The organism is Pseudomonas koreensis (assembly GCF_012986595.1).
Classification (GTDB): Bacteria; Pseudomonadota; Gammaproteobacteria; order Pseudomonadales; family Pseudomonadaceae; genus Aquipseudomonas; species Aquipseudomonas koreensis.
The window spans coordinates 57,672-114,793 of record NZ_JAAQYM010000005.1 but is presented as its reverse complement, the minus strand read 5'-3'; the positions used below and the strand labels follow the sequence as shown (position 1 = coordinate 114,793).

At 61.9% G+C, this 57,122-nt stretch carries 50 protein-coding genes and 1 tRNA gene (2 of these 51 cut by a window edge); 14 read left to right on the top strand and 37 right to left on the bottom strand.

Going from position 1 to position 57,122, the window contains the following annotated elements; translation table 11 throughout:
- From HBN98_RS16445 to HBN98_RS16415, 7 genes are all read right to left on the bottom strand, one after another.
- Positions 1–607, bottom strand: the 5' portion of a protein-coding gene (locus HBN98_RS16445) for a sigma 54-interacting transcriptional regulator (RefSeq protein WP_064585451.1). 326 nt of this gene lie to the left of the window's left edge; the window shows 607 of its 933 coding nt (coding positions 1–607); its start codon is at positions 605–607; the stop codon falls past the left edge of the window.
- A 59-nt stretch (positions 608–666) separates the two neighbouring features.
- On the bottom strand, positions 667–1,248 hold the full coding sequence (locus HBN98_RS16440; protein WP_064585450.1) for an alpha/beta hydrolase: 582 nt from the start codon (positions 1,246–1,248) through the stop codon (positions 667–669).
- A 292-nt stretch (positions 1,249–1,540) separates the two neighbouring features.
- A complete protein-coding gene (locus HBN98_RS16435) occupies positions 1,541–1,942 on the bottom strand; it encodes an ExbD/TolR family protein (protein ID WP_003220570.1) in 402 nt (133 codons plus the stop codon).
- A gap of 1 nt (position 1,943) precedes the next feature.
- Entirely contained in the window at positions 1,944–2,669 is a 726-nt protein-coding gene (locus HBN98_RS16430; RefSeq protein ID WP_064585449.1) for a MotA/TolQ/ExbB proton channel family protein, read from the bottom strand.
- Positions 2,670–2,714: 45 nt separating this feature from the next.
- Positions 2,715–3,530, bottom strand: coding sequence for an energy transducer TonB (locus HBN98_RS16425; RefSeq protein ID WP_064585448.1), 816 nt, complete (start codon positions 3,528–3,530; stop codon positions 2,715–2,717).
- Between the two features lie 473 nt (positions 3,531–4,003).
- Entirely contained in the window at positions 4,004–5,347 is a 1,344-nt protein-coding gene (locus HBN98_RS16420) for an aryl-sulfate sulfotransferase (RefSeq protein WP_083367349.1), read from the bottom strand.
- A gap of 23 nt (positions 5,348–5,370) precedes the next feature.
- Positions 5,371–7,731, bottom strand: coding sequence for a TonB-dependent receptor (locus tag HBN98_RS16415; protein ID WP_083367350.1), 2,361 nt, complete (start codon positions 7,729–7,731; stop codon positions 5,371–5,373).
- Positions 7,732–7,896: 165 nt separating this feature from the next.
- On the opposite strand from HBN98_RS16415, the gene HBN98_RS16410 reads away from it, so the two are divergent.
- Together HBN98_RS16410 and HBN98_RS16405 are read left to right on the top strand one after the other, a co-directional pair.
- Positions 7,897–8,841 (top strand): LysR family transcriptional regulator, encoded by a 945-nt coding sequence (locus HBN98_RS16410; RefSeq protein WP_064585445.1) that lies wholly within the window; start codon positions 7,897–7,899, stop codon positions 8,839–8,841.
- Positions 8,842–9,054: 213 nt separating this feature from the next.
- Positions 9,055–10,671: an alkaline phosphatase family protein gene (locus HBN98_RS16405; RefSeq protein WP_083367351.1), complete on the top strand. Its 1,617-nt coding sequence runs from the start codon at positions 9,055–9,057 to the stop codon at positions 10,669–10,671.
- Between the two features lie 83 nt (positions 10,672–10,754).
- Here HBN98_RS16405 and HBN98_RS16400 read toward each other — a convergent pair whose 3' ends face one another.
- Positions 10,755–11,675, bottom strand: a complete 921-nt coding sequence (locus tag HBN98_RS16400) for a TauD/TfdA dioxygenase family protein (protein ID WP_064585443.1) — start codon at positions 11,673–11,675, stop codon at positions 10,755–10,757.
- Positions 11,676–11,856: 181 nt separating this feature from the next.
- Here HBN98_RS16400 and HBN98_RS16395 point away from each other — a divergent pair, with 181 nt between their 5' ends.
- Positions 11,857–12,777 (top strand): LysR family transcriptional regulator, encoded by a 921-nt coding sequence (locus HBN98_RS16395; protein ID WP_083367352.1) that lies wholly within the window; start codon positions 11,857–11,859, stop codon positions 12,775–12,777.
- 95 nt (positions 12,778–12,872) lie between these two features.
- Here HBN98_RS16395 and HBN98_RS16390 read toward each other — a convergent pair whose 3' ends face one another.
- A complete protein-coding gene (locus HBN98_RS16390) occupies positions 12,873–13,886 on the bottom strand; it encodes an ABC transporter substrate-binding protein (protein WP_064585441.1) in 1,014 nt (337 codons plus the stop codon).
- Positions 13,887–14,283: 397 nt separating this feature from the next.
- Between HBN98_RS16390 and HBN98_RS16385 the strand changes: the two genes are divergently transcribed.
- The 3 genes from HBN98_RS16385 to HBN98_RS16375 are packed head-to-tail and all read left to right on the top strand — an operon-like array spanning position 14,284 to position 18,318.
- On the top strand, positions 14,284–15,882 hold the full coding sequence (locus HBN98_RS16385; RefSeq protein ID WP_083367353.1) for an ABC transporter permease: 1,599 nt from the start codon (positions 14,284–14,286) through the stop codon (positions 15,880–15,882).
- Positions 15,879–16,694 carry an ABC transporter ATP-binding protein gene (locus HBN98_RS16380; RefSeq protein WP_083367354.1) on the top strand — a complete coding sequence of 272 codons (816 nt, stop codon included), beginning with the start codon at positions 15,879–15,881 and terminating at the stop codon, positions 16,692–16,694. The genes HBN98_RS16385 and HBN98_RS16380 overlap by 4 nt, the downstream gene beginning before the upstream one ends.
- A 13-nt stretch (positions 16,695–16,707) precedes the next feature.
- A complete protein-coding gene (locus HBN98_RS16375; protein WP_083367355.1) occupies positions 16,708–18,318 on the top strand; it encodes an arylsulfatase in 1,611 nt (536 codons plus the stop codon).
- A gap of 112 nt (positions 18,319–18,430) precedes the next feature.
- Here HBN98_RS16375 and HBN98_RS16370 read toward each other — a convergent pair whose 3' ends face one another.
- Positions 18,431–19,504, bottom strand: a complete 1,074-nt coding sequence (locus tag HBN98_RS16370; protein WP_083367356.1) for a fatty acid desaturase — start codon at positions 19,502–19,504, stop codon at positions 18,431–18,433.
- Between the two features lie 100 nt (positions 19,505–19,604).
- Between HBN98_RS16370 and HBN98_RS16365 the strand changes: the two genes are divergently transcribed.
- Positions 19,605–20,609, top strand: a complete 1,005-nt coding sequence (locus tag HBN98_RS16365) for an AraC family transcriptional regulator (RefSeq protein ID WP_064585436.1) — start codon at positions 19,605–19,607, stop codon at positions 20,607–20,609.
- Between the two features lie 103 nt (positions 20,610–20,712).
- On the opposite strand, the gene HBN98_RS16360 is transcribed toward HBN98_RS16365, so the two are convergent.
- The gene (locus HBN98_RS16360) at positions 20,713–22,098 is read right to left on the bottom strand and encodes a heavy metal sensor histidine kinase (protein ID WP_083367357.1); all 1,386 of its coding nucleotides are present in this window, start codon (positions 22,096–22,098) and stop codon (positions 20,713–20,715) included.
- On the bottom strand, positions 22,088–22,768 hold the full coding sequence (locus HBN98_RS16355) for a heavy metal response regulator transcription factor (protein WP_064585434.1): 681 nt from the start codon (positions 22,766–22,768) through the stop codon (positions 22,088–22,090). The genes HBN98_RS16360 and HBN98_RS16355 overlap by 11 nt, the downstream gene beginning before the upstream one ends.
- A gap of 136 nt (positions 22,769–22,904) precedes the next feature.
- Between HBN98_RS16355 and HBN98_RS16350 the strand changes: the two genes are divergently transcribed.
- Together HBN98_RS16350 and uraH are read left to right on the top strand one after the other, a co-directional pair.
- The gene (locus HBN98_RS16350; protein WP_083367358.1) at positions 22,905–23,390 is read left to right on the top strand and encodes a GlcG/HbpS family heme-binding protein; all 486 of its coding nucleotides are present in this window, start codon (positions 22,905–22,907) and stop codon (positions 23,388–23,390) included.
- 11 nt (positions 23,391–23,401) lie between these two features.
- Complete coding sequence (gene uraH / locus HBN98_RS16345) at positions 23,402–23,812, top strand: hydroxyisourate hydrolase (protein ID WP_064585432.1); 411 nt, start codon at positions 23,402–23,404, stop codon at positions 23,810–23,812.
- A gap of 123 nt (positions 23,813–23,935) precedes the next feature.
- On the opposite strand, the gene HBN98_RS16340 is transcribed toward uraH, so the two are convergent.
- Positions 23,936–24,613, bottom strand: a complete 678-nt coding sequence (locus tag HBN98_RS16340; protein ID WP_083367359.1) for a Crp/Fnr family transcriptional regulator — start codon at positions 24,611–24,613, stop codon at positions 23,936–23,938.
- A gap of 82 nt (positions 24,614–24,695) precedes the next feature.
- Here HBN98_RS16340 and HBN98_RS16335 point away from each other — a divergent pair, with 82 nt between their 5' ends.
- On the top strand, positions 24,696–25,223 hold the full coding sequence (locus HBN98_RS16335; protein WP_083367360.1) for an Mpo1 family 2-hydroxy fatty acid dioxygenase: 528 nt from the start codon (positions 24,696–24,698) through the stop codon (positions 25,221–25,223).
- 89 nt (positions 25,224–25,312) lie between these two features.
- Here the strand turns inward: HBN98_RS16335 and HBN98_RS16330 are convergent, their stop codons facing one another.
- The 6 genes from HBN98_RS16330 to dibA form a co-directional block, all read right to left on the bottom strand.
- Positions 25,313–26,302, bottom strand: coding sequence for a sulfate/molybdate ABC transporter ATP-binding protein (locus tag HBN98_RS16330; RefSeq protein ID WP_003220514.1), 990 nt, complete (start codon positions 26,300–26,302; stop codon positions 25,313–25,315).
- A 3-nt stretch (positions 26,303–26,305) separates the two neighbouring features.
- On the bottom strand, positions 26,306–27,178 hold the full coding sequence (gene cysW, locus HBN98_RS16325; RefSeq protein WP_007952817.1) for a sulfate ABC transporter permease subunit CysW: 873 nt from the start codon (positions 27,176–27,178) through the stop codon (positions 26,306–26,308).
- Between the two features lie 13 nt (positions 27,179–27,191).
- Positions 27,192–28,010, bottom strand: a complete 819-nt coding sequence (gene cysT / locus HBN98_RS16320; protein WP_007952818.1) for a sulfate ABC transporter permease subunit CysT — start codon at positions 28,008–28,010, stop codon at positions 27,192–27,194.
- Positions 28,011–28,156: 146 nt separating this feature from the next.
- The gene (locus HBN98_RS16315) at positions 28,157–29,170 is read right to left on the bottom strand and encodes a sulfate ABC transporter substrate-binding protein (protein ID WP_083367361.1); all 1,014 of its coding nucleotides are present in this window, start codon (positions 29,168–29,170) and stop codon (positions 28,157–28,159) included.
- Between the two features lie 147 nt (positions 29,171–29,317).
- A complete protein-coding gene (oscA, locus tag HBN98_RS16310) occupies positions 29,318–29,500 on the bottom strand; it encodes a sulfur starvation response protein OscA (RefSeq protein WP_034151822.1) in 183 nt (60 codons plus the stop codon).
- Between the two features lie 290 nt (positions 29,501–29,790).
- The gene (dibA, locus tag HBN98_RS16305; RefSeq protein ID WP_083367362.1) at positions 29,791–31,710 is read right to left on the bottom strand and encodes a phosphodiesterase DibA; all 1,920 of its coding nucleotides are present in this window, start codon (positions 31,708–31,710) and stop codon (positions 29,791–29,793) included.
- A gap of 147 nt (positions 31,711–31,857) precedes the next feature.
- Here dibA and desA point away from each other — a divergent pair, with 147 nt between their 5' ends.
- Positions 31,858–33,042: a delta-9 fatty acid desaturase DesA gene (gene desA, locus HBN98_RS16300; protein WP_083367363.1), complete on the top strand. Its 1,185-nt coding sequence runs from the start codon at positions 31,858–31,860 to the stop codon at positions 33,040–33,042.
- Between the two features lie 245 nt (positions 33,043–33,287).
- Positions 33,288–34,277 carry a GGDEF domain-containing protein gene (locus HBN98_RS16295; protein WP_064585426.1) on the top strand — a complete coding sequence of 330 codons (990 nt, stop codon included), beginning with the start codon at positions 33,288–33,290 and terminating at the stop codon, positions 34,275–34,277.
- Positions 34,278–34,415: 138 nt separating this feature from the next.
- Here the strand turns inward: HBN98_RS16295 and HBN98_RS16290 are convergent, their stop codons facing one another.
- The 3 genes from HBN98_RS16290 to gabD form a co-directional block, all read right to left on the bottom strand.
- Positions 34,416–35,627, bottom strand: a complete 1,212-nt coding sequence (locus HBN98_RS16290; protein WP_083367364.1) for a response regulator — start codon at positions 35,625–35,627, stop codon at positions 34,416–34,418.
- 139 nt (positions 35,628–35,766) lie between these two features.
- Positions 35,767–37,044, bottom strand: coding sequence for a 4-aminobutyrate--2-oxoglutarate transaminase (gene gabT, locus HBN98_RS16285; protein ID WP_083367365.1), 1,278 nt, complete (start codon positions 37,042–37,044; stop codon positions 35,767–35,769).
- A 185-nt stretch (positions 37,045–37,229) separates the two neighbouring features.
- Positions 37,230–38,672 carry an NADP-dependent succinate-semialdehyde dehydrogenase gene (gene gabD / locus HBN98_RS16280; RefSeq protein ID WP_025113404.1) on the bottom strand — a complete coding sequence of 481 codons (1,443 nt, stop codon included), beginning with the start codon at positions 38,670–38,672 and terminating at the stop codon, positions 37,230–37,232.
- A 444-nt stretch (positions 38,673–39,116) separates the two neighbouring features.
- Between gabD and HBN98_RS16275 the strand changes: the two genes are divergently transcribed.
- Positions 39,117–39,193 (top strand) — tRNA-Arg (locus HBN98_RS16275).
- 76 nt (positions 39,194–39,269) lie between these two features.
- Here the strand turns inward: HBN98_RS16275 and HBN98_RS16270 are convergent.
- The 5 genes from HBN98_RS16270 to HBN98_RS16250 form a co-directional block, all read right to left on the bottom strand.
- Positions 39,270–39,536, bottom strand: a complete 267-nt coding sequence (locus HBN98_RS16270; RefSeq protein ID WP_229754994.1) for a hypothetical protein — start codon at positions 39,534–39,536, stop codon at positions 39,270–39,272.
- Positions 39,537–39,556: 20 nt separating this feature from the next.
- The gene (locus tag HBN98_RS16265; RefSeq protein WP_083367367.1) at positions 39,557–40,153 is read right to left on the bottom strand and encodes a hypothetical protein; all 597 of its coding nucleotides are present in this window, start codon (positions 40,151–40,153) and stop codon (positions 39,557–39,559) included.
- The gene (locus HBN98_RS16260) at positions 40,150–40,731 is read right to left on the bottom strand and encodes an RNA polymerase sigma factor (protein WP_186352836.1); all 582 of its coding nucleotides are present in this window, start codon (positions 40,729–40,731) and stop codon (positions 40,150–40,152) included. Before HBN98_RS16260 ends, HBN98_RS16265 begins: the two co-directional genes overlap by 4 nt.
- Positions 40,732–40,760: 29 nt before the next feature.
- A complete protein-coding gene (locus HBN98_RS16255; RefSeq protein ID WP_083367369.1) occupies positions 40,761–42,446 on the bottom strand; it encodes a vWA domain-containing protein in 1,686 nt (561 codons plus the stop codon).
- A gap of 87 nt (positions 42,447–42,533) precedes the next feature.
- Positions 42,534–43,094, bottom strand: a complete 561-nt coding sequence (locus HBN98_RS16250) for a YbhB/YbcL family Raf kinase inhibitor-like protein (protein ID WP_083367370.1) — start codon at positions 43,092–43,094, stop codon at positions 42,534–42,536.
- 139 nt (positions 43,095–43,233) lie between these two features.
- Here HBN98_RS16250 and HBN98_RS16245 point away from each other — a divergent pair, with 139 nt between their 5' ends.
- On the top strand, positions 43,234–44,757 hold the full coding sequence (locus HBN98_RS16245) for an FAD-dependent oxidoreductase (protein ID WP_083367371.1): 1,524 nt from the start codon (positions 43,234–43,236) through the stop codon (positions 44,755–44,757).
- 97 nt (positions 44,758–44,854) lie between these two features.
- Here the strand turns inward: HBN98_RS16245 and pgaD are convergent, their stop codons facing one another.
- The 10 genes from pgaD to HBN98_RS16195 form a co-directional block, all read right to left on the bottom strand.
- Positions 44,855–45,388 (bottom strand): poly-beta-1,6-N-acetyl-D-glucosamine biosynthesis protein PgaD, encoded by a 534-nt coding sequence (gene pgaD / locus HBN98_RS16240; RefSeq protein ID WP_083367372.1) that lies wholly within the window; start codon positions 45,386–45,388, stop codon positions 44,855–44,857.
- Positions 45,385–46,740, bottom strand: a complete 1,356-nt coding sequence (gene pgaC / locus HBN98_RS16235) for a poly-beta-1,6-N-acetyl-D-glucosamine synthase (protein WP_083367373.1) — start codon at positions 46,738–46,740, stop codon at positions 45,385–45,387. Before pgaC ends, pgaD begins: the two co-directional genes overlap by 4 nt.
- Before the next feature lies 1 nt (position 46,741).
- Positions 46,742–48,739: a poly-beta-1,6-N-acetyl-D-glucosamine N-deacetylase PgaB gene (pgaB, locus tag HBN98_RS16230; RefSeq protein WP_083367374.1), complete on the bottom strand. Its 1,998-nt coding sequence runs from the start codon at positions 48,737–48,739 to the stop codon at positions 46,742–46,744.
- A 12-nt stretch (positions 48,740–48,751) separates the two neighbouring features.
- Positions 48,752–51,232, bottom strand: coding sequence for a poly-beta-1,6 N-acetyl-D-glucosamine export porin PgaA (gene pgaA / locus HBN98_RS16225; RefSeq protein ID WP_083367375.1), 2,481 nt, complete (start codon positions 51,230–51,232; stop codon positions 48,752–48,754).
- A 248-nt stretch (positions 51,233–51,480) separates the two neighbouring features.
- Positions 51,481–52,986 (bottom strand): YdgA family protein, encoded by a 1,506-nt coding sequence (locus tag HBN98_RS16220; RefSeq protein WP_083367376.1) that lies wholly within the window; start codon positions 52,984–52,986, stop codon positions 51,481–51,483.
- Positions 52,987–53,278: 292 nt separating this feature from the next.
- On the bottom strand, positions 53,279–53,914 hold the full coding sequence (locus HBN98_RS16215; RefSeq protein ID WP_083367377.1) for an NADH:ubiquinone oxidoreductase subunit N: 636 nt from the start codon (positions 53,912–53,914) through the stop codon (positions 53,279–53,281).
- 93 nt (positions 53,915–54,007) lie between these two features.
- Positions 54,008–55,450: an efflux transporter outer membrane subunit gene (locus HBN98_RS16210; protein WP_083367378.1), complete on the bottom strand. Its 1,443-nt coding sequence runs from the start codon at positions 55,448–55,450 to the stop codon at positions 54,008–54,010.
- Complete coding sequence (locus tag HBN98_RS16205; protein WP_083367379.1) at positions 55,447–56,334, bottom strand: efflux RND transporter periplasmic adaptor subunit; 888 nt, start codon at positions 56,332–56,334, stop codon at positions 55,447–55,449. The genes HBN98_RS16210 and HBN98_RS16205 overlap by 4 nt, the downstream gene beginning before the upstream one ends.
- Positions 56,331–56,540 (bottom strand): DUF1656 domain-containing protein, encoded by a 210-nt coding sequence (locus HBN98_RS16200; RefSeq protein ID WP_047601052.1) that lies wholly within the window; start codon positions 56,538–56,540, stop codon positions 56,331–56,333. The genes HBN98_RS16205 and HBN98_RS16200 overlap by 4 nt, the downstream gene beginning before the upstream one ends.
- Positions 56,537–57,122 carry the 3' portion of an FUSC family protein gene (locus HBN98_RS16195; RefSeq protein WP_083367380.1) on the bottom strand. The gene runs 1,478 nt beyond the window's last position, so only the last 586 of its 2,064 coding nucleotides appear in the window; its start codon lies off the right edge, out of view; the stop codon is at positions 56,537–56,539. Before HBN98_RS16195 ends, HBN98_RS16200 begins: the two co-directional genes overlap by 4 nt.

Here is a 57,122-nt window from a genome sequence, read left to right as displayed (position 1 = left end):
CGATCCGCTCGCGCAGCGCCGGCAATTCCAGCTGCCCTTCGCTGAGGTAGTGATAGAGCCGTTCGTGGAATTTCCCCGCGTCCACCGCTTGCGCCAGATCGATGCTGGTCGCCGCGACCAAACGCACGTCCACCGGGCTCGGCTGATGAGCCCCGACACGCGTGACTTCGTGGTTTTCCAGAGCGGCGAGCAATTTGACCTGGATCGGCAGCGGCAAGTCGCCAATCTCATCCAGGTACAAGGTGCCGCCGTTGGCCGAACCGAACCAGCCGGCGCGACTGCTGGCCGAGCCTGCGTAACTGCCGGCGGCATAGCCGAACAGTTCGGCATCGGCGTAGGTCGGGCTGATCGCGCCGCAATTGACCGAGACGAACAGACCGCTGCGATCACTGGCACGATGAATGTGGCGGGCGAGCAACTCTTTACCGGTACCGGTCTCGCCACGGATCAACACCGAGATGGCACGCGGTGCCAGGTGCTCCAGCTCTTCGCGCAATTGGCGCGAACGCGGATCGACGAAGACCAGCGCCTTGGCGCGGATGCTCAGCGGGCTTTTTTCCGCATCGGGAAAGGTCAGCAACGGCTGACCGAACGTTTCAAAACTCATGGCAGACTCCCGCCCAGAACCGCCGGGAGACGGGGGCGATCAAAAAGAAAAAAGACCACTCAAGCGCGACGCCGGGCGTGGTGTTCCAGGCGATTTTGCAGGCGATAGAGGTAGGCGAAACCCTGCTCCCAGCGCTGATGCCCGGACTTGACGTTGATGTGCCCGGCTCCAGCGAGAATCCCCGCCTCGGCGCCCCAGTTACGCGCCAGCTCAAGCGCGCGCGGCGCGCTGACGGCGGCATCGTTGTCGGAGGCCACCACCTGGCTCGGAAACGGTAAGAGATCGGTCGGGATCGGTGCGAAATTGCGCAGCGCCGGCGCGCAGGCAGGACGCTCGACATCCGCTGGCGCGACCAGTAACGCACCCTGTACCTGACGCAGGTATTGCAGCGGCGCGGTGGCGGCCCAATGGGCGACGGTGACGCAGCCGAGGCTGTGAGCGATCAGGATCACTGGCGTGCTGTCGGCAGCAATCGCTTCGGCCAGCGCTGCAACCCAGTCTTCACGACGCGGCGTCAGCCAATCGGCCTGCTCCACCCGGGCGCTGTTGGGCAAGCTGTTTTGCCAGTGGGTTTGCCAATGATCTTCTGGCGATCCTTGCCAGCCCGGCACAATCAGATAGCGGATTGATTCGTTGCGCATGGGGGAGCTCTCCTGCGTCGTGTCTGTTCCTGATCGATTATAGGGACGGGATTTATATTCGTTAAGGAATAAGAAGCTATTTATTAAGACCTATAATGCATATGCAATACACAACCTGTGGGAGCGAGCCTGCTCGCGAAAGCGCCGTATCAGTCAATGTGTCAACCACTGACAGAACGCATTCGCGAGCAGGCTCGCTCCCACAGGGGTTTGGTGGTGAGGGTGGTTTTTACGCAATAAAAAAAGGGCCGCACCCTGCCAAGGAGACGGCCCCGGAAAAACGAAAATCCTGTTACCGCGCGGTGATCACCGACAACTTGGTAATCCCCGCCCGCTCGATCGAGGCCATGGCTCGCGCCACTTCGCCGTAATTCACCCCATCGTCGGCCTGCAGTTGCACGCGCACTTCCGGGTCCTTGGCTTTGGCCGACTTGAGGTTGAATTCCAGCAAGTCAGGTTGAATCTCATCCTTGTTGATAAACAGTTTGCCGGCGCCGTCGATGCTCACCACCAGCGGGTCTTTCTGCTCGACCGGCGCCACCGCTTCGGTCTTCGGCAGGTTGATCGGGATCGCGTTGGTCAGCAGCGGCGCGGTGACGATGAACACCACCAGCAGCACCAGCATCACGTCCACCAGCGGCGTCACGTTGATCTCGCTCAGCACCTCGTCGCTGTCTTGCGTGGAGAAGGCCATATCAGGACGCCTCCTTCACTTTCGTTGCGTTGCCCTGGGCCGCGACCTTGTTCGCAGTCGGGTGGATCAGCACGCGGAACGAGCTCTTCTGCGCCAGGCTGTAGAAGTCATGGGCGAAGTCATCCAGATCTGCCGCCGTCAGTTTCAGACGCCGCAAAAAGTAGTTGTAAACCAGCACCGCCGGCACTGCGACCGCGATCCCCACACCGGTGGCGACCAGTGCCGCGCCGATCGGACCGGCCACGGTTTCCAGGCTCGCCGAACCGGCTGCGCTGATGCCTTTCAACGCTTCCATGATTCCCCACACCGTGCCGAACAGGCCAATGAACGGCGAGGTACTGCCGATACTCGCGACCACTGCCAGACCGGTTTCCAGCGAACGGCGTTCACGGACGATCTGCTGACGCAAGGCACGCTCCAGTCGATCCTGATGGTTGATCGCCTGGCTCAAGTCATTGGCCTGCGGCGCCTCGCCCACCTGAATCGCCGCGTAACCGGCCTGCGCCACCCGGGCGGCCGCGCCGGGCTGGGTCTCGCTCAACTCGGCGGCAGAATCCAGACTCGACGCCGCCCAGAAGCGTTTATGAAACTTGCGATCCTGCGCCTTCAGACGACCGAACTGCACAGCCTTGAGCAGGGCCAGCCCCCAGGTGGCGACGGAAAAAACCACCAGCAGCCAGATCACCGCGCTTTCGATGGATTCCAGTGGAGATGCCAGTAACGTCATGATGTGTTCCCTCGTGTAAACGTTTAGCGCGAAATAGGTTTCGGTTTAATGAATCTTGAAATCGATGGGCACGCTGACCCAGCCGTCCTGGGCGACATCACCCTGCTTGGCCGGAACGAAGCTCCACTGCTTGACGGCACTGAGTGCCGCATCGTCGAGCTGCTGCCGGCCACTGCTTTTCTGAATCTGGATCTCCCCCGGTTTGCCGTTGGCCAACACGTGCACCCTTAACATCACCGTGCCTTCCCAACCGCGACGCTGGGCCAGCGACGGGTATTCCGGCGCCGGGTTCTTCAAATACGCGGCATTGGCCGAGGCCGGTGTCACGGGCGCCGGAGCCGGTGGTGCAGGTGGCGCTGGCGCAGCGACCGGGGCTGCCGGTTGCGGCGGCGCAGGGGGTTGCTCAACGGCCTTCGGTGCTGGCTTCGGAACCGGTTTGGCCACCGGTTTCGGCTTGGGCTTGGGAATCGGTTTGGGCGGTGGCGGCTTCACGGCCAACTCGTCTTCAACCGGTGGCGGAGGCTCGACCACCGGTGCCGGTGGCGGCGGTTCGACCACGGGCGGTGCTGGCGGCGCCGGGCGCGAAAACTCGATGGTCATCGGCGGAATTTCCGGCGGCACGATCGGCAGCGCCGGTGTCGGATGCTGATTGATCCAGTAGATCACCGCACCGTGCACCACCAGCGCCAGCACGCCGAGCAGGATCGCTTCGCGTCGGCTCAGAATGCCCTTGGGCGCGCGCTGCAACCGCAGCTGCCCCAACGGCACACGATGTGGCCGGCCAAGATCGACCAATTCGCCACTCGGCGTCTGACGCCACAGCAATTCCTGTGCGCTGGCGGCGGTCTGGACATTGCCCATTGATTCACTCCCTGCGGTCTTTTTGCGTTCTCTACAAAAACTGCCGATCCGCCGTTTGTTGAATCCCCCACGGCAGATCGATGGGCTAATCATTGGGTTTGACGCTTATCTCTGAAAGTAATCTTTAACGTTATGCATAGGCTTTTATGGAATATAACAATTGATCAATTCCGCCAAAGCCGCGCTTCACAAGGGCTGTAGCGAGGGGCTGAAAAACACATGCTTTTCAGGCATTAAAAGTATTCACGCAACGCATTGATTTGGCCTGATCGGGATTACCGGGCCACTGCCACGAAGCCGATATTTGCCTGCGTTACCGTCAACAATAAAAAAGCCGATGCACTTTCATGCACCGGCTTGTTTACCTGCTCGACTGATATTTTATGCGGTTTGACGCGCAGATATTGCCTTGCAATTAACGACGAGATTGCAATAAGCCCTCATTCAAATCTCGAGCATTGATTCCATGTCTGCTAACGACTGGCGCTGGTCTGTTGCACGCCAGTGGTCGGGGCAATCACGGCGGTCTCGGAACGTGGCGTGCCGGCCGGCACCCAGTCATAACTCACAGGCAACGCCCGATAGACCCAGTTGCTGATCGCGTCGCTGCCCGGCGCCTTGCCCAGATACGGGCTGACGTATTCCCAGACGTTTTCACCGCTGGCCGTGACCTGGAAAAACCGCCCGTTCATGCCTTCGTCGATCAGCGTATTGCCGTTGGGCAACCGTCGCGCGCTGCTGATGAACGAGCTGTAGAACGCCCAACCCGGCTGCTTCGAATTGGCCGCGCTGTACTGCCAGACAATTTCATTTTTCAGCGGATCGATTTCCAGCACCCGCGAGCCGGAAATCAGCCCGAGGGTGACGTTCGGATACCCCGCCGAACCCTGGTTGTCGAACACCAACAGGTTGCCGGCACCCGGCAGTCCAGCCGGGATGATGTGCGCGTCATGCTGGCCGACAAACTGGTCTACCGGTCGCGGCAGTTTTTGCGCGGTTTTTGGGTCGATCAGCGGCAGGTTCGGGCCGAGGCGCCAGACCACTTTGCCGCTGTGTTTATCGATGATCGCGATGAAGTTGGCATTGCGCGAATCGAGCAGCAGGTTGTCCGGATTGAAGCGCTTGTCACCGGCATCGAACCACTTGTTCGGCCCGACCACACTGAGGTTGTTGATGTGCAGGTAATCCGGATTGTCGCTGGCGCGCACCAGCTTCAATTGCTCTGGGGTGAAGCCAAATTCGTTCAGGTGTTCCGAGGCCAGCCACTGCCACTTCACCGTGCCGTCAGGGCTGACTTCATAGATGGCATCGTCGATCACCTCGGGCACTTTGAAGCCTTTGACCGGGTGCACCTTGTTCGCCAGCACCACAGTGTTGCCGTTGCTCAGGCGACGTTGATCATGATGCTGCTGCGCCGCGCCTCCGGGCGCCTTGTCGCCCCACTGCCAGAGGACTTTGCCGTTCCAGTCCAGTTCGCCGACGTTCTGGTTGCCCAGACCGTTGCCGGCCGAACCGAGCTTGCCCGGATCCTTGTCACTCAGTTGCAGCAGCACATGCCCGCGCTCACCGCCGACCAGTTGCGGATCGATGATCGCCGAAGGAAAACCCGCTTGCGGCCAGGTCTTCACTTCGTTGCCATTCATGTCGATCAGGTGCGTTTGCTTGTCGGCACCACTGAAGATCACGTACTGATTGAATGCCTTGTTCGGGTCGTAATGGGTGACGCCGGTCGGGTACACGCTGGGCGCGGCGAGCGCCCCGGTGCTTGACACTGCACCGGATAACAACAGCGCTAAAGCGGTTTTGCCTGGCAACATGATGCAGCTCCTTGAATGACAGATCAGAAGTCGTAGCGACCGGTAACGCCGAGGGTGCGCGGCGTACCGAGCAGGCCTTCATAGCCGCCGTTGCCGCCGGTCCACAGCGTCGTGTAATAGGTTTTGTCGAAGGCGTTTTTCAGCCATAGCGAGACGTCCCACTGCCCTTGGTTGAAGTCGCCGCGCAGACCGGTGGAGAAGTTGACCACGGCGTAGCTCGGGATCTGCCCGTAGTCGGAATCCTCGACCGTACCCACCGCTTTCGAGCGGAACGCGTAGCTGGCGGTGACGTAGGGTTCAAAGCCGTTGGCCAGATTCCATTTGTATTCGCCGTTGGCGTTGCCGATCCATTTCGACGCGCCGACCACCTGGTGGCCGCTGAGGTCGCAAGAGGCCGGTGCGCCCGGTGCCTGGCTGACTTCCGGCGGGCACGGCGCATCTTTGTACGAGAGGTAGCTGACGTCGTTGTACGAGCCGTTGAAGTTCAGGGTCAGGCCGCGCAGCGGGATCACCGTGCTTTCAAACTCGACGCCGCGTGAGCGCACGGAGCCGGCGTTGGTCAGGTATTGCACGCGGTTGACGTCGTCGTAGGCGTTGGTCTGGTAGGCGTTGACCTGGGTCCAGAACAGGTTGGCGTTGAGTTGCAGACGGCGGTCCCACAGGGTGCTCTTGAAGCCGAGCTCGGCGTTGTTGGCGCGTTCGGTGCCGATCAGCAGCGAGTCGGCGCCGGCGGTGGGCGCCGACCCCACCGCGAGGTTCACCCCACCGGATTTTTCGCCGTGGGACAGCGTGGCGTAACCGAGCAGGTCATCGGTGATGCGATAGCTTAAGTTGAGCAACCCGGAAGGGCTGGAGCTGTACTGATTGAGATCACCGGAATCGTAGGCACCGGCCCGTCCGCGGCGCGCGGTGGCGGCGGCGCCGGTTACCGTTGCACCACCGACGGGCGCATCGCGGGTGACCCAGGCGTTTTTCTCTTCATAGGTGCCGCGCACCCCGGCGGTGAAGTCCAGCCGTTCGGTGAGGTGCCAGGTGCCTTGGGCGAACAGCGCGAAGCTGTCGGTCTTGATGTGGCCGTTGCCGACACTGCCGACATTCGCCAGGGCGCCACGCGGGGTGCCATTCCAGATGTCGGCCTGCGGGCCGTAATAGGCGAAGGATTTGTTGTCCAGGTCCGAGCCGAAGTAATACGCACCCACCACGTAATCGAAGAATTCGCCCTTGGGCGAGGCGAGGCGAAATTCCTGCGAATACTGTTTGTCCTCGACCGAAACGCCGGCGTTGTAGGTCGCCGCCACGTTGAGGCCGTCGTCGTTGGCCGGGGTGAAATTCCAGAAGCGGTAGGAGCTGATCGAGGTCAGGGTGAAATCGCTCGGCAACGTCCAGTTGGCCTCCACCGACGTGCCGCCCTGATGCACGGTGACGTGCTGGTCGTTGTCCAGATTGACCTTGCGGTGCGAACCGTTGACCAGCGTTGCGCCAGCGGCATTGGCCCGCGATTGGTACAGGTTGACGCCGTTGATGGTCGGCCCCGTGCTGTACAGCACACGGGTACCGGCACTGGAATCCTCTTCGTTGTAGTCGCCGATCCAGCGCAGATTGAAATCTTCGTTGGGCTTGAACAGCAACTGCGCGCGGAAGCCATCGCGGGAGCCGCCATTCAGATCGTGCCCGTTGTATTCGTTTTTGATGTCGCCGTCGCTGCGGGTGCGATAGGCCGAAAAGCGTCCGGCCAGCTCATCGTTGAGCGGCCCGGAAATGGTGCCCTTGGTCTGGAAATAACCGTCCTCGCCGACCGAGGTTTCGATGCTGCGCTCGGGTGTGAACGTCGGCGCGCGGGTGCTGATATTGATCACCCCGGCGGTGGTGTTCTTGCCGAACAGCGTGCCCTGCGGCCCGCGCAGGACTTCGAGCTGTTCGATGTCCATCAGGTCGAACACCGCCATCCCCGGACGGCCCAGGTACACGTTGTCGATGTACAGACCGACGCTGCCTTCCAGACCGTCGCTGGCCGGGTTGTTGCCCAGGCCGCGAATCGACACGCTGGACTGGCGCGCATGCATGTAGGCGACGTTGACGCTGGGCACCAGTTGCTGCAAATCCTGAATGCGGTAGACCCGCTGCGTCTCCAGGGTCTGGCCGCTGACCACGCTCATCGGTGTCGGCACGTCTTGCGAGCTTTCTTCGCGGCGGCGGGTGGTGACGGTCACGGTTTCCAGTTGCGAACTGTTAGCCGCCGGCTTGCCGGCCGGGGTCGGCGGCGGGGTTTCAGCCTCGGCGGCGTAGCTGTGGGTCCAGCTGGCACTCCCCGCCAGCAACAGGGCCAGAGGCAGGCGTTTGAGCCGTCGTGGCGTTAAGGGTGACGCAAGGTTCAACGGACTCATGGCGCGGCTCCTGGTCAAAAAACACACAGACATCTTCCGCGCTGCATATTCTTTTAAGTTATTTATTTATGGATTTACAAATATTTACTGCATAAGAGATTGCCTTTATAAGGAGTCGACCTAATGCATATCCAATGCATTTCCCGGATATTTTTTATGTGAAAAATGCATATCGACTTGCGCCAGTTACGTCACTTCATCGCCCTTGCCGAACAACGCAGCTTCGTCGCCGGCGCGCAGGCGGTGAACCTGTCGCAATCGGCCTTCAGCCGCAGCATTCAGGCGCTGGAGCACAGCGTTGGCTGCCAATTGGTCGATCGCGGGCGCAAGGACCTGCCGCCGACCAAACAGGGTCAGGTGCTGCTCGAACATGCGCGGCGACTGGTCAGCGGCGCGCAGCAGATGGCCAACGAGATCAGCCAGTTCAATGGCCTGGAAGCGGGCGAGTTGCGCTTCGGTTGTGGCCCGGCGCCGGCAGCCGGATTGATTCCGCGTGCGATCGGCGCGTTCATCGGGCGCTACCCGAAAGCGCGGGTGCAGTTTCAGGTCGATGACTGGCAGAGCCTGAGCAAACGCCTGCTCAGCGAGGAGTTCGAATTCTTCGTCGCCGACACCCGGCACTTCGAGGCCGATCCGGATTACCTCACCTATCGGTTACGCCCGCGCAAGTGGCATTTCTGTTGCCGTGCCGGGCATCCGCTGGCCGCTCTTGAACGGGTCACGGCCGAGCAATTGATGAGCTATCCACTGGCGGTGAGCATTCGTCCGCCGAACTTGCGCAAGGTCATCGTCGACCTCAGCGGCCGCCCGGATTTCACGCCCAATGTCGAATGCGAAAACAGCTCCAGCCTGCTCAGCGTGGTGCTGCGTTCGGAGGCGATCGGGATTGTCGGGGCGTATTCCGATGCGCTGCATCAGGCCAAAGGTGAGCTGGTGTGTCTGCGGATCGAGGGTCTGGCGGATGATCTGGAGGAGCTGTACACCCGCTACGGGATTGTCAGTCGGGCGGGGTATCGGTTGTCGCCGCTGGCGGAGGCGATGATTGAGCAGATCAAGGCGGTTGATGCGGTGGATGATGAAGTCTGTTCACTGGAGAATTTTGCTGTCTGACATGACGCTTTCGCGAGCAGGCTCGCTCCCACAATGGATTGTGGTGAATGCAGAATTTGATCGCCACGAACCCTGTGGGAGCGAGCCTGCTCGCGAAGAGGTCGGCGCAGGCACCGATGCATCCACTGCATAAAACCCATTCCCCAAATGCACTTGCCGAACACCCCCACCGGAAGCGACAACCCTCGCCTGTCTCCCTGACCGGTGAACCCCATGTCCAACCCGCAAAACCCCGTGCGCAACGTGCTGTACATCATGTGCGATCAACTGCGTCGCGATTACCTGTCCTGCTACGGCCACCCGCATCTGCACACGCCGAACATCGATCGTCTGGCCGCCGCCGGCGTGCGCTTCAGCCGCGCTTACACCCAAGGCACGATCTGCGGGCCGTCGCGAATGTCGGCCTACACCGGGCGTTACGTCAGCAGCCATCAGGTCGCATGGAACGCCGTGCCGTTGCCGCTGGAAGAACTGACGATCGGCGATTACCTGCGCCCCCACGGCATTCGCACTGCGCTGGTCGGCAAGACCCACGCCACGGCCAACGTCGATGCCTTGCAGCGTCTGGCGATCAACCCGGACAGCGCGCAGGCCGAGGTGCTCAACGAGGTCGGTTTCGAACCGTACTTTCGCCACGACGGGATCTTCCCCGACGACCCGCTGTTCGACGACAAGCGCGAATCCGCGCCCTACACCCATTACCTGCGCGAGCAGGGCTTCGACGGCCGCAACCCCTGGCACGACTGGGCCAATGCCGCCGAAGGCGAGAACGGCGAAATCCTCAGCGGCTGGCAGATGCGTCATGCGCATTTGCCAGCGCGAATTCCCGAGCAATTCTCAGAGACTGTCTACACTACAGATCGAGCCATCGACTTCATCGGTGAGCAAGGTGACAAATCCTGGTGTTTGCACCTGTCCTACATCAAACCGCACTGGCCCTACATCGTACCGGCGCCATACCACAGCTTGTACAGTACGAAATCGATTCTAGAACCGATCCGCGCGACGCCCTCCAAAGCCAGCAAACACCCCGTATACACAGCGTTTCGTCAGCACGAGGAAAGCCTCAACTTCTCTCGCGACTCAGTACGATTGAATGTAATCCCTACCTACATGGGCCTGATCAAACAGGTGGATGATCAACTCGGGCGGCTGTTCGATTTTCTGCAGAGCAACGGACGTTGGGATGACACGCTGATCGTGTTCACCAGCGATCACGGCGACTTTCTGGGCGACCATTGGCTGGGCGAGAAGGAATTCTTGCTGGAGCAAGCGGTGGGCGTGCCGCTGATCGTGCGCGACCCGCGCGCGGCGGCAGACATCACGCGAGGCACGGTGGATCAGCGCCTGGCGGAAACCATCGACGCGTTGCCGACGTTTCTGCAGGCATTGGGTTTGCCGGGGGCCGAGCATCGGCTGGAAGGACGCTCGCTGATCCCGCTGTTGCACGGTGAAAACCCCGACTGGCGCGGCTACGCAATCAGCGAATACGACTACGCCTTCCAGGCCCCCGCACGCGAGCGCCTCGGCCAGCCGATCGACCGTTGCCGCATGACCATGGTGCGCAGCGAGCGCTGGAAATACCTGGCGTATGACGGCTTCCGGCCGCAGTTGTTTGACCTGCTGAATGATCCGCAGGAGCTGCGCGATCTGGGTGAGGATCCAGCGTACGCGGCGGTGCGCGAGGAGCATGCGGGGTATCTGTTTGAATGGGTGCGCGGGTTGAAGCGGCGGACGACCATCAGCCATCAGGAGATCGATTTGCGCGGGCAGCGCTTTCGGTATGGCGAGCCGGAGAGCGAGAAAGTCGTTCAGATCGGCGTCTGGTGAAGAAAAAGCTTCGCGAGCAGGCTCGCTCCCACATTTGGAATGCATTCCCCTGTGGGAGCGAGCCTGCTCGCGAAGAGGCCGGGTCAGACGCCGACGATCTCAGCACCCTTGATCGTCTGACTACGCTGCCCCGAAACCCCAACCGGCACTTCACCCTTGAGCGTCACCCGGCGCACGATACGGTCCTGGGTGCCGTAATCATCAATCGCATAATGCTGCGTCGAACGGTTATCCCAGATCGCCACGTCACCCGCCTTCCAGCGCCAGCGCACGGTGTTTTCCTGACGAATCACATGGCTCTGCAACAAGCCGAACAGGTGCGCCGAATCAGCCTGCGAATAACCTTTGATGCGCTTGACGAAATGCCCCAGCAACAAGCTCTTCTCGCCACTGATCGGGTGTACGCGCACCACCGGGTGCTCGGTCTCGTAGACGGTCGAAGTGAAGATCTTGCGATAGCGCTCGAGCTTCTCCGCCGAGACGTCCGGCTTGGCCCCGGCGTAGTCGTATTCGTTGCTGTGCACGGCGACCAGTTTGTCCGCCAGCTCACGCAGCTCCGTCGGCAGTTCGTTGTACGCCGTCGCAGTGTTGGCCCACAGCGTGTCGCCACCGAAGGCCGGGGCCACCACCGAGCGCAGGATCGAGGCTTTCGGGTAGGCGTCGACGAAGGTCACGTCGGTGTGCCAGGAGTTGGCGCGCTGCCCCTCGGCACCGTCCAGCTCCAGCAGATAACGCGTGCCCTCACGCACCGGCACGGTCGGATGCGCCACCGGTTCGCCGAGCAGATGGGCAAAGGCTTCCTGGCGCTGATCGTCGAGCTGGGTCTGCTCGCGGAAGAACACAACCTTGTACTGGATCAGCGCCTGCTGGATGGCTTCGACCGTGGCGGCATCCAGCTCACCGGACAGGTGCACGCCACGGATCTCGGCGCCGATTCGGCCGGCCACCGGATGAATTTCCAGCGCGTGGACAGCGGGTTTTACAGCGAGTGCGGCATTGCTCATGGGTAGACCCTCATCGACTGCTTACGGTTGGACGGCAGCGAAACATCGCTCTATCTATATTCCATTTACATCTAATAGATATTCATATGCTTCGTTGACGGAATAAGAGCTTGCATTTAAAACCTCAAGCAACCCTCGTCGCAAATGCCTTCGAGCTATTTTTAGGATGCCGGAAAAGCATATGGATCTTCGCCAGTTGCGTTACTTCATCGCCCTCAATGAACACCGCAGTTTTGTTCGTGCGGCGGACGCCATGGGCATCACCCAACCGGCATTCAGCCGCAGCATTCAAGGGCTGGAGCAGGAGTTCGGCTGTGTGCTGGTGGATCGCGGCAACAAGGATCTGCGCCCGACGCCCGAAGGCCAGGTGGTGCTGCAACACGCCCTGACCCTGGTGCAGGGCGCGGCGCTGCTCAGCGCCGAGGTGACGCAGATGACCAAGCTCGACGCCGGTGAATTGCACTTCGGTTGCGGCCCGGCACCGGCAGTGAAACTGGTGCCGGATGCGGTGGCGCAATTCATCAACGCGCACCCGAAAGTACGCACCTGTTTTCAGGTGGATAACTGGGAAAAACTCAGCCGCGCGCTGAGTCGCGAAGAGATCGAATTTTTTATTGCCGACATCCGTCATTTCGAATCGGACCCGAACTTCCAGACCCAGCCGCTGACACCCAAGCGCGGGGTGTTTTTCTGCCGCCCGGGGCACCCGTTGCTGGCCAAGGAAAGCCTGTCGACCAACGACATGTTCGATTACCCGCTGGCGACCACATTGATCCCGCCGGGCATTCGCAAACTGCTGGCGAACCTCAGTGGCCGCATCGATTTTTCGCCGACCATCGAGACCGAGCATTTCCCGGCGCTGGTGAAAGTGGTGCTGCAATCCAATGCCATCGGCATCGGAACGGAAGAGGCGTTTTACGAGGACATTGCCCAGGGTTCGCTGGCACTGCTGCACTGGCGCAACCTGCCACAGAATCTGGAGAGCATGAATGCGCGCTGCGGGATTGTCAGTCGCACCGGGTTTCGCTTGTCTCCGGCAGCAAGGGCGATGATCGAGACGCTGGTGGCGGTGGATAAGCAAGAGATCAGCGTTGCCGTTTAGAGCGCTATCGCGAGCAGGCTCACTCCTACAAGGGAACGGATTCCAAATGTAGGAGTGAGCCTGCTCGCGATGGCGTCGGACCCAGCGCTACAGATTCAGAGCTTGGCCGCTGCCAGCTCCGGTGCCACCCAATCGCTGACCTTGAACGGCTTGCGAATCAGCTTCTGCTGCGCCGCCAGATCCACCGAGTCCTGCAACTTGCCGAGGAACACCGGGTCCAGCGTCGACGGGAACACTTCACTGAGTTTCTGATCCTGAAGGTCCTGCGACAGGATCACCGGTGGATAACTCGCCAGTCCCGACACCAGCTGCACGTAGGCGTCCTTGTTGCTGTCCTGGGTTAACCACTCCACGGCCTGTTGCTGCGCCTTGAGCAATTTCGCCACAGCTTCCGGATGCCCGTCGACAAACTTGCCGGCGCCTACCAGCACCGATTGCACGCTGCCAGCGCCGCCCAGATCCTTGGTGTTGAGCGGCAATTCCGCCAGCCCCTTGGTCTGCAAGGCGGCCAGACCGGAGCTGCCCCACGACGCATCAATCTGCTTGGCGGCCAGCGCGGCGGTGGCCCCGCTGAAATCGAGGTTGATCACCTTCAAGTCCTTCTCGCTCAAGCCCTGGCTGGCCAGCGCCGCGTCAAACGACAGCTGGGTGGCGGTGCCGCGGAAGATCGCCACGCGCTTGCCCTTGAGGTCCTGCAAGGTCTTGATCCCCGAACCCGGCACCACGCCGAGATACTGCTTCACCCCGCGCGCACTGGCGCTGAGCAGACGCGTGTCGAGGCCATTGGACTTGCCGATGATCGCCGCCAGATCGCCCAGATACGCCAGATCGACCTGACCATTGGCGAACGCCTCGTTGATCACCGGCCCGGCGCCCTTGAAGAAGCTCCATTGAATCTTGATGCCCTGATCGGCGAAGGCTTTTTCGAAGATCTGCTGATCGCGCAACACATCCACCACTCCACCCCCGCTGTGCTGGGTGCCAGCGCTCAGGTCGGGCACGGCGATCCTGATTTCCTTGAGTTCGTCGGCGTGCGCAGTCAAGGCCAGCAGCCCCGCCAGCGCCGGGATGGTCAACAGACTGAAGACACGTTTGAAGGGAAGGTTCATGGGTGCGACTCCTTGATCACGACGGGCGTTGAGGAGCCGAAAGTAGGCTGAAGCATGACCTTCGCTTAAATACTATAAATGCACATTTTTATAGCTTTTAACGCTAAGCAGGCAACGACGCGGGCTGCAGCGGCGTATGCATTAACAGCATCGAAAATATTCTTCGAATGCATTGGATGCGCATCGGGCTGGAAGCCTTAAATGGCGCTGCTTATCTCTAAAAACAATTTATTAAAGATTACTTATAACCATTAGCTCTTAGTTAATGCCGCAAGAGATCGCAGCCTTCGGCAGCTCCTACAGGGGTCAATTCAAGGACGCATTCCCCCGTGGGAGCTGCCGAAGGCTGCGATCTTTTGATCTTGATCTTGAGCCAACCCGACAACGGAGGTCACCCATGGCCCGTCAATCCCTGCTCAGTCTGCCGCTGACGGCGCTGCCACTGAAAAGCCTGCGTACCTGGCCCAGCCTGCACCAACGCCTGTTGCCGTGGCTGCTGCCAATCAGCCTGTTCGCGCTGTGGTGGCTGGCCGCACGCAATCAATGGATGAGCGAGCAGATTCTGCCGGCGCCGTCGCTGGTCTGGAACAGCGCGGTCGAGCTGTCTCAGGGCGAATTGTGGAGTCACCTGTGGATCAGCCTGCAACGCCTGCTCTGGGGGTTGCTGGCAGGGATCTTCGCTGGCGCAGTGCTGGGTGCCGCGCTGGGTTTCAGCCGGCGCCTGGAACGCTTGGTCTTTCCAACATTCGCCGGTCTGGCGCAGGTGCCAACGCTGGCGTGGATTCCGCTGTTCATGGTGTTTTTCGGCATCGGCGAAGTGCTGAAACTGGTGGTGCTGATCAAGGCCATCGTGGTTCCGGTGACCCTGCACACGCTGGTCGGTGTGCGTGATGCGCAACCGAAACTGCGCGAAGCCGCCGCCGTATTGCGCCTGCCGCCGTACCTGCTGATCCGCCGCCTGGTGCTGCCGGCCGCGCTGCCGGCGTTCATGGCCGGCGTGCGTCTGGCCCTGGCCGCCGGTTGGACCTCGTTGCTGGCAGTGGAGTTGCTGGCCTCCAGCGAAGGCATCGGTTACCTGATGGTCTGGGCGCGGCAGCTGTTCATGCTCGACATCGTGTTTGTGTGCATCGTGGTTATCGGTGTGCTCGGTATAGCAATGGATCGCGGCATCGGTTGGCTCGACCGGAAACTGGTGCACTGGCCGCATCCGGCCACCGCAGAAATCCGCCGAGGCCCGCGCTACGAAGGCTGGCAACGCCTGCAACCGTGGCTGTTGCCGCTGGGCCTGCTCGGCGTGTGGCAAGTGGCGAGCGATCAACAGTGGGTCGACGCGAACATTCTGGTCAGCCCGCTCGCGGTGCTGGAAACGACCAAGAACGGTCTGCTCGACGGCACGCTGATCAGCGGTATGGCCTTGAGCCTCGGCCGCACCGTGGGCGGTTTGTTGCTGGGCGGCGGACTTGGTTTCGCCCTCGGCCTGCTGCTGGGCCTGTCGCGCACCAGCGAACGGCTGTTCGGCCCGACCCTCGCCGCCCTGCGGCAGATCGCGATTTTCGCCTGGGTGCCGCTACTCACCGCCTGGTTCGGCCTGGGTGAGTTGGCGAAGTGGGTATTCGTCGCCCTCGCCGCGTTTTTCCCCCTGTTCATCGCCACCCAACGCAGCGTCGCCAACCTCTCGCCACACCTCAACGAAGCCGCGCAGGTGCTACGCCTGAGCCTCGGCCAGCGCCTGCGCCGTCTGGTGTTGCCGGGTGCGGCGCCGGGGATTTTCGCCGGGCTGCGCCTGAGCCTGATCTACGCCTGGCTCGGCACCATCGGCGCCGAGTATTTCATGCCGTCCAACGGCGGCATCGGCAGCCAGATGATCGGCGCGCAACAGCTGTTGCGCATGGACCTGATCATGGCCGGGATGCTGCTGGTCGGCCTCACCGGCGCCCTGCTCAACCTCATCGGCCAACGCCTGGAAATTCGCGCCACTCGCTGGAGACACGCATGAACGCACCGATTGTCAGCTTCACCCACGTAGGCAAATCCTTCGACGTCGACGGTTTAGAACTGGAGGCGATTCGCGAATTCAACCTGGACATTGCCGAGGGCGAATTCGTCGCCATCGTCGGCTCCAGCGGTTGCGGCAAATCGACCTTGCTGCGCTTGCTGGTCGGCCTCGACACGCAATTTCGCGGACAGATTACCGTGGATGGCAAAGCCGTCAGCGGCATCGGTGGCGAGCGCGGCATCGTGTTTCAAGAGCACCGTTTGTTCCCGTGGCTGACGGTGGCCGACAACATCGGCCTGGGCCTGGTCAACGAGCCACTGAGCGCCGCCGAAAAGCAGCAGCGCATCAACGATTTCATCGATCTGGTCGGCCTGCGCGACTTCACCCGCGCCTATCCGCATCAGTTGTCCGGCGGCATGGCCCAGCGCGTGGCGATTGCTCGCGGACTGGTCGCCAGCCCGCGGATTCTGCTGCTCGACGAACCCTTCGGTGCGCTCGACGCACTGACCCGCCAGCAGATGCAGGACGAGCTGCTGGCGATCCGCGACCGGGCAAAAATCACCACGATCCTCGTCACCCACGACGTCGAGGAAGCAATCTTTCTCGCCGACCGTGTGGTGGTGATGGAGCCGCGTCCGGGGCGGATCAAACAGGTGGTCGACATCACCCTGCCGCACCCGCGCCAGCGCAGCAGTTTCGACTTCCATCAGTTGCGCGAAGAGCTGCTGCACGAACTGACCAGTGACGACCATTACCAACCGAGCGCACCGGTGCAGATCCGCGATCTGCCGCTGTCGTTCATTGCCTGCTGAGAGGAATTTTTCGATGCCGCAACGCCCCAACTTTCTGGTGATTCTGGCCGACGATCTCGGCTTCTCCGACCTCGGCGCGTTCGGTGGCGAAATCGCCACGCCGAACCTCGATGCCCTGGCCAGCAACGGCCTGCGCCTGACCGATTTCCACACCGCGCCGACCTGCTCGCCAACCCGTTCGATGCTGCTGACCGGCACCGACCACCACATCGCCGGCATCGGCACCATGGCCGAAGCGCTGACCCCGGAATTGATCGGCAAACCGGGTTACGAAGGCTATCTCAACGACCGCGTGGTTGCCCTGCCCGAGCTGCTGCGCGAGGCCGGTTATCAAACCTTGATGAGCGGCAAATGGCACCTCGGTCTGACCGCTGAACTGGCACCACAGGCCCGCGGTTTCGAGCGTTCGTTTTCGCTGCTGCCGGGGGCGGCCAACCATTACGGTTTCGAGCCGACTTACGATGAGCACACCCCGGGTCTGCTGAAGTCGACCCCGGCGCTGTACATCGAAGACGACACATTCCTCGACGAATTGCCCAAGGATTTTTACTCGTCCGATGCCTTCGGCGACAAGCTGCTGCAGTACCTCAAGGAGCGCGATCAGAGCCGGCCGTTCTTCGCCTACCTGCCCTTCTCCGCACCACACTGGCCGTTGCAGGCGCCGGCTGACATCGTCGAAAAATACCGTGGCCGCTACGATGCCGGCCCCGAGGTGCTGCGTCTGCAACGCCTGGAAAAACTCAAGGCGCTGGGCCTGATCGAACCGGACGTCGAACCGCACCCGCTGATCCAGCTGAGCGCGCAATGGGACGCGCTGAGCGACGAGCAAAAACAGATTTCCGCGCGGGCGATGGAGGTCTACGCGGCGATGGTCGAGCGCATGGACTGGAACATCGGCCGGGTGGTCGATTACCTGCGCAAGCAGGGGCAACTCGACAATACGTTCATTCTGTTCATGTCCGACAACGGTGCCGAAGGGGCGCTGCTGGAAGCTTTCCCCAAGTTCGGTCCGGAGTTGATGACTTATCTGAACCAGCACTACGACAACAGCCTCGACAATATCGGCCGGGCCAATTCCTACGTCTGGTACGGGCCGAACTGGGCGCAGGTAGCGACCGCACCGTCACGGCTGTTCAAGGCCTTCACCACTGAGGGCGGGATTCGCGTGCCGGCGCTGCTGCACTATCCACAACTGCCGATCAAAGGGCAGATCAGTCATGGCTTCGGCACCGTGATGGACATCACCCCGACCATTCTCGATCTGGCCGGCGTGCGCCATCCGGGCAAGCAATGGCACGGCAAACCGGTGGCGCCGCTGCGGGGTAAATCGTGGCTGGGCTTCTTGTCCGGCGAGACGGCGCAGGTGCACGATGAGCACACCGTCACCGGTTGGGAATTGTTTGGCCGCCGGGCGATTCGCCAGGGGTCGTGGAAAGCGGTGTGGATCCCCGGACCGGTCGGGCCGGCGACCTGGCAGCTTTATGATCTGGCGAGTGATCCGGGGGAGATTCATGATCTGGCGGAAAGTCAGCCGGACAAGCTCAGCGCGCTGATCGGGCATTGGCAGCAGTATGTGGAGGAGACCGGGGTGATCTTGAGTGCTTCGCCGTTTCAGCCGGATTGAGGTTGCCTGATAGATCGCTTTCGCGAGCAGGCTCGCTCCCACAATCTGGATTTGCGAATACGATCCAATGTGGGAGCGAGCCTGCTCGCGAAGAGGCCTTCACACTCGCCCATCAAGCCCGGGCAGTACGCACCTCTTCCTGCGCCAATTCATTCTTGCGAACAAACCGGTTCGCCCGCCCGAACGTGCCGAAATCATTGAAGCGCACGCCCATCTCACGCATCACCTTGTGCGCCACCGGCACGGTCATCTGGCGAATGTAAAACGGTTCCTTCACCACAAAATGGTGAATCCCGTGGCTGCTGCCGAAGTTGAAGCAGAACGCCTGCAACGGCCACAACCACCACGGGTTCAGCACCTGGCACTGCTGCAGCACATTGCCTGGCTCGACATCGCCGTAGTAATGCATGTTCGAACTGATGAAGTGCAGGCAAAACGTGCGCAACACGTTCGGGCCGATGATCACCACGGCGGCGATATCGATTACCTGCATCACCGATAACGTCGTTGCTGACCATTCGATCGGCGAACCCAGCAGATAGGCGATGCCATTGGCCGCGTGAAAGCCGAGAAACACGTACCACGCGCCCCAATGCACCAGCGCCAGCGGCGCGTAGACCTTCAGGCTGCGTTTGATGATGCTGATTTTGTGCGCCCAGGTCTTGGCCCGCAGCATGCGGATGAACGCCGACATCACGTTGTCGCCGACCATCAGCAACCGCGCAAAACCCCACGGTTCACCGTTGGTGATCGCCCGTTCTTCCATGTCGGTTTCGGTGCCGGACGCCTTGTGATGGTTGAGGTGCAGATGCCGACGGATCCACGGGTTGATGGTGCTCGGCCGCGCCAGCCAGACCAGGCCCATCATCAGGTTGTGCGGCACGCGCTGCTTGCGGAAATACATGCTGTGGATCAGGTCGTGTTCCAGCTCATGGGTCAACGAGGCGAAAAACGCGTTGAGCAGCAGGCACACCCACCACGCCATATGGCCGCTTATGTACAGCGCTGCCGAGCCGATCATCCCGGCCAGGGCGAAGGCCAGAATCCCGGCACCGAGGGCATCCTGATGCTGGAGAATCGGGTAGCGCTCACGCAATTCGACGCCTTTGGCCAGTACCACTTCGCGAATATGCGCTGATCGCCGGGCGGCATTGTGTCGCTGGGGACTTGCAGAAGTACGGTCCATGCTTCCATCCTCTGGTTATCGATGTTCGCATCCTGCCCTGGGCAATTGCAGAACACGCTAGCCGAGAACGCCAACCTGTTGACCGGAAGCGCCAATCAGCATGAAGGAACCGACCTCCCTCGCCAGTTGGACCCGTGCCTTGCGCAAGCAACTCGATGCGCTGGGGCTGGACAGTATCGGCCTGTGCCAACAGGCGGGCCTCGATCCGCAGCTGATGGACGACCCGAACGCGCGTTATCCGTTGTCCGGCACCACGCGTCTGTGGCAACTGGCGGTGCAGTTCAGCGGCGATCCGGCCATCGGCCTGCGGGTATCGCGGTTCGTCAGCCCGACCACGTTCCATGCGCTCGGTTACGCGCTGGTGGCCAGCGGCAGCCTGCGCGAGGTGTTCGAGCGCATCGTGCGCTACCACCCAGTGGTCAGCGATGCGCTGGAACTGGAGTTGAGCCGCAGCGATGACCGCTATTTGTTCCGTCTGAACATTCCGTCAGGCAATCCGGCACCGGCCTTCGAAGCCATCGACGCGTTTGCCGCGATCTACGTGCGCACCTGCCGCAATCGCCTCGGTCGCGACTATGCGCCGCTGGCGGTGTACCTGCGCCGCCCGGAACCGCAAGACCCGCATCCATGGCACAAGGTGTTCCGCGCGCCGGTGCATTTTTGCGCCGCCGAGGATCGTCTGGAGTTCGCCCTCGCCGACTTCGACAGCCACCTCGACGACGCCAACCCGGAACTGGCCGAACACAACGAAGCCGTGCTCAAGCGCACCCTCGCCCAGCTCAAACCGCTGACCTGGGAGCGCAAGGTGCGCGACGCCATCGAAGAACAACTGCCGGAAGGCGAACCCAGCGCCGAACGCATCGCCCAAGCGCTGCACCTGAGCCTGCGCAGCCTGCAACGGCACCTGGCGGACGAAGGTTGTCGCTTTGACACGTTGCTCAACGAGAGCCGTGAGAATCTGGCGCTGCTGCACCTGCGCGATCCGCAGTGTTCGTTGAGTGAGGTGAGTTATCTGTTGGGATTTGCCGATACCAGCAGCTTCAGCCGCGCGTTCAAGCGCTGGACGGGGATGACGCCGGGGCAGTTTCGCGACGGGTTGCGCTGATCCAGATTCAGGTTGTCTGATCTGACGCCATCACGAGCAGGCTCACTCCTACCGGGGGAACGCATTCAAAATGTGGGAGCGAGCCTGCTCGCGAAGGCGTCCTTCAATTCACCACAAAACCCAGCCCAAATACCGTGCCCTCCGCATCACTGCTGACCCGCACCTGCCCGCCATGCAACTGCATGATCGACTGCACGATCGCCAGCCCCAGCCCACCCGAATCCCCGGGCTGCGCCCGTGCAGGATCGACGCGATAGAAGCGGTCAAACAGTTTGCCCAGATGTTCTGGCGCGATGGCCGGGCCATGGTTGTGTACCTGCAACCAGCACACCCCCGGCTCATCGCGACGGCGCAGGCTGATCTGCGTGCCTTCATCGGCGTGGCGCACCGCATTGGCCAGCAGGTTACCCAAGGCACGTTGCAGCAGTTGCTGGTCGGCCAACAGTTCGCCGTGCAACGCGTTTTCCAGACGAATATCGCGGTCGTCCGCCAGGGCTTCGAAGTAATCGCACAGTTCACTACCGACCTCGTGCAACTCCAGCGTGCGCAAGTCGAGCGCACGCTCCGCCTGTTCGGCGCGGGCGAGGAACATCAGGTTCTCGGCCATGCGCTTGAGGCGTTCGAACTCTTCCATGTTCGAGGCCAGCAACTCCTGATATTCCGCCGTACTGCGCGGGTGGTTCAGTGCCTGGCCATTGCTCGCGAGCAAGGTGTGCAACGGGGTGCGGATCTCGTGGGCCAGATCGGCAGAAAACTGCGACAGCCGCTGCACACTATCGTCCAGACGGGCGAGCATGCCATTGAGCGCCTGCACCGGCTCGAGCAATTCGGCGGGGGTGCCGGTGGCGGGCAGTCGCTGATCAAGACTGCGCAGATCAATGCCACGCACCGCCGCGCTTAACTGGCGCAACGGTTGCAGGCCACGGCGCAGCAATACCAGTCCCAGCGCGAACGCCAGCAGCGCGCCAAGCCCGACGGCCAGATACAGGCGCAAGCGATAACTGGCGAGCATCTGCTCACGCTCAGTGAGCACCTTGCCGGCGATCACAATCAGCGGTTCGCCGTTCGGCCCACGGGCCTCACCGGACAACAACGCCAGCTCGGCGCCGTCCGGCGCTTGCCAGGTCAGCACATCGCGACGCTGCGGCGTTTGCTCGCGCGCGATGGCGTTCAATGTCGGCAGCTCGCGCGGGCGCGGGTTGATCGCAATCACGCTCGAACCGTCAGCGCGCCGCACCAGCAACAGGCTGTCGAGGTTACCGAGCATGTTCTGGTACAACCGTGGACGCGCCTGCAAGGCGTCGAGGCTGTCGCTGTCGGCGAGCAGGGCGCGCACCTGTTCCAGGCGGCCGAGCAACGCCAGATCATCCCGATAGGCGATCTCCGAGGCGAGTGAGCGGTAGAGGAACACGCCAATCGCGCTCAATACCAACGCGCAGACCACAGCGAACGCCAGCGCCAGACGCCAGGCGATCGACCTAGCGCGCATCGTCGGGCGCTTCCAGCTGATAGCCGACGCCGCGCACGGTGTGGATCAGTTTCGGCATGTACGGGTCATCGACCTTGGCCCGCAAGCGGCGCACCGCGACCTCGACCATGTTGGTGTCGCTGTCGAAATTCAGGTTCCACACCTGCGAGGCGATCAGGGTGCGCGACAACACTTCGCCCTGACGACTGGCGAGCAGTTGCAACAGGGCAAATTCCTTGTTGGTCAGGGCAATGCGCTGGCCGCCGCGACTGACCCGACGCCGCAGCACATCAATCTCGAGGTCGGCGATGCTGTAGGACTCGGCCTCGCGCAGCGGCCCGCGGCGTAGCAGCGTGCGCACCCGCGCGAGCAATTCGGCGAACGCGAAGGGCTTGAGCAAGTAATCATCGGCGCCCAGTTCGAGGCCGCGCACGCGGTCTTCGATGGCATCCTTGGCGGTCAGGAACAACACCGGCGTGGCGCCGCGCTGGCGGATCAGTTGCAGCAACTGCCAGCCATTGAGGCCCGGCAGCATCACGTCGAGGATGATCAGGTCGTATTCCTGCTGCTCGATGAAATAGCGCCCGTCGAGGCCATTGAGGGCCACGTCCACGGCGAATCCCGATTCGCCCAGGCCTTTGGCAAGGAAATTCGCGGTTTTGGCTTCATCTTCTACGACCAGCAAACGCATGGCACACCTCGATTGATCAGGCACACAGGCTAGGCGTCTTCGGCCCGATTGCCCATTACAAACTTGTAATCCGACTGACGAGGTTCTGACGAGGACCGGCGGCTAAGGTGATGTCCTTCGCTTTCGGAGCCTGTTCATGACCTTCAAATACCTCGTTGCGAGCCTCGCCATCGGCTTGAGCACCAGCGCTTTCGCCAGCCCTGACCTGCCGCGGCACGCCGACCTCGATCTGAAAACCGCGCGCCTGCTGGCCGACTCGGCGCTGAGCAACTGCAGCGGCACAGTCTCGGTGCTCGACCGTGGCGGCAACCTGCTGGTGACCCTGCGCGGCGATGGCATCGGCCCGCACAACACCGCCGCCAGCCAGCGCAAAGCGTACACCGCGCTGTCGACGAAAACCCCGACCCGGCTGTTCGCCGAACGCGCCCGCAGCAACCCGGACACCGCCAACCTCAACACCCTCGATGAGCTGCTGTTGCTTGGCGGCGGCATCCCGTTGTTCGCCGGCACTGAGCTGGTCGGCGCCATGGGCGTGGCCGGCTCCGGCGGCGGTGAACAAGACGAAAGCTGTGCCATCAAGGCCGCGGAAAAGGCCGGCCTGACCCTCACCCGTTCCCAATAAGGAGACTGACCATGACCACCCTGCGCATGACCTTCGCCGCACTCGGCCTGAGCGCCATTTCAAGCCTGGCGCTGGCCGCCGGCAACCCACTGAGCGTGCACGTGCTCAATCTGGAAAACGGCCTGCCGTCGCCCGGAATCAACGTCACCCTGGAAAAACACGTCGGCCAGAACTGGCAGCCGCTGGCTCAGGGCACCACCAACGAACAGGGGCGCATCGCCGAACTGTTCCCGGCCAAACAGCCGTTCGAGGCGGGCGAATACCGGGTGGTGTTCAAGACCGGCGAGTATTTCGAGAAGGCCAAGCGTGAGACGTTTTTCCCGGAGATTCCGGTGATTTTCCAGGTAAAGCAGACTGACCAGCACTACCACATCCCGCTGCTGCTCAGCCCTTATGGTTTCTCGACCTATCGCGGTTCGTAAGCCACGCACGTTTCCCTGTAGGAGTGAGCCTGCTCGCGATAACGGTGTATCAGTTGATGATGTGTTGGCTGACACACCGCTATCGCGAGCAGGCTCACTCCTACAATGGATCGGTACGAGGTTTTAGAGTGTGGCCAGCGCCCGCAAGCGAACGGCATCAAGAATTTCGATCTCGCCATACCCTAACCCGATAATCCCCTGCCCCTGCAAATCCTTGAGGATCTGATTGGTGGTCTGGCGTGACAGCGACAGCATCGACGCCAGCTGTTCCTGTGGCAATTGCAGCACCCGCCGCGGCGGGTCGAGTTCGCCGTAGCCCTCGGCGATCATCAGCAAGCGATGCGCCAGGCGCGCCGGGGCCGGCAGCAGGCTCAACTGTTCAAGGTTGATGAACGTCAGGCGCAGTTTGTGGCTCATCAGCAATGCCAGATGGCGCCAGTACACCGGCTGTTCATCGAGGATTTTCAGCAACGTGGCCTGCGGAATATTCAGCAAGGTGCACGGCCCGACCGCATAAGCGTCATGGGTGCGCGGCTGACCGTCGAACAGGCAGATTTCGCCGAACCAGTGCGGCGCTTCCACCACGCTCAGCAACGCCTCCTTGCCCTGCTCGCTCACCGCGCCGATACGGATCGCGCCGTCGAGCACTGCGTACAAACCGCACGGTGCATCGCCGCGTTGAAACAGCCGTTGCCCCGCCGTCAGCCGCCGCTCCCGGGCCGCCGCCAGCAGACTATCCTGAAAGGAAGCCGGCAGATGACTGAACCATTGCCCGGTCATCAGCTGTGAACGCTTATTCATGAACACTCCCAATTGTCGCCTGCCTGACAGAGCGAACGCCGAACCCGGGGCATGCTGCTCTCACCCTACAGGAGGAACAACAATGAAAAGCCTCGTCGATCACTTGAGTCAATACGCCGCCTACCACCGCGACCCGCGCAACATCGCCAGCCACTTTATCGGCATTCCGCTGATCGTGGTGGCCGTGGCAGTGTTGTTGTCGCGGCCGCAATGGGCGCTGGGCGGGTTGTGGCTATCGCCGGCGGTGCTGCTGGCGCTGGCCTCGGCGTGGTTTTACCTGCGCCTGGAACTGAAGCTGGGTGTTCTGATGACACTGCTGATGGGCCTGTCGGTCTGGGCCGGGCATGCGCTGGCGCAGCAGAGCACCATGGTCTGGCTCAGCAGCGGGCTGGCGATGTTCGTGATCGGCTGGGTGATCCAGTTTGTCGGGCACCACTATGAAGGGTGCAAACCGGCGTTTGTCGATGACGTGAGCGGGTTGATTGTCGGGCCGTTGTTTGTCGTGGCCGAGTTGGCGTTCCTGCTCGGGATGCGCCATGAGTTGAAAGAGCAGATCGAGGCCCGGGCGGGGGTGGTGCGGGTCAATCCGAATGGCAAAGCGGCGGCTTAGGCCGCTTTAAAAGATCGCAGCCTGCGGCAGCTCCTACAGGGGAAACGCATTCCAATGCAGGAGCTGCCGCAGGCTGCGATCTTTTGATTTTAGAGGCTGGCGACTTTCTGCCAGACCTTCGGTTTGAAGAACAGCGTTTCACCCTTGGCCAGACCGATCAGGCTGTCGTGGTCTTTCACCACTTCGGCCTCGATCAGATCCGTCTGCCCCTCCACCTTCAACGTCACTCGCGTGGTCGCGCCCAACGGGCGGATATCGCGCACTTCAGCGGCGTGGTGATCTTCCAGTTCATGTTTGGACAACGACACTTCGTGCGGGCGGAACAGCACGTGGTTGTCGTCGCTGAGCAGCAAGCGGTTCGAGTCGCCGAGGAAGTGATAAACGAAATCGCTGGCCGGGTTTTCGTAGACGTCGCCCGGGGAGCCGATCTGCTCGATCACGCCCTTGTTCATCACCACGATGCGGTCGGCGACTTCCATGGCTTCTTCCTGGTCGTGGGTCACGAACACCGAGGTCAGGTTGATGTCTTCGTGCAGGCGCGCCAGCCAGCGGCGCAGTTCTTTACGCACTTTGGCGTCGAGGGCGCCGAACGGCTCATCGAGCAGCAGGACCTTCGGTTCCACCGCCAACGCGCGGGCCAGGGCAATACGCTGACGCTGGCCGCCGGACAACTGCTCCGGGTAGCGATCCGACAGCCAGTCCAGTTGCACCATGTTCAGCAGTTCGTGGACCTTGGTCGCGATCTGGCTTTCGCTCGGGCGCTGGTTTTTCGGTTTCATGCGCAGGCCGAACGCGACGTTGTCGAACACCGTCATGTGACGGAACAGCGCGTAGTGCTGGAACACGAAACCGACGTTGCGATCACGCACGTCGTGGCCGGAGACGTCTTCGCCGTGGAATACGATGTTGCCCTGATCCGGGGTTTCCAGGCCGGCGATAATCCGTAGCAGCGTGGTCTTGCCGCAGCCGGACGGGCCGAGCAACGCCACCAGCTCACCGCTGTGGATATCCAGGCTGATGTTGTCCAGCGCCTTGAACGCATTGAAATTCTTGCTGACGTTACGCACTTCGATCGACATGAATTATTCCTCCGCGGCGCTGGCGCGCAGGCGGTTGATACGGTTTTCGCTCCACTGCTTGAGCAGCAGGATGAAGAGCGCCAGGATCAGCAACAGGCTCGCCACGGCGAACGCGGCCACGTGGTTGTATTCGTTGTAGAGGATCTCGACGTGCAGCGGCAAGGTGTTGGTCACCCCGCGAATGTGCCCGGAGACCACCGACACCGCACCGAACTCACCCATGGCCCGCGCGGTACACAGCACCACGCCATAGATCAGGCCCCACTTGATGTTGGGGACGGTGACGTGCCAGAACATCTGCCAGCCATTGGCGCCAAGCAGCCGCGCGGCTTCCTCTTCCTGCGTGCCTTGTTCCTGCATCAGCGGGATCAGCTCGCGGGCCACGAACGGCACGGTGACGAAGATCGTCGCCAGCACGATGCCCGGCAGGGCGAAGACGATCTGGATGTCGTGATCCTGCAGCCACGGTCCGAACAGGCCCTGAGCGCCGAACATCAGCACGTAGACCAGACCTGCGATCACCGGCGATACCGAGAACGGCAGGTCGATCAGCGTCACCAGCATGCTCTTGCCACGGAACGAATATTTGCTCACGCACCACGCGGCGCTGACCCCGAACACCAGGTTCAGCGGCACCGAAATCAGCACCGCGATCACCGTCAGTTTCAGCGCCGACAGCGCATCCGGTTCAAAGATCGCGGTGAAGAATGCGCCGAGACCGTTCTTCAGGCCCTGCGACACCACGATGAACAGCGGCAACACCAGAAACAGGAAAAAGATCAGCCAGCCGAGACCGATCAGGATCCTGCGCGAAGTGGCGCTGCCACGGCGCGCAGCGTTGGCCGAGGACGCGGCCGCAATAGACGATTGGGACATGGTTCGCGCCTCCTTATGGGGTTTCGATGCGCCGCTGCAGCAAGTTGATCAGCAGCAACAGGACGAAGGAAACCACCAGCATCAGCACGCCGATGGAGGTGGCGCCGGTGTAATCGTATTGGTCGAGCTTGACCATGATCAGCAGCGGCAGGATCTCGGTTTTCATCGGCATGTTGCCGGCAATGAAAATCACCGAACCATACTCGCCGACGCCCCGGGCGAAGGCCAGGGCAAAACCGGTCAGCCAGGCAGGCAACAATGCCGGCAGCAGGATATGGCGGAACACCTGCAAAGGTTTCGCACCGAGGCAGGCGGCCGCTTCTTCGACTTCACGCGGGATATCGGCCAGCACCGGTTGCACCGTGCGCACCACGAACGGCAGGGTCACGAAGGTCAGCGCGAGGGTGATGCCCAACGGTGTGTAGGCAATCTTGAAACCGAGGTCGGCGGCGAACTGCCCGACCAGGCCGGTCGGGGTGTACAGCGCAGTCAGGGCAATACCGGCAACGGCTGTCGGCAGGGCAAACGGCAGATCGATCATCGCGTCGATCACCTTGCGCCCGGGGAAGGTGTAGCGCACCAGCACCCACGCCAGCAGCGTACCGATGATGCCGTTGATGATCGCGGCACACAGTGCGGTGCCGAAGCTCAGCTTCAGAGCGGCCAGCACGCGGGGGGCGGAGATGATCGTCCAGAACTGATCCCAGGTGAGTTGGGCGGCGTGGACGAACATCGCCGCCAGCGGGATAAGCACAATCAGGCTGAGGTACACCAAGGTGTAACCCAGCGTCAGCCCGAAGCCGGGTATGACGGGGGAGATACGACGCGACATAAAAGTCCTTGGTTGTGTGGCGAGGGAGCTTGCTCCCGCTGGACTGCGCAGCAGTCCCTAATTCTTATGAGCGCTGCGCAATCAAGCGGGACGGTGCGGCGGCCCGACTTGCTCCCTCGTCACATTGAGTCCGGGTTCTGCTCAGATTATTGCGCCTGATAGATCTGGTCGAACACGCCACCGTCATTGAAGAATTTCGGCTGCGCGGATTTCCAGCCGCCGAAGTCCTTGTCGATGGTCACCAGTTCCAGTTTCGGGAACTGCTGGGCGTACTTCGCCGCCACGTCCTTGTCACGCGGGCGGTAGAAGTTCTTCGCGGCGATCTCCTGACCGGCCGGGCTGTACAGGTGCTTCAGATAGGCTTCGGCGATCTGCTCGTTGCCCTTCTTCTCGGCGTTCTTGTCGACCACGGCCACCGGTGGCTCGGCGAGGATCGACAGCGACGGCACGACGATTTCGAACTTGTCGGCGCCGCCATCTTCTTTCAGCGCCAGGAAGGCTTCGTTTTCCCAGGCCAGCAACACGTCACCCTGACCGTTGTTGACGAAGGTGATGGTCGAACCACGGGCGCCGGTGTCCAGCACGGGCACATGCTTGAACAGATTCTGTACGTATTCTTTGGCTTTTTCTTCGCTGCCGCCGTTGGCTTTCAGGCCATAGGCCCACGCGGCGAGGAAGTTCCAGCGCGCACCGCCGGAGGTTTTCGGGTTCGGGGTGATGACCGAGACGTCGTTCTTGACCAGGTCGCCCCAGTCCTTGATGCCTTTGGGGTTGCCCTTGCGCACCAGGAACACAATGGTCGAGGTGTACGGGGTGCTGGCGTCCGGCAGACGCTTCTGCCAGTCGGCTGGCAGGGTCTTGCCGAGCTTGGCGATTTCGTCGATGTCACCGGCCAGCGCCAGGGTCACGACGTCGGCACGCAGACCGTCGATCACCGCGCGGCCCTGCTTGCCCGATCCGCCGTGGGACTGCTGGATTTTCACGCTGTCGCCGGCGTGGTCCTTCTGCCAGAACTTGATGAATTCAGCGTTGTAGTCCTGATACAGCTCGCGCGTCGGGTCGTACGATACGTTGAGCAGTTCGTAATCCTTGGCAACCGCGGAACCGGCAAACACAGCGCTGGCCAGGGCGGCCAAAGCGTAACGGCGAATCGACGACATGGTGAAAGCTCCTGGAATTCTGGGTGGTGGCTTTTTCTTATGTGTGGCTGGAATCGGGTTGCTCATTCAAAGATCGCCGCCTTCGGCAGCTCCTACACACAGCCCCCTGTAGGAGCTGCCGCAGGCTGCGATCTTTTGATCTTCAACTCAGCCCGGTTGCTTACCCGGCTGCTGCAAACGGAATTTCTCTTTGCGTTCGATCTGCACGACCTGAGCGTTGTGCACAGTGATCTCCACCGCGCCAAATCGCAGATCGCGCAGAGCGCTCTGGATTTCACGCAAAATGGTGGTTTCGTCCTGACCGTCAACGCTGCGAAGGGATGCGCTCATGGTGCTGCTCCTTTGAATGGGATATGCCTGGCAGTGGGCCGCACTGCGTTCGGCGTGGGAGCAATATAAGAGAGGCACAGATATTCTTAAAAAGACTATTTAAGAATGTTTATATAACTGGAAAACATTATCTGACGGGGCAAGGGTTTGCGCGGTGTTCCCGCTATGAAAGAACACCGCTCCCCCTGTGGCGAGGGAGCTTGCTCCCGCTCGAGTGCGAAGCACTCGCCGTTTTTTTGGGCCTGCTACGCAGTCCAGCGGGAGCAAGCTCCCTCGCCACAGGATCGGATTCAGCCGATAAACGGTGCCCGCGCCCAATCAATCTCCCCCGCAGGCACCGGCCGCCCAAACCAGTAGCCCTGGCCCAGATCACATGCCTGCTCCAGCAGAAACGCCGCCTGCTCCGCCTGCTCGATGCCCTCGGCGTGGACCTGCATGCCCATGCTGCGGGCCAGCGCGATGATCACTCGAACGATCGCCACATCGTCCTCGTCCAAGGGCAGCCCGGCGACAAAGCCTTGATCGATCTTGAGCTTCTGCACCGGCAGGCGCTTGAGCCGCAGCAGTGACGAATAGCCAGTGCCGAAATCGTCGATGGCCAGGCGAATGCCCAGTTCGCGCAAACGATGCATCTGTTCCAGTGCCACTTCCGGGTCGTCCATCACCGCGCTTTCGGTGACTTCCAGCTCCAGATAGGCCGGGTTCAGCCCGGTTTCGTGCAGCACCTGCGCCACCTGCTGGTACAGCTCGCGCCGGGCGAACAGCCGCGACGATACGTTCACCGCGACGAACGACAGCCCAATCCCGGCCTGCTGCCATTGGCACATCTGCGAACACGCCTCGCGCATGACCCAAGCGTCGATTTCGGCAATCAGCCCGGTGCGCTCGGCAATCGGAATGAATTCCGCCGGCGACACCAGCCCCCGCTGCGGATGCTGCCAGCGCACCAGCGCTTCGACACCGATCAGGCGACGGGTTTTGAGGTCGTGCACCGGTTGATAGAAAACCCGCAGCTCCTGCTGCTCCAGGGCACGGCGCAGTTCGAAAGCGATCTCGACCCGTTGCTGCGCATGGGCGGTCAGTTCTTCGGTGTACAACGCATAACCGTTGCGCCCGCTGCTCTTGGCCTTGAACAGCGCGGCGTCGGCATTGCGCAGCAGTTGATCGGCACTCAATGCATCGCTGGGGAACAGGCTGATGCCGATACTGGCGTTGATGAACAGCTCATGCTGGTCGATGCGAACCGGCTCCTTCAGCGCATCGAGAATGCGCTGCGCCAGCGCCGCCGCCTGGACCGGTTGTGGACAACTTTCCGCCAGCACCGCGAATTCATCACCGCCGAGCCGCGCCAGGGTAATCCCGGGACCGAACAGGTCCTGCAGGCGCGCCGCCACCGCCTTGAGCAAGCGATCGCCGACGTTGTGGCCGAGGCTGTCGTTGATCATCTTGAAGTGATCCAGATCGATCATCAGCAAGGCGCAGCCGCGCTTGTGCAACTGCGCCGACGCCAGCGCCTGCTCGGCGCGGTCGCTGAACAGCAGGCGATTGGGCAGATCGGTCAGCGGGTCGTGGTGGGCGAGGTGCTTGAGTTCGTGTTCGGAGTCCTTGATTGCACTGATGTCGGAAAACACCGCCACGTAGTGACTGAGCCGCCCCTGATCATCGTGAATCACGCGGATGGTTTGCCACTGTGGATAAATCTCACCGCTCTTGCGCCGGTTCCAGATTTCCCCGCTCCACTCGCCGTGGGCCTGCAGTGTGGCGAACATCGCCTGATAGAAGCCCGGCGGATGGTGGCCGGACTTGAACAGACTCGGCTGATGGCCGAGGACTTCTTCGTACTGGTAGCCGGTGATCTCCATGAACGCGCGGTTAACGTGCACGATCAGGCCTTCGCGGTTGGTGACCAGCACTCCTTCGCGGGTACAGTCGAAAACCGCGGCAGCCTGGCGCAGGCGCTCACGGTCAGCCTGACGCTCGCGCAACCGTGCACCGATGCCGAGAAACTCACACAAACGCAGGCGCGCCAGAAAGATCAGCCCGGTACTCAGCGCCGCCCAGACGTAACCGTTGATCAGTTGCCATCGCTGCAGATCGACAGACTGATCAAAGAAACTGTTCAATAAGTAACCAGTGCCCTGCAGCCAGACGACAGCAAGCACCAGGTAAAGCAGCGCTGCACGCAAGGCATCGCGGTAAGTGGCAGGCATTCGGCTGTCCATGTCCCTACAAAAAAGGTTGGAATTATAGGTCAAGAAACATCCAGCGACTCTTATCTGAAAGGGCGACTGGTTTTATCTGTGTGCTTGGTGATAATGCAACGGCTGTTTTTTTCTTTTTCGAGGGCCCTATAGCCTATGTGGTACGAAGGTTTTCTTGGCTTGTCGGCCTGGTCACTGGTCGCAGTCACCCTGCTGATGACCCACGTGACAATTGTCGCCGTCACCGTCTATCTGCACCGTTACTCGGCCCATCGCTCGCTTGAGCTGAATGCCGGCCTGAAACACTTTTTCCGCTTCTGGCTGTGGCTGACCACGGCACAGAACACCCGCGAGTGGACGGCCATCCACCGTAAACATCACGCCAAATGCGAAACCGAAGATGACCCGCACAGCCCGGTCATCAAGGGCTTGTCCACCGTACTGCGCAAAGGCGCCGAGCTGTACCGCGCCGAAGCCGAGAACCCGGAGACCCTGCGCATCTACGGCAAGAACTGCCCCGAAGACTGGATCGAGCGCAATCTCTACAGCCGCTATCCGTTGCTGGGCGTGGCGATCATGGGCGTCATCGACCTGCTGCTGTTCGGTACCATCGGCATCACCATCTGGGCGATCCAGATGATGTGGATCCCGGTCTGGGCTGCCGGCGTGGTCAACGGTCTGGGCCATGCCATCGGCTACCGCAACTTCGAATGCCGCGACGCGGCGACCAATCTGGTGCCGTGGGGCATCCTGATCGGCGGCGAAGAACTGCACAACAACCATCACACCTACCCCAACTCGGCCAAGCTGTCGGTGAAGAAGTGGGAGTTCGACCTGGGCTGGGCGTGGATCAAGGTCTTCAGCTTTCTCGGGCTGGCCAAGGTGCAGCGCGTGGCGCCGATCGCCCATCGCGTCGAAGGCAAGGGTCATCTGGACATGGACACCGCCATGGCGATCCTCAACAACCGCTTCCAGATCATGGCACAGTACCGCAAATTGGTGATCGCCCCGCTGGTCAAGCAGGAGCTGGATAAGGTCGATCATTCGGTACGCCATCAATTCCATCGGGCCAAACGCCTGCTATCGCGGGAAACCAGCCTGCTGGAAGACCGTCATCACTTGCGCATCCAGAACATGCTCGAGCACAGCCAGGCGCTGAAGGTAATTTACGAAAAACGTCTGGCCCTGCAGCAGATCTGGGTCAAGACCAGCGCAAATGGCCACGACATGCTCGCCGCCATCAAGGAATGGGTGCACGAGGCCGAGGCCAGCGGCATCCAGTCCCTGCGTGAATTCGCCGACCAGTTGAAAACCTACTCGTTGCGTCCTGCCGCAGCATGACGGGCAGCAAGGAATCCCCTGTGGCGGGGGATTCCTCCCCGATCAGTAGCGAAGCTGGCGCACATTTGACGACGCGTTCTCATTGCTGAAACGCGTCACCCCTACCGCCCGGCGGGAGCAAGCTCCCCTGCCACAAATGCGCGGAACTTAGCACCGAAAGCCCTATCTCAAAGACACTTCGCCACCCCGGCGGGCTGTACTGTGGCCGTTGTCGAAATCGCGGCACACACTTGAGATATGTGCCGATGGTCAACAACAATCAAAAAGACTCATCCCTTGCGCAGTGGCCCGAGGCCGCGCAAACGCTGATGGCGCTGATGCACGCCCAAGGCGAAGTCGCCCGGCTGAGCGAGCGCGAACAGCTGTTCAGCTCACTGCTGGTGAGCGTTAACGCCGTGCTGTGGGCATTCAACTGGGAAACCCGTCAGGTGCTGTACGTCAGCCCCGCTTACGAACGGATTTTCGGGCGCTCCGCGGGACTCTTGCTCGCCGACCACCACCAGTGGCGCGACAGCATCTACCCCGACGACCTGGATTACGCTGAGCGCAGCCTTGCCGAAGTGCTGCACAAGGGCGCGGTGGAAGACCGCGAATACCGGATCATCGCCGCCGACGGCCAGGTGCGCTGGCTCAGCGACAAATGCTTCATCAACCGTCAGGACGAGCCCGGGCAACCGGTGATCATTGTCGGCATCGCCGAGGACATCACCGACAAGAAACAGATGGAAACCGAGCTGCATCGCCTGGCGACCACCGATGTTCTGACCCAGAGCAGCAACCGTCGGCACTTCTTCGAATGCGCCCATCGCGAGTTCGAAGAGGCGCGCCTGCAAGGTGCGCCACTGGCCTTCCTGCTGCTGGACATCGATGACTTCAAGCTGATCAACGACAGCTACGGTCATCAGGAGGGCGACAACGTATTGCAGCGGATCGCCGACTGCGGACGCAGTTCGTTACGTCGGGGCGATCTGTTCGGACGCATTGGCGGAGAAGAGTTCGCCGCGGTGTTCCCCGGTTGCGCACCGGACATGGCGATGCAAGTGGCCGAGCGGCTGCAGCAGGAGATTCAGCGCTTGAGGTTCAGCCATGACGGGCAGACGTTCGGCATCACCGTCAGCCAGGGCCTGACCAGCCTCACGGATGGCGACGACAGCCTCGACAGCCTGTTCGCCCGGGCGGATGCGGCGATGTATGAGGCCAAGCGGCAGGGCAAGAACCGGATCATTTCTGCCTGAACACCGGTGTCCGCCTAAACCCATAACCCTGTAGGAGTGAGCCTGCTCGCGATCGCGCAATTTCAGTCAGTATCATTGTTGAATGCCAGATCCAATCGCGAGCAGGCTCACTCCTACAGGGGTTTTGTGCAAATTCGGTTACTTGCGCATCCGCATCAATTCCGGCAGCCCGATCTTCAGCAGCCGCGCCGTGCGACTCTTGGCCAGCTCCTCGATGCCCTCATGCTCGGTCAGGCGGGCCATCTGCGCCGCCATGTTCATCACCAGCGATTCACGGGAGTAAACCCCACCCCCGAGCTGGTAGACCGCAGCAATCAGCTCGCGCAACTCCAGCGGCAAGCGCCAGCGGGTGCGCAACGCCGAACCGTAGGCCGCACCAAACTCCGCCAGCGCATCGCCCACCTCCTCCCACTCATCCAGTTCGCCGCCAGCCTGTTTCCATTCCTGCAAACAGCGCAGCAACGCCAGATCGCCGAGGCGATGCAACATGCCGGCGCAATAGCAGCGTTCCTGATCCAGATCGAGCAGGCGCGCCAAGGTGCGGGCGTATTCGGCGGTGTGCAGCGACAGCCCCCAATAGCGCTCGGCGTAGTCCGCCAGGCACGGGTCGCTGAGTCTGGCACTGCGCTTGAGTGCCAGGCCGAGGATCAGGTTCATGCTCTGCCCGGTGCCGAGCCGCTGCAGGGCCTGGCCCAGGGTCTGCACCGCCGCGCCATGATGCTGCGCCGCGCTGTTGGCCGCCGCGATCAGCACGGCAGTGATCTGTGGATCGGTGCGGATTTCTTCTTCCAGAAGTTTCAGATCAAGGCCGTGCGGGTTCAGGCTGCGTTTCACCGCCACCTGCACATCGGTCATCAACGGTGCACCATCGGCCTGCTCGCGGCGGCGTTCAAGAAACACCGACAAGGTCATGCCCGGCGCCAGGGCCGGCACTTCGCAGAACACCTCTTCGCCCGCATTGAGCAGCAAGCCCTGCAAACGCTCGGTCAGGCTTTCCATGTTCAACGGTTTGGTCAGGTAGGCCGTGGGGGCCAGCGGCAGCGCTTCACGCACGCTGGCGCTGTCGTTGCGGCTGCTCATCAGAATGAACGGCAGCGGCGGATTACGTTTGCGCTGCCGCACGCTGCGCAGCACGTTCAAGCCATCGATGCCGGGCAATTCCCAATCGACGATCGCCAGGTCATACGGCACTTCGCTGAGCAGCGACAGGGCTTGCTGGCCATCGGCACACAGGTCCACACGAGCGTCGCAACGCACGTTCAGCAACACTTGTTTGAGCAGGTCCCGGGACCACGGATCGGCCTCGGCAATCAGCACTCGGGGTACGGCGGGTAAATCAACGGCAGTCATGCGCGCTCTCCCTTGCAATGCCTGAACCTTAGCCAATGCTGGCCATTCGATACAGCGCAAAAGCGTTTGACGTGTCTCAGGGCCGTAAAAAAACCCGCCGAAGCGGGTTTTTGTCTAGCCGATCACACAGTGCCGGGGCTTACAGCTCCGAGAAGCACTCTTCGATGATTGCCAGACCTTTGTCCAGTTGCTCGTCCGGCGAGGTCAGCGGTACGAGTACGCGCAGAACGTTGCCGTAGGTGCCGCAGGACAGCAGGATCAGGCCCTTGTCACGCGCCTTGGCCACGACAGCCGCAACGGCGGTCGGGTTTGGCTTGTGGCTGTCGCCGTTTTCGAACAGCTCGACCGCGATCATCGCGCCCAGGGCACGCACTTCACCGATTACCGGGTACTTGGCCTGGATAGCCTTCAGGCCGGTTACCAGACGCTCGCCGACGGCCTTGCAGCGGTCCAGCAATTGCTCTTCTTCGAACACTTCCATCACGGCCAGGGCCGCAGCGCAAGCGATCGGGCTGCCAGCGTAGGTGCCGCCGAGGCCGCCTGGGGCAATGGCGTCCATGTATTCGGACTTGCCGCAGACACCGGCCAGCGGGAAGCCGCCCGCGATGGATTTGGCGAAGGTTGTCAGGTCGGCAGCAACGCCCATCTGTTCCATGGCGAAGAAGGTGCCGGTACGGCCAGCGCCGGTTTGTACTTCGTCAGCGATCAACAGGATGCCGTGCTGGTCGCACAGGGCGCGCAGACGCTTCATGAATTCTTTCGGCGCGACGTAGAAACCACCTTCGCCCTGCACAGGCTCGATGATGATCGCAGCGATGTCTTTCGGCTCGGCGTCGTTCTTGAAGATGCGTTCGATGGAAGCGATCGAGTCGTCGATGCTCACGCCGTGCAGCTCGTTCGGGTACAGCGCGCGGAAGATGCCGCCTGGCATCAGGCCCATGCCGGCCGAGTAAGGCACGACCTTACCGGTCAGGCCCAGGGTCATCATGGTGCGGCCGTGGTACGCGCCGGTGAAGGCGATCACGCCGGCACGGCCAGTGGCGGCACGGGCGATTTTCACGGCGTTTTCCACGGCTTCGGAACCGGTGGTGACCAGCAGGGTCTTCTTGGCGAAATCACCTGGCACCTTGGCGTTGATCTTTTCGCACAGCTCAACGTACGGCTCGTAGGCCAGCACCTGGAAGCAGGTGTGGGTCAGCTTGTTCAGCTGTTCGGTCACGGCCGCGATGATTTTCGGGTGCACGTGGCCGGTGTTCAGCACAGCGATACCGCCGGCGAAGTCGATGAACTCGCGACCTTCAACGTCAGTCACGGTAGCGTTCTTCGCCGACTCAGCGAAGATCGGGTGAATCTGGCCAACACCACGTGGTACAGCAGCGGTACGGCGGGCCATCAGTTCAGCGTTAGTCTTGCTCATTACAGTCCTCATTCACCGCTCATCGGGCGGCGTGGTTCAAGGATTACGCGGGAGGAATCGGCGGTGGCAGCATGCGATGATCGACTGCCACGGCGTTCCCGGCCGCAGAGAAAATTCCGTTTTGAAACGACGCAAAGGGACAGCGCTCTCGTGCCCTTTGCGTTTGCAGCGTTCTCTTGCCGGGCTTAGATGCCCAGGCAGAGGTATTTGATTTCCAGGTAATCTTCGATGCCGTACTTGGAGCCTTCACGGCCCAGGCCCGACGCCTTGATGCCGCCGAACGGCGCGACTTCGTTGGAGATCAGCCCGGTGTTGACGCCGACCATGCCGTATTCCAGGGCTTCAGCCACACGGAACACACGGCCCAGGTCGCGAGCGTAGAAGTAGGAGGCCAGACCGAACTCGGTGTCGTTGGACATCGCGATCACTTCGGCTTCGTCTTTGAAACGGAACAGTGGGGCCAGCGGGCCGAAGGTTTCTTCCTTGGCGACAGCCGCGTCTTTCGGCACGTTGGTCAGGATGGTCGGCTCGAAGAAGTTGCCTTCCATCGGCTTGCCACCGGCCAGCACGGTGGCGCCTTTGGCTACGGCGTCAGCGATGTGTTCCTGGACCTTGGCCACGGCTTTTTCGTCGATCAGCGGGCCAGTGGTGGTGCCTTCTTCCAGACCGTTGCCGATCTTCAGCTTGGCCACCGCGACTTTCAGCTTCTCGGCGAACGCGTCGTAGACCGAATCCTGAATGTACAGGCGGTTGGCGCAGACGCAGGTCTGACCGTTGTTGCGGTATTTGGAGATGATCGCGCCTTCGACGGCCTTATCCAGGTCCGCGTCGTCGAACACGATGAACGGTGCGTTGCCGCCCAGTTCCAGCGAAACTTTCTTGATGTCCTTGGCGCATTCCGACATCAGTTGACGACCGATTTCGGTCGAACCGGTGAAGGACAGTTTGCGCACGATCGGGTTGCTGGTCAGCTCGCTGCCGATGTCGCCGGCGCTGCCGGAGACCACGCTGAACACGCCTTTCGGGATGCCGGCACGCTGGGCCAGTTCAGCCAGCGCGAACGCGGAAAATGGGGTTTGCGACGCCGGCTTGAGCACCATGGTGCAACCGGCGGCCAGCGCAGGGCCGGCTTTACGGGTGATCATTGCTGCCGGGAAGTTCCACGGGGTGATCGCTGCGGTCACACCGATCGGCTGCTTGATCACGATCAGGCGCTTGTCCGGCTGGTGGCCCGGAATCACGTCACCGTAGATGCGCTTGGCTTCTTCGGCGAACCATTCGATGAACGAAGCGGCGTAAACGATTTCGCCCTTGGCTTCGGCCAGCGGCTTGCCCTGCTCGAGGGTCATCAGGCGCGCGAGGTCGTCCTGGTTCTCGATCATCAGTTCGAACCAGCGACGCAGCTTGCCTGCACGCTCCTTGGCGGTCAGTGCACGCCAGGCCGGCAGCGCTTTGTCAGCGGCTTCGATCGCGCGGCGGGTTTCGGCAGCGCCCATTTTCGGCACGGTGCCGAGGATTTCGCCGGTGGCCGGGTTGTTGACCTTGATCGTCTGACCGTTGTCCGCATCGACCCAAGCGCCATCAATGAAGGCTTGCTGGCGGAACAACAGGGTGTCTTTAAGCTGCATGTCGGCTTTCCTTAACAGCACCGCGGCCTGCGCGGAGCAAAATTATGATTGTGGAAAGGCGCCTCGCAAGGCTGCCGTCAGGGAAATCAGAGACCGGATGAGGCGCATCAATCGTGCACGATTCGAAACACGTGCGGCTCAGCACCCGATCAAAGAGCGTTTGAAATCTCAAACGGATCGTAGGAGCAAAGGGGTTAAAGGACAATAGGTCGTTCGAAAAAAAGAACAAAAACCCTGTGTTTGCTGGATTTTTCAGATCAACGAGCAAAAATCCCCGGCCGCAGCGAAACCATAGATCAGCCCGGCAAAAGCGCCAAGCGAGGGTTTTGCAGAACGTTACCGCTTTAAGGAATACAGCGTTCCAGCACCGACACGCGCCCTGACAAAACCCGCCAAAACCCAGCATGGACGCCCCGAGCCGACCTAGGTATGATGTCGCCCGCTGCACCAGTAGCTCAGCTGGATAGAGTACTGCCCTCCGAAGGCAGGGGTCGTGGGTTCGAATCCCGCCTGGTGCACCACTGATTTAAACGAGAAAGCCCCGGACTGTGATGGTCCGGGGCTTTTTTGTGGGCGCTTCCCGCCCCGCGGCGACCGTCACTCCGTGGTCCAGTCAAACTCGTCGTAATCGTCGTCATCCTCTTCTTCCCCAACCTCCTCAAAAACCTCGTCTTCTTCCACGACGTCTTCTTCCGACTGGTCCAGCAGAAACTCCTTGCGAGCTTCGGTAATCGCGCGCCGTATCTCCTCACCCTTTTCCGGGCAGTTGAGGAGTTGGGCGATGCGGTCGATTTTTGGTGCCACGGGTGTTCTCCAGCGTTCAGCCATGGCCCGATAGTGCGCGTTTTTGCCGGGCAATGCCAAATGGCTGGGCGAACAGGCGGTCAATTTTGGCGGATTTGTTCCAGTCGCCGGTCGAGGTCCACGCCGGGGTAGCGTTTGTGCAGGTTGTTGTAGAGCGCATCCGCGGCTTGCGACTGGCCGGACTCGCGCAGGCGCAGCACTTCACGCAGTTGCGTATCCAGGCCATTGGCCGGGGCGACGGCACGTTTGCTGACTTTGGCTTGGTCGGCGCTGATCGCGTCGCTTTGCATCGGTGCCGCCATTTCCAGCATCGGGGCCGGCGCCGGCATGGCGTCAGCGGGGGCCGCCAGCGACTGCGCTTCGGCGGCCTGTTTGCGCGCCAGTGGTGCGGCGGGTTTGGCGGCCGGGGCGAAGTCGAATCGAGGTTGCGGCTCCGGTGCACGTTGTACCAGCGACAGCATCAGGGCCACGCCGACCAGGCTGGCGAATGCGACCTGCCAACGCGGTTTCTGGCAGGCCTGCCACCAGCGCTGCCACAGGCTTGGCTTGGGTGCCGGGGCTGCGCGGCGGGCAGTGGCGAGAATCAGCGCATCGAGGTGCTCGGGCGGCTCGCCGGTGTGTTGCTCGCGGTAATGCTTGAGCAGTTGTTCTTCGGGTGTCTGGCGGGCGTCAGTCATGTCAGTACCTCCTCGGCCAGCAGCCGACGCAGTTTTTGCTGGGCGTAGCGCAAGCGGCTCTTGACGGTTTCCAGCGGTGTTTCGGTGAGGCTGGCGATTTGCGCCAGGTCGAGGTCGCCGTGGGCGCGCAGCAGGAACACTTCGCGTTGATCGGCAGGCAGGGTTTGCAGGGCGCTTTCCAAGCGCTGACTGTCGCGGCTGAGGCTCAGCAGTTGTTCGGGATCGTTGGTCTCGTCGCCAACCGCATGCAGCTGTTCGTCGTAACTGTCGTGCAGCGGTTGATGAGCACCGTGTTTGCGCCAGTGATCGATCAGACGGTTGCGCGCAATCTGGAACAGCCATGTACGAAATGTCGCTCGCCCCTGTGGCTGACTGGCGCTGCGGATCAGGCTCAGCCAAGTGTCCTGGAACACCTCGTCAGCCAGTTCCGGCTTGCCGCTCAATCCCAGCAGAAAGCGATACAAACCCTGCCGATGGCGCGCGTACAGAATCTCGAACGCCGCGCTGTCGCCCTCGCGATAACGGGCCAGCAGCGATTCGTCGCTGCTGGCCTCAAGGCTGTCGGCGGAGGCAAACAGCTGTGTGATGAAGCCTTTGAGGCGGCTCACTATTCAATCCGTCGCTCAGTGGGCATCGCATTCGATGCGGTTGAGGTGCGCAGGCTTTGCGCCAGTTCGACCAGTTGCACGAACTCGCTACGCAAGCCGAAACGGTCCTCGCCGCGTGCGCTACGGGCCAGCGCTTCGGTGTCTTTCAGGCTGAAATCGCCGGTGTAGCGAGCGTCCTTGAGCTGCTGGGAAAACGCCGCGACCGCTGCGGCAAAACGCAGATCTTCGCTGGCCGGTACAACCTGACTGGTAATCGGCCGCTCGATCAGCCGACTTTTCCCACCTTCAGGCTGTTGATAACGCACACGCAGCATCGCCATTTCCCCGTCCTTCGCCGACACCGGCGCTTGCGATTTACCGTAGCGCAGCGGTTCCAGCCAGCCCTTCTCGCCTGCCGGAACAATTTCATACAGCGCGGTCACCGTGTGTCCTGCGCCGACTTCACCGGCATCGACTTTGTCGTTGCTGAAATCCTCACGCTTCAAGGCGCGGTTTTCGTAGCCGAGCAGGCGATATTCACTAACCTGCGCCGGGTTGAATTCCACCTGCAATTTGACGTTTTTCGCCACCACCGCCAACGTCGAACCGAGTTGATCCACCAGCACTTTGCGCGCCTCGCGCAGGTTGTCGATATAGGCGTAGTTGCCGTCACCGGCGTCGGCCAGTTGCTCCATCAGGTGTTCATTGTAGTTATCCACACCGAAACCCAGGGTGGTCAGGGAAATCCCGGTCTTGCGTTTATCCACAGCCATTTGCTTGAGGCTGTCGAAGTCGCTGACGCCGACGTTGAAGTCACCGTCAGTGGCCAGCAGAATGCGGTTGATGCCGTTGGGGATGAACGCCTGCTGCGCCATTTGATAGGCCAGTTCGATGCCCGACGCGCCAGCGGTTGAACCGCCTGCGGTCAATTGCTCAATGGCGCTGCGAATCCTGGCCTTTTCCCGGCCGGACGTTGGCTCCAGCACGACGCGGGATTCGCCGGCATACACCACCAGCGACACCCGGTCCTGCTCGCGCAACTGATCGACCAATAGTTTCAGCGTGCTTTTGACCAGCGGCAGGCCTTCGCGGCGATCCATCGAACCGGACACATCCACCAGAAACACCAGATTCGCCGGAGCCAGTTCCGCCACGCTACGGTCGGAGGCCTTGATGCCGATGCGCAGCAGGCGCGTGTGCGGATTCCACGGGGTGGCGGCCAATTCAGTGGTTACGCCGAACGGCGAACCATCGCTGGGCAGCGCGTAGTGGTAGGGAAAGTAATTGACCATTTCCTCCAGACGCACCGCGCCTTCCGGCGGCAGACGCCCCTGATTGAGCAGGCGTCGGACGTTGGCGTAGGCGCCGGTGTCGACGTCGGCGCTGAAGGTCGAGACCGGGGCTTCGGCGACGCTGTGGATCGGGTTGTCGGCCAGTGCCTGATACTGCTCGCGCTGTTCGTCGCGGTAACCCTGTGGATAACTGTCCGGGGCCGGCATTGCGGCGAAACTGGCGATCGGCGCCGAACGCGTGCTGCGCTTGGCCATGGTGTCATCGGCCCTGAGCGCTTCATGCTGAATCGAAGCTTGCGGCTGGGCGGGCGCCGGGACGGCAGCCGACTCCGGATCGGAAGACACGCCGCAACCGGCGACGGCCAACAACACACCGACCGCAACAGGTCGCAGGAAAGGCAGGGAACGGGACATGGGGGCTGACCTCGGGATGAAAGTGATCCATTCATCCTCTGAGACGGGCAGCCCCTTCAGTTCGGGTTAAACGCCGCCGAATTATTTTCAGCGGTGATAACGCCGCACCACGCTGCTGTTACGCAGTACGTGGCCTTTGATCTTGTCCATCAGTTCGGCGCGGGTCAGGCCGGCGGGCAAGGCGTCCGGGGCCAGGTCGAGGGCGTAGATCTGGATGATGTAGTGGTGGGCGCTGTCACCAACCGGTGGGCATGGCCCGATGTAATGTGTGGTGCCCTTGCTGTTGGTGCCGCCCACGCCTTCGAGGTTGGATTTGGCGCCGACACCGGCCGGAATCTGCCGGGTGGTGGCCTTGATGCCGTAGTGAATCCAGTGATCAACACCCGCGCCTTTCTGGCCGTCCGGATCGTGCATGACGATCGCGTAGCTCTGCGTGCCGCTGGGGCCAGCGTTCCAGGCCAGGGCCGGCGACTGGTTCTTGCCACCGCAACCGGCTGCATCACTCGCTGCGGCCGAGGTGAACAGGCGGTTGTCCGAGACACCGGGGATGTCGAGGGTAAAGCGCTCGGCCGCCTGCGCCGGAAACTGCACGCAAAGGGCGACGGCAACGGCCGCCAGCCAAGGGTTGAGAGAGGTCAATCGGGTCATTCCGGGAGTACCTTGTGCAGTTGGGCCTTCGTCGGCCTGCAAACTATAGCTGTACCGTTCGTGCCATGGCAGTGGCAATTGGCTGAACCTCGCATTGCTGCACAAACTCGTAAGAGAAATACCCGCGAGGAAGTCGAACATGTCCCTGCACCGCGTCGCCCGTTTCGCCGATGTCCCTGAAGACCGTGGCCTGCAGGTCGAAATCGGCGACTGCAAGATTGTCCTGCTGCGCACAAACGGCCAGCTACGGGCCTTCCAGGGCGAATGCCCACACGCCGGCGCGCCGCTGGCGGACGGTGCGCTGTGTCAAGGACGCCTGATCTGCCCCTGGCACAAGGCTGCGTTTCGCGCCGAAGACGGCGCGTTGTGCGAACCGCCGGCCCTCGACAGCCTCAAGCGTTATCCACTGGAGTTACGGGGCGATGAGGTGTGGGTTGATGATCAGCCGTTGCCGGATGCGCACACGCCGCCAGCGGATGATCCGCGCACGTTCGTGATTGTCGGCGCAGGTGCAGCCGGCACCGCGTGTGCGGCGGCACTGAGGGAGAAAGGTTTTGGTGGCCGCATCGTGATGATCGACCGTGAAGCGGATGCCGGTTACGACCGTACGGTGCTGAGCAAATTTGTCCTCGCCGGCGAAATGACCGCGCAAGAAACCCCGCCGCTGCGCGATGAAGATTTTTATAAAGAGCAGCGCATCGAACGCCAACAAGGCGAAATCACGGCCCTCGACGCTTCGGCAAAAATCCTGCATTTGCACGACGGCCAATCCCTGCGCTACGACGCGGCAGTGCTCGCCACCGGCGGCGAGCCCAACCCGCTGCAACTGCCCGGCGCCGATCTGCCGCAAGTGTTTGTCCTGCGCTCGAAAGCCCAGGCCGAACAGATCATGCGCGCGGCCAGCCCCGAGCAACGTGCGGTGATCATCGGCGACAGCTTCATCGCCCTCGAATGCGCTTCCGCGCTGCGCCAGTTCGGCCTCGACGTCACGGTCATCGCCCGCCACGCCATCCCGTTCGCCGCGCAATTCGGCGAAGCCGTGGGCAAGGCGATCCGTGCGCTGCATGAACAACACGGGGTGAAATTCATCACCGACCACGAAGCCCGGGAAATCACCGGCGACGGCAACGTAGAGGCGGTGTTGCTGGACAATGGTTTACGCCTGTCGGCAGACCTGGTGCTGGCGGGGGTCGGGGTACACCCGGCCACCGAGGCTTTCGCGTCGCTGCCCCGGGAGAAAGACCAGTCGCTGCGTGTCGACGCCAGTCTGCGCGTCGCCGATGGCCTGTGGGCGATTGGCGATATCGCCACGTTCATCCTCAATGGCCAGCCGCAACGCATCGAACACTGGCGCCTGGCCCAACAGCATGCGCGCATCGCCGCCGCCAACATGCTGGGCGCGGACGAGCATTATCTGGATGTGCCGTTTTTCTGGACTTGGCATTTCGGCAGGAACTACGACTATCTCGGCCATGCCGAGCATTGGGATGAAATCGAGTTCATCGGCGAGCCTGAACATCCGCCTTTCCTTGGGCTGTTTGGCAGGAACGGCAGGGTTGTAGCGGCAGTGGCGTGTGAGAGGGAGCGGGAGATGGCAATGCTCGCCGAACGGATGAAACAGCCGCTGGCGATGGAAGAAGCGTGGAAGCTGATCCGCAGCTGAATGCTGAACAATGTAGGAGCTGCCGCAGGCTGCGATCTTTTGATCTTTAAAATCAACAGATCGCAGCCTGCGGCAGCGCCTACAGAGGAATCGTCGTTCAGGTAAGACGATTCACCGGATCACGGTTGTCGTCGTCCTCGGCGTGCAGAAAGATCACCCGCGGGTGCTCCAGCGGCGCCAGCGGTGGCGGCAATTCCGCCGGCTGCAGCGGTCGGAAGTTCAGCACCACATGGCTGATGTCACCTTCCTGATCATTGTGGATGGTCATCACCCCCGGAGTGCGCAGTTTCTGCAAGCGGTCATCGCACAGCCGGAAACTCTTGCTCAGCCCTTCGTCATCGACCACCGGCGCCGGCAATCGACGCTGGGCGAAGCTTCTGCTCTTGCGCTGCTGATAGCGCGCCCAGCCGATGAGGATCACCGCGTTGACCAGCGCCACCCACAGGTAGATCTGCAACGTTCCGAGGGCCTCGAACGCCGAGTTGTCGATTCGCGGGCCTGCAGCGTGAGTCTCGATCAGCGGCCACAGCCCGCGTATCAGCAGAAACAGCAGGCCGACCCAGGCCACTACGGTGAGGATCACATCGACCACCACCAGGAAGGGTCGCTGGCGGGTCCGGATGATTTTCATTTGATGACCTCCTCTTCGTCGTCCCCGACCGGCTTGATGCCGCGATCAGGACTGACCCAGCGCGCACGCTTCTGATGTTGACCAAACAACACTTTGGGAAAACTGACCAATGTGGTGAGCAGACTGACCAGCCAGAAGGCGATCGGGTACCAGACCACCCAGAACATGGTTCTGCCCAGCCCCGGCTCATAGCGTCGGTCGATAATGATGCTGACAGCGAACTGCACCAGGCAGACGAAGGCCAGCAGCAATCCGGTGAACGCCGGCGGCATCAGGTGATGCACGGCAATCGACTCCGGCATGACCACGAACTTGCCCACCGCCCAGAAAATCACCGACAGCAGGAAGGTGAAGGCCCAACCGGTCGACAGGCAGTATTCGAACAGCAGCGGCCACAGGTAACGATGGCGGTATTGCCAGATCCCGCGAATATTCTTGAACAGCACCTCGGCACCGCCCTGGGCCCAGCGCAGGCGCTGCTTCCACAGGCCACGCAGGGTTTCCGGCATGAGGATCCAGCACAGCGCCCGCGGCTCGTAGAAGATGCTCCAGTGATCGAGCTGCAGCTTCCAGCTGATGTCGATGTCTTCGGTGATCATGTCCGGGCTCCAGTAGCCGACCCGGTTCAACGCGGTACGGCGGAACGCGACGATGACGCCGGAGACGGTAAAGATCCGTCCGAACACCCGTTGCGTACGCTTGATCAGGCCGATGATCGAGGAGAACTCACCGACCTGCACCCGCCCGACCAGGGTCGAACGCGTGCGAATCCGTGGGTTGCCGGTCACCGCGCCAAGCCGCGCATTATCGAGCATCGGTGCCACCAGATAGGCCGCGGTATTCGGCGCCAGCAGCGCGTCACCGTCGATGCACACCAGATATTCGCTGCGCGCAGCAATCGCGCCCATGCGCAGGGCCACGGCCTTGCCCTGGTTTTCCGCCAGATGCAGGACCCGCAACCGTGGATCTTCCTGGGCGAGCCGGTCGAGCACTTCGGCGGTGTTGTCCTTGGAACCGTCGTTGATCGCGATGACCTCGATGTTCGGGTAGTGCTGGGCCAGCGCCGCGTGAATGGTGTCAGCGGCGTTTTCGCCTTCGTTGTAGCAAGGAATCAGGATCGAGATCAGCGGCTCGCCTTCCAGTGGCGGCGGCAGGGTGTCGTCCTGCCACGGCCAATGGCGTTCCCAGTGCAGCCAGAAATACAGGCCGCCGGCAATCCACAGGCCGGACATGAACAACGGGTAGAAGAACACGAAGTCCATCAGGAACTGCCCGGTGACCAGGAAGATCAACCCCAGCGGCACGCCGAGGACGAGCGCCAGAACAAGCAGGGCTAACAGTCTATCCAGCATGTCATGGGTTCCATTTGTTGGAGAGCGCAGGCCTTACGGTTTTCAGGTCCGGCAGGTTGTCGAGGAAGTTGTCCGGGTAGTAGCCGAAGCTGGTCGCGCCCTGACGCTTGAGCCGGCCCATCCAGTCGGCCAGTTGGGCGCCGTCGATGTCGGCCTGGTCTTTTTTCGTCCAGTCGCGGGCCTGCAGTTCGAACACTGTGCGATCCAGTGCACCGGGGCGCTGCTTGATCTTCGCCACCAGTGCTTCGAGCCACGGGCCGGATTGCGCCGGGGTCTGTTTCTCCATCAACGGCATGGCCATCGGCGCCGTCCAGTCGTAGGTCACGAGGAAGTCGTCGAGGTTCTGCGCAAACCAGGCTTCGCTGTCCGGATTGAGGATCGGTTCGGCAAAGATGTTGCGTGCGGTCAGCACCTGCGGGCCACGGATCGCCCGGACCTTGGCAGTCAGTTCATTGGTGAAGTCGATCAGGTATTGGCTCTTGAAGCGCGTCCAGCGCTGCAGGGCGGCCGGATCCTCGCGCAAAGCGGCAATCGATCCCGGCAAACCCTGTGCGGCGTAGGCTTTCAAGGCCTGCGGACTGGCGTCTTCGAAGTCCGAGAGCACCGCGTCGTCGTGGTAAAGAATGCCGTCGACCGAGGTCAGGCGCGCCACGTCTTCGTAGATCTCGCCAATGATCCGCCGTACTTGCGGATCGAACGGCGACAGGCGCCGGTACTGATCCGGATCGACCGACGTGGTTCCGGTCTTCGGATCCCAACGGGTCACGCGCGGCAGCTTTGAGTCGAGGCCGAAACTGAGCACCGGCATCCAGGCGAACACCTTCACATGGGCGCGGGTGCGCAGCTGCCAGGCCACACGGTCGAAGATGTCGGCGCGCACCGGCAGGTGACGGTTGGGGAAGTACAACGAGTGCACCAGCCCGTCACCCTTCGGATCGGCGAAGGCTTGCAGGAACACCGTGTTGGCGCCCATGTCGGCCATGCGCTGGATCAGCTTGCCGAGGTTGATTTCCTGCTGCGCCGGATCCGGGTCATAGACGTTGTCGAGATCGACGTGGACCACGCGCATGGTGAAGTCCGACTGCACCCCGACGACGCTGTTGGCGAAATGCTCGCCGTCGGGATCGGAGGCCACCAGGAAGCGCGGGCTGCTCATCAGGTTGTCGAGGGCGTCGAGACCGTCGTCCAGGGTCAGGGCCATTTCGTAGCCCTGCTCGCCGACCACGGTCAGCGAAGTACCGTCCGCCGTGCCGTACGGCCAGACCCAGATGCGCGGCTTCTTGCCGGTGACCTTGCGGATCTTTTCCGAGATGGTCGCGACGTCGTTGCGGATCCGTGCGCGGAAATCCTCTTCGGACTCATAGCGCTTGGTGACCGGATCGTAGCGACGAGTCGCCGCCGCTGGCTGCATGTTGCCCTGCGGGTTGGCGAGGATGCCTTTGTGACTGGCGTCGGTGTGGGCGGCGATTTCCACCAGCCCCGATTGCGAGATCTCGCGCACCTGGTCCCAGGTCAGGAAGTCCGAGCGCGCTCGCGGCGCACCGGCGAAATCCACGGGTTGATTAAGGGGCGTATCGATCCAGGTGCCCACCGGCGCCAGCAAGGCGTGCCAGTTATAGGCACGCAGCACCGGCAGCACGCGGGTGTAGAAGCTCGAATAACCGTCGTCGAAGCTGAGCAGGATCGCTTTGGGCGGCAGTTCCGGGCCGCCCTTGCGTGCGGCCATGATCTGATCGACGGTGACCGGCCTGTAGCCGTTCTCGCGCAGCCACGCGAGCTGCTCGATCATGCGCTCGGTGCGCACGGCCACCACGGCCTGATCGGGGTCGCGGTCTTCGACATCGTGATAGGCGATGCCCAGCACATGGTTTTTCGGCCATGGTTTTTCATTGGCCGCCACCGGACGTTGCGACGGCGGCGCGAAGGCCGGGGCTTGCTGGGCGCAGGCGCTGATCAGCAGCACTCCCAGCAGAAGGATGAAACGCGTCATCAAAGGCATCTTCAAACTCTTCTAGAAGCGGAAAGTGAGGTCGACGAGCAGACGCAGATCGGTCTCCCGATCACCGTCGTAGGGCCGGTTGATCACACTGAACAAACCGCCCACCTCGAACACGTCGTTCCAGGCATAACGCTGGCCATAACCGAGCATCGCCATGCCGCCGGTGCCGTAATCACGCTGGCTGTAAGTGCCCGCGCCGGCCTGGAACTGCTGGCTCCACGAGGTTTCGTAACGGTGGTAGAGCACATGGTTGACGTTGACCGTCGGCATGACGCTGAAGTCCGACTTCGGGTTGAAGTACGGCACGTCCTCGGACAGGGAGTTGTGGCTGGTGCCGACTTCCAGACCGGCATCGACCTGCACGTTCGGCGCGCTATAAACGCCCTCACGTCCAGTGAGCAAGGCTTCGACCCGGTTGTTGCCGTCGCTGAAGTGCGATGGGCTGACGGAGAATTTCCACTCGCGGCTCTCGTTGGCGCGCCAGCGAATGAATGCGTTACCGCCGTTGGCCTTGATGTCGCTGTTGAGCGCACGCAACGGCGTCTCGGCCGACAGGTAGGCGAAGCTGCCGCCGTACTGCCAGTGATCGTTGATGTCGCGGGCAATCGCGATGCGCGCGCCCTGTTTGGCGCCGTAACCGTAGTCGTGGTTGGAGACTTCGGCTTCCAGGCTCATGTCGCGGGTGCGCCGTTCCAGGCCAACGCGCTGGAAGCGGTCGGTGCCGGTGCCTTCAGCAAAATCGCCGGTGGCATAACCGGCCCCCACGAACACGCGCCAGTCTTCATCGATTGGCGGACTGTAGAGGGTGCTCTGAATGCCGAAGTCGCGGCTGCCGCTGACCGCACCGGCACCGCTGTTGCCGCCGCCATTGGCCTTGCCGCCGTAGGCTTCGACGCGCAGTTCGGACATGTCGTGGACTTCGCGCTCACGGGCCGCGCGCTGCACCTGACGGTTGTCCGGGAAACGCTCGACCACGTCATCGGTCAGCGCATCCATCTGCCGCCATTCCTGCAGGGTCATCGCGGTGCGCGCCTGGGCCACTTCAAGGCCCATGTCGCGGGGCACCATGCTCTCGGTTTCCTTGAGCTGGATTTCAGCGCGGCGTGGCCACTGTCGGGCCAGATACAGGTCGGCCTGGGCCAGACGCAGGCCGACGTTGCCCGGAGCCTGATCGACCAGTGTTTGCAGGCGCTCCTCACCGTGCGGCAGGTCGGAGCCGTAGGTGCCGGCCTGCGCCGCCAGTTGCTGGGCGTCCATCCATTCGTCGTTGGGGTTGCCGATGGGCAGGCCCTTGAGTTCGACCCGCGGTTTCTGGCTCTTGGCCAGATCCTCGGCGACTTTGCGCGCCTCTTCGGCGCGGTCGCGTTCCAGCAGCGAGTAATACAGCGCCGTGCTGTCTTCGAGGCGATCGCCGGCATCGGCGTCCGGCGCCGACAGCACCTGGCGATACAGATCGGTGGCGATTTCCGGCTGGCGCTGATCCAGGTACGACGCCGCCACCCAACGCAGGGCGTAGGTCGGAATCTTCACGCCTTCGGCCTGCAGCTTCTGATACTCGCTGATGACATCCGCGGTGCGCGCGCGGGCCTTGAGCGCGCCCATGCGGTCGATGCGCCAGCGAGTCACGTCTTCGTGGGCACTGGCGTCCGGGGTCCAGGTGGCAAGCAACTTGTCGTAATCGGCCAGCGCGCGATCGGCAATCACGTAGCGTTCTTTTTCGCTGCGCGAGGCGAATTCCGCCAGACGCACGCGCTCGGCGGCCAAGTCGCCTTCGAGGCGGCGCAGGGTCACCGGGTCGATCAGCCCGGGACGTTGATTGGCCAGACGCAGCGCCGGTTCTGGCAGACGCGCCTTTTGCAGGGCGACCACGTATTCACGGGCGACGTCCGGCTTGCTGCCGGCGCGGATGAACGCTTGATCGTATTCAAACAGGGCGTCGTACTGCTTGCCGGCGCGTGTCAGGGCATAGCCCAGCGCGAGACGACGGGAGGCATCATCCGGTTTGGCGGCAACCAGCGCCTTGGCGCGGGCTACGGCTTCGTCGGGTTTGCCCGAGTCCGCCTGCGTCAGGGCCAGCCCCAATTGCAGGTCGGCGTTGTCCGGTTCCAGGGCCAGGGCCTTGTTGTAGACCTGGGTGGCCTGATCCCAACGCTTGAGGTTGCGGTAGGCACGGGCGGTGGCGGTCAGGGCCTGCACCGGCAGCGCCCGGTCACGGCCCTGGGTTTCATAGACCTGCACCACTTCGGCATCCAGGCCTGCCCAACTGGCGATCTGCAGGTGATCGCTGATCTGGCCGGTGGTCGCCTGGCCGGGCGGCACCTGACGCAGTACGTTCAGCGCAGGCGTGGTCTGCCCGGCACGGGCATCACGCACCATCTGATCATAGGGCGTATCGGCAAACGCCAGTGCCGGCCAGAGCAACTGGCTGCACAGCGCGACGCGAAACAACGGGCGTAAACCACGATGTAAAACAGGCACATCAATACGCGGCATTCGTCAGCATCCTTACATGGCCAGCCGGGTCGCAATGCCCCCCTTGCCCATTAGTAACGGCGGCCGAGTCGAGAGCACTCGGCCAAGCTTAGTCAGGCAGTCTTGCATGCAAGCGTAGTCGAATATCCAGAACACAATAATTGTTCAGAATCGAGGTGCCGGCTCAGCCGAAAAGCCGAATACCAGACAGCAAAACGCCCGGCGTCTGCGGGATACAGAGGCCGGGCGTTGCTATTTAGAACGCAGTATTACTGCACTTGCGTGACGCCAGCGAACTTGCTCATCAGGAAGCCGACGAACTGCTCGACGGTCATTTTCTGGCCGTTGAATTCCACCTGATTGGCGGCGTAATGCAGCTTGGTCACGACATTGGTGCCGTCGATGGTCGCCAGCTGCGAACCGACCGCCATGCCGGAGAACATGTCGGCACCGGCGCTGGCCTGGTCGACGATGGCTTTGGCGTCGGTCTGACCGTCGAGTTGCGCCTGCACACTGAGCAGATCGATCAGCATTGGCTTGGACACCTGGATATTCAGGTCCAGCAGCGCGATCAACTGCTTGCCCAGTTGATCCGGCGGCAGGTCCATCGACTGCGGTTTGGCCAGGTCGATCACCAGACTGGCGCGGCTTTCACCGTTGGCGGTCTTCAGCGACAGGTTTTCCAGGGCGATCTGAGGGCTGGCGCCCAGCAGTTTCTGCAGGTCAGCCTTGACCTGTGCCGACTCGGCTTCGGTCAGGTTCAGTTCCGGGGCTGGCAGGCCGGCTTCGGCAGCGGCCGCCGCTTCCTTCTCGTACGGTTGCAATTTGGTCTGGTAGACCTGCATCAGCGACATCGTCGACGGGATGTCGAGGTTCTTCAGGCTCATGGCCATGCTGGCCGAACCGATTTTCTTGTCGTTGAGAGTGACTTCGCCGACCTGGTAGTCGGCGCGGCCGGAGGCGTTGGTGCCGTTCTCTTCGGTGAGGTTCTTCATTTCGAAGTTCTTCACGCCGAGCACCGACTGCTTGGGCCCGAAGGTAGTTTTGCTGTTGGTCAGCTCGAGGGTGTTTTCCCCGGTGTAGTAGCCGTAGCTGCTCTTGGCGAGGTTGCTGGCCAGGGTCAGACCGTTGAGTTCGACCTGCACCGGCGCCTGGTCTTGCGCCACAGTGACCAGTTTCATACTGTCCATGTAACCGTCAGCCTTGACCTTCTGCGCCTGGGCACTGGCAGAGATGTTCATGGTCAGGCCGGAGAATTTCAGGCTCGACTGCTCATCCAGCGCTGTTTCGAACGGCAGCAGATCGAGGGTGCTGGTGGTGGATTCGTCGTAGCCGATGCTGGTCACGCCTTTGAGCGGCGCGGCGCCTTTGGTGGCGGCAAACCATTTTTCGGTGGCCGGGCTCTTTTCCAGCTCGTAGTTGCTGGTAGCCATGACCGGCAGCCACTTCAGCGATACCAGACGCGAGAATGGCAGCGGGCCGTGCTCGATGTGGTCGACGAACAGCAGCTCGACCGGCTTGTCACCGAACATCTCGCCTTCGCCCTTGAGGCGGTAGTGCGCGGTGCTGGTGAAGGTGTGACGCTCCAGCGACACCAGTTCCAGCGACGCGGTGCCATTGGAGCCGGCCATCGCGGTCTGCAGCTCTTTGTTGGCGTTGGTGACGGCGTTGTTCAGCACGCCTTCGATCTTGGTCCCGGTATACCAGGCCCCGCCAGCGCTGATGGCACCGATGGCAACAACAATCCCGAGAAGCACGCCTGCTGATTTATTCATGAATGACCTGATCAATGTCCGTGGCTGAAAATGTGGTCGTCTTCCCTGAACCCGTGACCGGGTCGCGGCTCGACTCCGCTGAAATTAGCGGTGGAGATTAGCACTGGCAGCGCGAGGCGGCCCAATGTTTAAAGGTTAAAGAGTGTCTATGGGGAGAGTGGACAGCTGACAGGCAGGGAGAGTTGCAGTGTTTTTGAGGACGCTATCGCGAGCAGGCTCACTCCTACAATTGGAATGCGTTCCCCTGTAGGAGTGAGCCTGCTCGCGATAGGGCCACTGGATTCGCAAAAGATCAGGAATACTGCACCTCGATCTCGTCGAGTTGATGATCAAAGCTCTTCAGCCGTGCGGTCCAGGTGTACACCAGCACTTCAAAGTCGCGATCGATCACCGCCCCGCCCGGCCCGTCGGCTCGGGGGTCGCAGAAATCCAGTTGATAGCGTTCACGGGCCATGGCCGTGGCGACATCTGACAGTTCGCGGGCATTGTTGAGCCAGTGCCAGCCTTCATCGGCAATTTGCTTGTCGAGTTCCAGGCACTGCTTTTTCAGGGCTTCGAGGCTTTTTTCCAGCGGCGTGCCGGTGAGTTCGCCCATGACTTCGGCGAAGGTGCGCCCCGGTTGCCAGTAGCTGCCCCAGAAGTAGCGGTCGAACACGGTTTCGACCCGGCGCAGGGCGACTTTGGTGTCCCAGATCAGCACCAGGGTCTTGCCTTGTTCAAGCTGTCTTTTCTTGACCCGCTGCACCTGGATCGACGCCCAGGCCACCACCACGATGGCCATCACCGCGATCAACGCGCTGGCGCTGTCGAGGAACACCATGGCCTTGTCGATCTGGTGGGCCAGCATGATGCCGTAGAAATAGGTGGCCGACAGCAGCACCAGCGCTACCAGGGCGCACCAGAAGCCGAGAGCGTAAGGGTTTTTCATTATTGGTTTCCCCTAGACCAGCGCTAGCAATGTGCGCTGGAAGGGCGCCGTGCTCAGGGCGCCCTTCCAACACTTCAAAGCATAGCAACGGCTTCAGGGTTTGCTGGCGCTTGAAGCTTGCGTTCGTCCGCTTTCCCAACCGCCGCCCAGCGCGAGGAACAAATCGATCTGGCTCATGGCGACTTGGGTGTTAGCGGCGGCCAGTTGCGCGGTGACGTCGGTGTAGGTGCGGGTCGCTTGCAGGTCGGCGAGGAACGACTCACGCCCGGCCTGGAAGAAGCGGTGGGTCTGGTCCGCCGCCAGTTTTGCCGATTGCTCGGCATCGGCCAGCGCATCGCGGCGTTGCAGCAGCGCGCTGTACTGGGCCAGGCCGGTCTGGGTTTCGCGAATGGCGTTGAGCACCACACCGTCGAAATGCGCCAGCGCGCCCTGGGTATTGGCTTCGGCTTCCCGGATGCGTGCGCGAGCGCCGTTGGTCGGCACCTTCCAGCTCAGCGACGGACCAAAGCCCCAGCGGTTGGTCGACGGATCGCCAAGGTCGGAAACGATGCCGACGGTGCCGATGGTCGCGCCAATGCTGATGTCCGGGTACAGCTCGCCCGTGGCGATACCGATGCCAGCTGTCGCGGCCGCCAGCCGACGTTCGGCCTGACGCACATCCGGCCGGCGCTTGAGCAGCGCCGCACCGTCACCCACCGGCACCAATTGGGCGATTTTCGGCAATTCGGCGCAGGTGGCGGTGCCGGCCGGCAATTGATCGACCGGTTTCGCCAGCAGCATCGACAGGCGGAACAGACCGGCCTGACGCGCCGCCTCATAACGCGGCATGTCGGCGCGCAAGGATTTGAATTGGGTTTGCGAACGGGTGACCTGGGTTTCATCGCCACGCCCGGCATCGCGCAGGCGCTGAATCAGCGTGGTGCCTTGCGATTGCAGGTCGAGGGAGTGCTGGGCGATTTCCCGTTCTTCGTTGGCGGCACACACCTGGGTGTAGGCACGCACCACGTCCGCCACCAGGGTGATGCGCGCGGTGTCGGCCGCCGCTTGCGTGGCATCGGCATTGGCCTTCGCCGCTTCGATGCCGCGTTGCAGCGTGCCCCACAGGTCGAACTGATAGGAGGCGCTAATGCCGATGTCAGCGACATTGGCCACCGGCACTTTTTCCGGCAGCAGGAACGCCTGACCGGATTCCTGCAAGCGCTGCGCGCCCATCTTCACGCCAGCGCTCCAGCCACCGGCCGCTTCGGCTTCATCGACCTGTGCACGGGCCCGCGACAGGTTTGCCGCCGCCACGCGCAAGTCGGTGTTGGAGGCCATGGCCTGCTGCACCAGTTGGTCCAGACGCGGGTCGCGATACAAGCGCCACCAGTCGGCGGGCACCGGCGCTGACACCACCGGTTTGCCCTCCACCGCCAGATCGCCCTGAAATTCCTTGCGTTGCACCGCCGCGTCAGCGGGCAGGTGATAGTCCGGCCCGACCATCTGACAGGCCGAGAGCATCACGCCCAACCCGGCGATCATCAGGGCCCTGTTCATTGCGCGGGCTCCTGCTTTTGCTCGTCGATGATCGACACGGTGGCGGTACGTCCGGCGATCATGCGGAAGTCTTCCGGCACCTCGTCAAAGGCGATGCGCACCGGAATCCGCTGGGCCAGACGCACCCAGCTGAACGCCGGGTTGACGTTGGGCAGCAGGTTATTGCCGCTGGTGCGGTCGCGGTCTTCGATGCCGGCGACGATGCTTTCGACATGCCCGCGCAGCCTGGCCTTGTCGCCGATCACGCGGATATCCACAGACTGGCCGATACGAATGCCGTCGAGTTTGGTTTCTTCGAAATAGCCGTCGATGTGGAAGGAATTGCTGTCGACCACCGACAACACCGGACGCCCGGCCGTGACGAATTCCTGCACACGTGGCGCACGGTCATTGACGTAGCCGTCCACCGGGCTGCGGATCACCGAGCGGTCGAGGTTGAGCTGGGCGCTGTCCACCGCCACCAGCGCTTCGGCCAGCGCCGATTGCGCCCGGGCGACTTTCGACTGGCTTTCTTCCAGCTGTTCGGCCGGCACCAGATTGCCCAGGCCACGGTTACGCTTGGCTTCACGCTGCGCCTGGGCGAGGGTTTCTTCGCGATCGGCAACCGCCGCCCTGGCCTGACGCAGGGCCAGTTTGAAACGGTCCTGGTCGATGCTGAACAGCACTTGGCCGCGTTTGATCAACTGGTTGTCCTTGACCTCGACCTGCTGGATCAGCCCGGAGACGTCCGGGGCGATCTGGATGATGTCGGCGCGAATGTGCCCGTCGCGGGTCCACGGCGCAAACATGTAATACATCACCATGCGCCAGACGAGGACGACGGCGAAAGTCACGATCAGCAGGGTCAGTACCACGCGACCGATAGTCAGAAACGGTTTTTTCATGTCATCAGGTATCGACTGAGTGAGTCCACGCCGTACAACAGCACGGCGTAGAGAGCCACGTTGAACAATGCCCGGTGCCAGACCAGACGGTAAAAGTGCACACGCGTGAGCACGCCGTGCACCAGCAGAAACAACACATAGGTGATGCCCATCAGCACCAGCAGGGTCGGCAGGAAAATGCCGCTGATATCCAGATCACCGATCATAGGGGCGCTCCATCGGGCAGCGGTTCTTCGGCATCGCTCGTGCTGACAAATTCCACGCCGGGCAACAGCGCCAGGCGCAGACCGCTCAAGGCATGCAACAGGTTTAGACGGGTTTCCTCGTCGCCGTGGCCTTTGAGCGCACGGCGCGCGCGGTCCATGGTCATCAATAAGGGGCTCGGCGCCGGCAAGCGTTCGCTGGCCTTCAGACAGGCGCGGAAATACTCGCCGACCTCGGCCACCACTTGTTGCAGCAGGGCATTCGGTGCACCGGTCACACGCGGGGTGTAGGCCAACAGATCGAGCAGGTTCAGGCCCACGCGCACTTCACGCATGGCGATACCGGTGTCCTGACCGGTCATCGCCAGTCGTGGCAGGTGCTGCATCAAGCGGTCGAGCAGTTGCACGCCCAATTGCCGGTGTTCGGCCAGGTTGGCCGGCTCGGTCATGTGCACGATGTCCTTCCAGCTGAAGCGGGTCAGGCGCTTGGCGGCCAGCTCGACCCCGAACGGGCGGGTGACCAGGGTCCAGATAAACGCGAACAGCAAGCCCATCGGGCCGGCCAGGTTGGAGTTCACGAAGGCA

Excerpts from the sequence above, each read along its gene's own strand:
- HBN98_RS16385 (WP_083367353.1), top strand. The coding sequence starts at position 14,284 with ATGGCCCGTCAATCCCTGCTCAGTCTGCCGCTGACGGCGCTGCCACTG.
- HBN98_RS16395 (WP_083367352.1), top strand. The coding sequence starts at position 11,857 with ATGGATCTTCGCCAGTTGCGTTACTTCATCGCCCTCAATGAACACCGC.
- HBN98_RS16430 (WP_064585449.1), bottom strand. The coding sequence starts at position 2,669 with ATGACGTTACTGGCATCTCCACTGGAATCCATCGAAAGCGCGGTGATC.
- HBN98_RS16350 (WP_083367358.1), top strand. The coding sequence starts at position 22,905 with ATGACCTTCAAATACCTCGTTGCGAGCCTCGCCATCGGCTTGAGCACC.
- HBN98_RS16200 (WP_047601052.1), bottom strand. The coding sequence starts at position 56,540 with ATGATCGGTGATCTGGATATCAGCGGCATTTTCCTGCCGACCCTGCTG.
- pgaC (WP_083367373.1), bottom strand. The coding sequence starts at position 46,740 with ATGCTGGATAGACTGTTAGCCCTGCTTGTTCTGGCGCTCGTCCTCGGC.
- HBN98_RS16340 (WP_083367359.1), bottom strand. The coding sequence starts at position 24,613 with ATGAATAAGCGTTCACAGCTGATGACCGGGCAATGGTTCAGTCATCTG.
- HBN98_RS16425 (WP_064585448.1), bottom strand. The coding sequence starts at position 3,530 with ATGGGCAATGTCCAGACCGCCGCCAGCGCACAGGAATTGCTGTGGCGT.
- pgaB (WP_083367374.1), bottom strand. The coding sequence starts at position 48,739 with ATGCCTTTGATGACGCGTTTCATCCTTCTGCTGGGAGTGCTGCTGATC.
- HBN98_RS16440 (WP_064585450.1), bottom strand. The coding sequence starts at position 1,248 with ATGCGCAACGAATCAATCCGCTATCTGATTGTGCCGGGCTGGCAAGGA.
- HBN98_RS16250 (WP_083367370.1), bottom strand. The coding sequence starts at position 43,094 with ATGACCCGATTGACCTCTCTCAACCCTTGGCTGGCGGCCGTTGCCGTC.
- HBN98_RS16370 (WP_083367356.1), bottom strand. The coding sequence starts at position 19,504 with ATGGACCGTACTTCTGCAAGTCCCCAGCGACACAATGCCGCCCGGCGA.
- HBN98_RS16245 (WP_083367371.1), top strand. The coding sequence starts at position 43,234 with ATGTCCCTGCACCGCGTCGCCCGTTTCGCCGATGTCCCTGAAGACCGT.
- HBN98_RS16255 (WP_083367369.1), bottom strand. The coding sequence starts at position 42,446 with ATGTCCCGTTCCCTGCCTTTCCTGCGACCTGTTGCGGTCGGTGTGTTG.
- HBN98_RS16215 (WP_083367377.1), bottom strand. The coding sequence starts at position 53,914 with ATGAAAAACCCTTACGCTCTCGGCTTCTGGTGCGCCCTGGTAGCGCTG.
- HBN98_RS16355 (WP_064585434.1), bottom strand. The coding sequence starts at position 22,768 with ATGCGTTTGCTGGTCGTAGAAGATGAAGCCAAAACCGCGAATTTCCTT.
- HBN98_RS16420 (WP_083367349.1), bottom strand. The coding sequence starts at position 5,347 with ATGTTGCCAGGCAAAACCGCTTTAGCGCTGTTGTTATCCGGTGCAGTG.
- pgaA (WP_083367375.1), bottom strand. The coding sequence starts at position 51,232 with ATGCCGCGTATTGATGTGCCTGTTTTACATCGTGGTTTACGCCCGTTG.
- HBN98_RS16435 (WP_003220570.1), bottom strand. The coding sequence starts at position 1,942 with ATGGCCTTCTCCACGCAAGACAGCGACGAGGTGCTGAGCGAGATCAAC.
- HBN98_RS16330 (WP_003220514.1), bottom strand. The coding sequence starts at position 26,302 with ATGTCGATCGAAGTGCGTAACGTCAGCAAGAATTTCAATGCGTTCAAG.
- oscA (WP_034151822.1), bottom strand. The coding sequence starts at position 29,500 with ATGAGCGCATCCCTTCGCAGCGTTGACGGTCAGGACGAAACCACCATT.
- HBN98_RS16400 (WP_064585443.1), bottom strand. The coding sequence starts at position 11,675 with ATGAGCAATGCCGCACTCGCTGTAAAACCCGCTGTCCACGCGCTGGAA.
- cysT (WP_007952818.1), bottom strand. The coding sequence starts at position 28,010 with ATGTCGCGTCGTATCTCCCCCGTCATACCCGGCTTCGGGCTGACGCTG.
- HBN98_RS16220 (WP_083367376.1), bottom strand. The coding sequence starts at position 52,986 with ATGAATAAATCAGCAGGCGTGCTTCTCGGGATTGTTGTTGCCATCGGT.
- dibA (WP_083367362.1), bottom strand. The coding sequence starts at position 31,710 with ATGCCTGCCACTTACCGCGATGCCTTGCGTGCAGCGCTGCTTTACCTG.
- HBN98_RS16335 (WP_083367360.1), top strand. The coding sequence starts at position 24,696 with ATGAAAAGCCTCGTCGATCACTTGAGTCAATACGCCGCCTACCACCGC.
- HBN98_RS16315 (WP_083367361.1), bottom strand. The coding sequence starts at position 29,170 with ATGTCGTCGATTCGCCGTTACGCTTTGGCCGCCCTGGCCAGCGCTGTG.
- HBN98_RS16205 (WP_083367379.1), bottom strand. The coding sequence starts at position 56,334 with ATGAAAAAACCGTTTCTGACTATCGGTCGCGTGGTACTGACCCTGCTG.
- HBN98_RS16375 (WP_083367355.1), top strand. The coding sequence starts at position 16,708 with ATGCCGCAACGCCCCAACTTTCTGGTGATTCTGGCCGACGATCTCGGC.
- HBN98_RS16210 (WP_083367378.1), bottom strand. The coding sequence starts at position 55,450 with ATGAACAGGGCCCTGATGATCGCCGGGTTGGGCGTGATGCTCTCGGCC.
- desA (WP_083367363.1), top strand. The coding sequence starts at position 31,858 with ATGTGGTACGAAGGTTTTCTTGGCTTGTCGGCCTGGTCACTGGTCGCA.
- HBN98_RS16410 (WP_064585445.1), top strand. The coding sequence starts at position 7,897 with ATGCATATCGACTTGCGCCAGTTACGTCACTTCATCGCCCTTGCCGAA.
- gabT (WP_083367365.1), bottom strand. The coding sequence starts at position 37,044 with ATGAGCAAGACTAACGCTGAACTGATGGCCCGCCGTACCGCTGCTGTA.
- HBN98_RS16295 (WP_064585426.1), top strand. The coding sequence starts at position 33,288 with ATGGTCAACAACAATCAAAAAGACTCATCCCTTGCGCAGTGGCCCGAG.
- HBN98_RS16405 (WP_083367351.1), top strand. The coding sequence starts at position 9,055 with ATGTCCAACCCGCAAAACCCCGTGCGCAACGTGCTGTACATCATGTGC.
- HBN98_RS16365 (WP_064585436.1), top strand. The coding sequence starts at position 19,605 with ATGAAGGAACCGACCTCCCTCGCCAGTTGGACCCGTGCCTTGCGCAAG.
- cysW (WP_007952817.1), bottom strand. The coding sequence starts at position 27,178 with ATGTCCCAATCGTCTATTGCGGCCGCGTCCTCGGCCAACGCTGCGCGC.
- pgaD (WP_083367372.1), bottom strand. The coding sequence starts at position 45,388 with ATGAAAATCATCCGGACCCGCCAGCGACCCTTCCTGGTGGTGGTCGAT.
- HBN98_RS16360 (WP_083367357.1), bottom strand. The coding sequence starts at position 22,098 with ATGCGCGCTAGGTCGATCGCCTGGCGTCTGGCGCTGGCGTTCGCTGTG.
- HBN98_RS16390 (WP_064585441.1), bottom strand. The coding sequence starts at position 13,886 with ATGAACCTTCCCTTCAAACGTGTCTTCAGTCTGTTGACCATCCCGGCG.
- HBN98_RS16380 (WP_083367354.1), top strand. The coding sequence starts at position 15,879 with ATGAACGCACCGATTGTCAGCTTCACCCACGTAGGCAAATCCTTCGAC.
- gabD (WP_025113404.1), bottom strand. The coding sequence starts at position 38,672 with ATGCAGCTTAAAGACACCCTGTTGTTCCGCCAGCAAGCCTTCATTGAT.
- HBN98_RS16415 (WP_083367350.1), bottom strand. The coding sequence starts at position 7,731 with ATGAGTCCGTTGAACCTTGCGTCACCCTTAACGCCACGACGGCTCAAA.
- HBN98_RS16290 (WP_083367364.1), bottom strand. The coding sequence starts at position 35,627 with ATGACTGCCGTTGATTTACCCGCCGTACCCCGAGTGCTGATTGCCGAG.
- uraH (WP_064585432.1), top strand. The coding sequence starts at position 23,402 with ATGACCACCCTGCGCATGACCTTCGCCGCACTCGGCCTGAGCGCCATT.
- HBN98_RS16265 (WP_083367367.1), bottom strand. The coding sequence starts at position 40,153 with ATGACTGACGCCCGCCAGACACCCGAAGAACAACTGCTCAAGCATTAC.